We start from the raw sequence: 57,671 nt of genomic DNA, 5'->3' as shown, positions 1-57,671 counted from the left end.
ACGATGAAAAAACAGTTTTTAACGACATTATTACTGATCAGTACAAGCCAAGCACAGGCATTTAGCCAAGAAACACATAAACGTATCGTCATCGATGCAGTGAACTATATGCAGCAGCACCCAAGCAGCACACAGTTTTCGGCATTAAGCCAATACGCTCAACAAAATAATATGACGGTAACCCAGTTAGCCGAAGTACTAGGCCAAGCAGCCTATGATGTGGATGACTTTGAAGACACCTTCTTTTGTGGTGCTGTAACGGGGTCATGTGTTCAAGCACCAATATGGGGAGCAGCAGAGAGTATTGTTAAATATACCAGCTATTGGCATTTCCAAAACCATACCCAAGGGGCTGATCAACACGGTAACGACTTTGGTGGCTACAATTACCAAAAACTGACGGTATGGGGCACCGTTGATAACTTGGCTTCAAGCTGGTTAAAAGGTGACTACCTTGATGACGGTCAAGGCGGTGAAACAGGCTGGTTTAATGCCGATTCATCAAAGTACAACAGCTATGGTATTACTGAAGCTAATTACCGAATTGACAGCCAATCAAATTACAACATGTACGATGACTTTGAAGAAATGCCTTTTCAGCCAATTGATAATTTAGGTCAATACTGGTATCAAAGCTATTTGCAAAGTGGCAACCCACAAGTGTTAGGTTTTGTTTTCCATACAACTGACTTACTACAACCACACCATACTTGGACCACATCTGATCTCAATCATTCAAGCTGGGAAAGCTGGGTAAAAGACTACTATGATCAGGAACAACTCAATGACTCTGCCCTTATTACACAAGCCATGCAAACATTTTCAGCACTGGATATAAACAGTCAAGACGTACGTCCTTTACTGACACAAGGTGGCGCTTTTTCTTATGCTCAAGGCGGTATTGTGCTTAATTCACAAGACCATTACGACCGCTTAAATACGGCAAAACAAGTGATCCCACATGCGATTGCCATGGTTGTGCACCTACTTAATCATGCCATGGTCGTACGCCAATGAAAGCGCTGAGCAGTTGTATTTTGTTATTGTTAGGACTGCTTTATAGCAGCCTAACAATGGCATCATTTAACCAATATAGCGCTGCTGAAGTGCGTTTAATGCAGCAAGTTTATCAACAACACAATGCCAACATTAGTCGCAAAGACGTTCGTAAACATATGTTTGAAAATCAATTTTTATTATATCAAGCAGAACAACATATGCCTGAGCTGCTTGAACGTCAATCTGCGGTAGGCTTTAGCACGCAGTACCATGTTGAGCGCTATTTAATGAACATATTTGACAGGCAACTCAATTTATCAACATCCTATGTTAAAGGAAGTAATCTCACACAATATAATGCCCAGTGGCTGCTCAAAGTATTGCCTAGCTACCCTGCTGATGGCCAATACAACGCTGAACAAATCAATAAAATGCAGCGCACTGAGCTCAGAGGGCTCTTTACAACCGCCGTCAATCTTTATGAGTTTATAGCCCCTTTATCTATGCAAGTACGCTTTCGACTGCACCAAGGTGAAAGTGACTTATTCAAAACTGAAGTGATAAAAAAGCAACAATTTGAGGCGTTGCTTTTAAAAGCAACGCCATTACTTTTAAAGCAAGGGATCAGTATCGCGCACCTAGAAGAACTAGCAAAAGGCGATATTTTAAGGCCTTCGATTCAAAGTTGGCTAGGTATTAAAGACATGATGCACGTTCAAAGCCCAATACTCGACAGTCTTGAACAACAAATATCCGATAAAGAAATAAAAAATTATTATCAGGCAAATAAAGCGCGCTTTAAATACCTTAGTGAAGTGACAGCTTACGGCGCTGCGTTTACTGAGCGAGAGCAAGCGGTTCGCTTTAGAAACACAGTACAAGCAAGCTCTTTTACAGATGCATTATATATATCACAGCAAACCGACATTTATGCTAAGTATCACAATAAACTAACTCGCAAAAATAAAAGTAATTGGGCTGTGCAACTGGCTTATACGCTAAAAGCAGAAGAATTATCTGCGGTGATGCGCTCACCTGAAGGTCTATGGGTCGTCATAATTAGTAATAACCATCAGTATAACTACTTTAGCGCTACTGACGAAACTGTTCGCTATCAAGCTAAAAAAGCCATCGCAATACAAAAAGCGCAGCAACGCTATCAGCAAAATTGGCTGGCTTGGCAACAACAAAATGCTGTAAAACTATGAATAAAAAAGCTATCTACATAATTACAGGCGTCGCTTGTTTAGGTTTTTTAGTAATAAATTTAACAACAGAGCGAAAACGCGAAATAGCTCCCATCCGCGCTGCTGATGATTTAACGCCAGTAACGCCCGCACCACAAATAAATAATGCGTCGGCACCGACAGCTATTAATCCAGATATGACTGCTGAAGCGGCGATTGATAGTCACACCTCATTAAAAAATACTGATGCCAGTCAACAACTGCCGCCCATTACTACACCGAGTTACTTGCCTGTCATCGCAAAAAATCCAATCAGTGCGAGTCAGTTTCAAGGCGACTTAACCGATCATCAAGCTTACCTCGATTTTCATAAACAGCAGCAAACTCAGCTCGAGCAACGCTTTGTAATAGCTGCTCAACAAAAAATAACTAACCTTGAAAGCTTGCTCGAAAAAGGCCGTCAAAAAGGCCTCCCTCAACGGCAGCTGCAAGTTGCTATTGATAAAATTGCCGCCTTAAAAGACATGCAAGCCAAATTAAAAAGTAAAGATACAAACTGAACACAGCATCATTAATCATCTGCGATTAATGGTGCGCTAAGCGGACCCGATGTTTAAGCAAAGCTAAAAAAGCCGCCTCAACTGAGGCGGCTACTAAAAATAACAAGTAAATTAGGGGAAAAACACTGTCAAAGGGATGGTTATTTACCTTCTAGCAAGTTACCACTGCCAATTTCAATTTTACGTGGTTTAAGTGCTTCAGGGATCTCGCGTTGCAAATCGATACTAAGTAGCCCATTGGCTAAATCAGCGCCGAGTACTTTAACGTGGTCACCTAGCTGGAATTTGCGTTCAAAGTTGCGCTCAGCAATGCCTTGATGAATAAATTTGCGCTCTGCGCTGTCATCTTTATTGGCTTTAATGCCAGCAACTTTTAAGGTGTTATTTTCTGACTCTATCGTCAGCTCATTATCACTAAAACCGGCAACAGCCATAGTAATGCGATATTTGTCTTTATCGAGTGCTTCGATGTTATACGGAGGAAAACTTGGCTGCTTGTCAGTGCGAGCGGCCGCATCCATTAAAGATGCTAAATGATCGAAGCCAATGAATGAACGATAAAGTGGTGATAAATCTACTGTACGCATAATAATATCCTCATATTTAAGCGATATTTTGCATGTGCTTTTCGGTTGAACAAGCGCAAGCAAAGTTTAATTAATAATATAAATTTCAATTACTTCTGTTTAGTTGGGACCCATCAGGCGTCCTCACTAAACTATATATGGACGGCGAAATTGTTTTCAAGATTATTTTTGAAAAAAGTTTTATTTTTTTTCAAAATCTCTTTTTGCCTACTCAATAAAGTGAGGATTCAAAGTTTGCTTTTCAAGTCTTTAAATAGTAATAAGGGGAATTAGCTTTAGAGGTCGATATGAAAAAAGTAACGAGTTTGCTGCTCAATATAATTATGTTAGTTGTGGTGTTTTTTGTAGTGACTACATATCAGCAACGCAATTTACTCAGCTCAGATAGCAGCCCTGCTCCATATTTTAATTTACCTGTGCTCAATGACAGCGAACAACGTATTGATATTGCGATGCTCAAAGGTAACACCACCGTGGTTTATTTTTTTGCGCCATGGTGCACAATCTGTCGTTACAGTATGCCAAACCTAGAAGCGGCATTGGTTGATTCTAATATCAACGCCATTGGCATTGCACTTGATTATAAAAATGAACAAGCAGTTGCGCAGTTTGTTAGTGAACTTAAACTCACAATGCCCATTTTACTAGGCGATAAAAATACCCAGAGTAATTATAAAATCAGCGCCTTTCCTACTTACTATGTAATTGATCAACAACTGCGAATAACCGCACGCTCAATGGGCTATTCAAGCCAATTAGGTATTACTATCAGAGCTCAAAACTAAATGTAACAGCTTGTAACACCTCCCTACATTTGCCTACATTTTCGTACAGTTTACTACGTATTTTTATATATTTTCTCATTACTATAGGTCGCAGTCACACTTACTCATAACCATGGAAGAATCATGTTAGCCACCTGCTTGCCATCACTTTACCGTTTAACGCCACTGGCGTTGTGTTTGCCATTTTTAACGCACGCCAACGTTGATGCTAATGAAGAAATAATAGAGCGTCTTGAAACCGTTTATAAACGCAGTAGCATTACCAGTGAAATAACCGAAAATACTGAAAAACTGATCACTATGCCCGGTGCTATGGGCGATCCACTGCGGGCAGTATTTGCATTACCAGGCGTTGTCGCCGCTGGCGGCTCAATGAGTGAACCGGCGGTACGTGGCTCATCGCCCGATGATAATTTGTTTGAAGTGGATTTTATGCCTGCAGGCTATATTTTTCATGATTTCGGCAGTTCTATTTTCAACAAGTACATTATTCAAGATTTTCAACTTTACTCAGCCGGCTATGGCACCAGTTACAGCAACGCCACCGGTGCCGTATTTGACGTAACACTGCGTAATCCTAAATATCAACCGATTACTACCACGCTTGATCTTACAATGTTTAATGCCGGTGTCTTTGTTGAAGGGCAACTCACGCAGAACACCGCGTTTTATTTATCAGCACGTAAAAGTACATTACCACTGTTCTTCTCTAAAGGTGAAGAGCTTGAAAACGACGATGGTGAACTCAGTGGTATCACCATCAATGATCCCCCAGATGATCATGATTACCAAGGCAAATGGATCTGGGATATAAACAATCAAAACGCCCTAACAGTGTCATTTACAGGCGCAAAAGACTCGGTTGCAGCAGGCTTTAATCAACGCGCTGAACTTTCACTAAAAAATCCTGAGTATCAAGGCGATGCTGATTTTATTCGTGAATTTACCAGCCAAAGTATCTTATGGGATCACTTTAATAAAGACTTTCATTTACGCTTAGGCGTTGGTTCGCTCGAACATTCTGGCCGATTGGAATACGCTAAACGTGCCACGCTAAGTGATGGCTATTTTGATGAAGAACAACAAAAGCAAATCACTTATAAAGGACGATTAAATTGGCGTGTTACTAAAGCCCAGCAACTGGTTTTTGATGCCGCCTATTTTGATAACGACAGTACTTACAGTTACGATAGTTTTCAATATCTTTGTACCGAGCTCGATCCTGATTGCGATCTAAACAAAGGTGAGCGAATAACTGGCAAAGACAAGCTAGCCCTTGATAAGTACTTTGTTGGTGTTAGCCATGTTTGGGTTATTAACGAACAATGGCAAAGCGAAGTCGGCGTGCAATATCAAAGCAATGATTACACTGATGAAGATTTTGTGATGCCGCGCCTTGCGCTTAGCTACTTTATTAATAATCACAATAGCATCAATGCTAAATACGGGCATTATAATCGCATGCAAGATATTGACACTCTATTGCCTGAACACGGCAACCCGAATTTACGTTCGCAAACCTCAAAACACAGCAGTTTAGGTTTTGCACAAGAACTTGCCGATGAATGGACATGGTCTATTGAAGGGTATTACAAAACCATGGACGATTTACCGTTGGCATTAAACAATTATTCCGATGCAGCAATTCGTTACAGTAATGATGTAACTGGGCGAGCTTACGGTGTTGATCTATTAATAAACAAAAATAAAACTGATAAATGGTATGGCTGGCTTGCAGTTAGTTATGCCAAAAGTGAACGTACTGACCAACGCCAAAATATCACTCGGGATTATTACGCTGATACCCCTTTAGTTGTCAACATGGTGTTTAATTACCAAATCAGTGAAAAATGGCAAGGCGGCTTTAACTTTACTGCCCGCAGCGGTCAAGCTTACACCCCGATTGTTGGCGTCACAGAAAATTCCGAATTCGAAGGACGTTTTTTACCACAATATGGTGATCCATTTTCTGAGCGTTTCGATGTTTATCATCGGCTTGATCTTCGTTTTGAACGTCAAACCGACTTTTGGGGCTTAGACGGTGTGTTAATTTTAGAATTAATGAACGCCTACGGCCAAGCAAACACCAGTAGCATTGATTTAGATTATCAGAAAGTAACCTCGACTAATGATTTAATTATCAAAGAAAACGAGGATGATTTTGAAATGCGCCCTTCAATTGGCTTTAGTGTTAAGTTTTAATTAGCCACCCCACATACACCTTTAATACTGATTAAAGGTGTATGCAATCATTAAAATAGAATTCATCAATCGTTTTTTTACGCTGTTTATTTTTTCTCAATTAGTTAAGATGAATGTAAATAAAATCGAGGAGAGCGATATGTTAACTGTAATTTTTGGCCGTGAAGGCTGCCCTTATTGTGTACGTGCTAAAGATGTTGCTGAAAAACTAGCAAATGAACGTGATGATTTTAAATACCGTTATGTTGATATTATTAAAGAAGGCGTTAGTAAAGCCGATTTAGAACAATCAGCAGGTAAGCCTTGCCCAACCGTGCCACAAATCTTTATTGACCAAGCACACATCGGTGGTTTCACTGAGTTTGAAGCTTACGCTAAAGAGAATCTTGGACTTTATCAATAAGTTCTGTATAAAATTTGTTAATCAATTTGATTTACCCACAATCAAATTGATTAAATTATGACCAACATCAACTACATACAAATTAGTTTCAATTTATACAAGCATTTGCCTCGTAAATCCTATACAATGCGCGCCTCTTTAAATTCGTTGAGGCGTATTAATGTCAGAACCAGTCACGTTTGAATCTCTAAATCTTTCTCCTGCAATTTTGAAGGCAGTTGAAGAGTTGGGTTACAAGACACCATCTGAAATCCAAGCTCAATGTATACCGTTATTGCTAGAAAGAAAGGACGTACTGGGACTAGCTCAAACGGGTACAGGTAAAACCGCAGCATTTGCACTGCCATTACTTAATAATATTGACCCGTCTGTGAAGCAGCCGCAGATCCTTGTACTCACACCAACCCGTGAGCTTGCGATCCAAGTAGCTGAGGCATTCGAACAATATGCTAAACATGTTCGTGGTATTGAAGTATTGGCACTTTATGGTGGCCAGAGCTACAGTATCCAATTAAGTGCACTTCGTCGTGGCGCGCAAGTTATCGTCGCTACTCCAGGTCGCTTAATCGATCATATTAACCGTGGCACTATCAAGTTTGACAGCTTACAAGCTCTTGTACTTGATGAAGCCGATGAAATGTTACGTATGGGCTTTATCGATGATGTTGAAAACATCATGGAAAAAACGCCGCGCGAAAAGCAAACATGTCTTTTCTCTGCGACCATGCCTAAGCAAATTCAAAACATCAGCAGCAAATATATGAATAACCCTGAACAGGTTCATATATCTGCGCGTAACTCAACAGTATCATCTGTTGAGCAAGTATTTTGGAATGCCAGCGTACACAAGAATAAAGCGATTGTTCGCTTTTTAGAAGCTGAACAATATGAAGGCGCGATTGTTTTCGTACGTACACGTAACGATACAGTACAACTTGCTGAATTATTAGAGCGCGAAGGTTTCTCTGCAGCTCCACTTAACGGTGACATGAACCAGCAAGCACGTGAACGCACAGTAGAACGCTTAAAAAGTGGCATGCTAAACGTTGTTATCGCAACAGACGTTGCAGCACGTGGTCTAGATGTTGACCGTTTAAGCCTTGTTATCAACTACGATATCCCACAAGATTCTGAAGCTTATGTTCACCGTATTGGCCGTACAGGTCGTGCTGGTCGTACTGGTAAAGCGATTCTTTTCGTAAAACATAACGAACGTTATTTACTTAAAAATATCATTCGTCATACGAATTCAGATATTGTACAAGTTGAACTACCAACTGCAAAAGTTGTTGAAGAAAAACGTATCGAAGCGTTACAAGCTAAATTAGCTATTGCGCTTGAAAATAAAGATATTACTTTCTTTAATGAAGTAGCAGCTAATATGGCGCAAAAGCTTGAACTTGCTCCTGAAGACCTAGCAGGTGCGTTACTGTGTTTAGCACAGCAACAATCACCAATTAAGGTTGAAGAAGTTAAGATCCAACAACGTGAGCGTAGCGAACGTAATGACCGTAACCCACGTGAGCGTAATGATCGTGGTGACCGTGGTCGTCGTAATGAACGCAGCGAACGCCCTGCACGTGACCGTGATGCTAAACCACGTGAACGTAATAGCCGTGATGCAGGCCCTATGGATACTTACCGTATCGAAGTAGGTCGTGAACATGGTGTTCAAGTTAAGAACATTGTTGGCGCTATCGCTAACGAAGCTGACATCTCAAGCAAGTTTATTGGTGATATTCGTTTACACGACAATCACAGTACGGTTCAATTACCGCAAAACATGCCTAAAGATGTACTTGATCATTTCCAAAAAGTGTTTATTTGTAAACGTCCAATGGGCTTAACATTAACACAAGATCAAGGTCCTGCTGAACCACGTGCTGAACGCTCTGAGCGTCCATCAGGTGACAAAAAACGCAGCTTTAACAAAGATGACAGTGCACGCGGTGATAAGCGTAGCGGTCCTCGTAAAGAACGTCGCCCAGTAAGCTTCACAGCTAAATAAGCAACGACTCTTTAATAAAAAAACCTTGCCACGAAAGTGACAAGGTTTTTTTGTGTTTGGAATAAAGTAAATATTCGTGAGGGGAAGATTTTGTGAAGTCATAAGAGTCGTTGATAGCAATTGCATTGAATGAATATTTGAATTCGCTAAAACAATCATGTTTTTAATAAAATTGGCATAAATAACGCTCTAACATCTATTTTTGCTTCTAAGCGGGCCGCAATCAAATATAAACCAGCAAGTTTACGGTGAATAAATAATGCATCCACTGGTGGTGTATGCCATTGCTGTGCTTGTGCACTAAGTTGCAACCCAGCATCTTTAATATTTGCTGCCAGTTGACTATTTTTAAAATCAAAATCACCATCGTGACGCAGTGGCTCACACGCCATTAAAAATAGCTCTATGACATTATCTTTATAACTGTCACGCAATGTATCTTTAAAATAACCAATCTGAGTGGCCGCATTTAATACACCATCACGATTATTCTCACTGCCTGCTTTAAATAAAGCTAGATAAGCTTGGCTCAACTGAGGCGAAATCTCGCGGGTTGCCCCAAAATCAAATAAAACGATTTTTTGTGTGGCTGGTTGATAATGAAAATTAGCAAAGTTTGGATCTGTTTGTATCAGTCTAAATTCAAACATTTCTTTAAAAAATAACGCAATAAGTTGCTGTGCCACAAAGCTTTGCTCTGCTTTGGGTAGTTCGGTAATTCCCTCTATAGGCTGAGCCTCAATATACTGCATCGTTAATATTTGTTTAGTACTGTGCTCTTTATAGACGTCAGGAACAATAAAGTGTCGGTTATTTGCCAATGCATTTTTATAACGTAATAAATACTGCGCTTCACGATGATAATCAGCTTCCGCTAATAATTGTATTTTAGCCTCTGCAACGAGTGGCTTGATATCAAGATCTTTAGGTAATAAACGAGACAGTGTAAGCAGCGATATAACATTATCAACATCACTGACCACACTTTTTGCGATCCCCGGGTATTGAATTTTTACAGCTAATTGCTCGCCGTTTTCATGGTAGGCCAAATGCACTTGACCAATAGAAGCGGCAGCAAATGGCCTAAGCTCAATATGTGAAAAGCGCGATAACCAGTCATCTCCCCACTGCTCTTTTAATACAGTAATGAGTTGTTTGTGTGGCATGGGATTAGCGTCTGATCGAAGTAATGCAAGTAATTGAGCAAGCTCTGGACTGAGTAGATCCCCAGCATCCATTGACAGTAGCTGCCCTAATTTCATTGCCGCACCGCGTAAGTGTGATAGTTCTGTCGCTAGGTTTTTTATGTTTTTAGGCTGCAGTAATAAGCTTTTATTATCCCAACCCTTTCCTGAAAGAGTACTTTTGGCTCCCTCAAATAACATATTACTCGCGACACTGGTTGCTAATGAGCCTAACTTTGCAAAGCGTGAAAATCGAGATGTAGGAACAGCGCGTTCATTGGCCATACTAAAACCTAGTTAACGAATATATTTACCAGTTTATACGTACCAAGCTGGGTATACGATCGAATTGACAACTGGCTGGATAAAACTAACCACAAAAAAACCTCGACACGAAAGTGAAAAGATTTTTTCTGCTTGGAATTTAGTAAACTAAACTAGATTAAGTGAAGTTACTGCTATTCATTGGCTGTGGCTGAGCTTACCTAAATAGACTTGTTTGCAGTAATTAAATTAAGGTCTTTGATAGTAGCGTAGTCTGCATCATCACTTAAAATATAATCAATTTGATTCATATCCATCTCATTCTTTAAAAATATATCGTATCCATCTAAATAGACTTCACCATATATCGCAAGATAGTCTTCTGGAGCTAAAAGTACATTTTCATTTGGTTCTAATATTATCGCTAAATTATCCAGAGCTTCTAATACGACCTTCATCTCATTAAGTACTATATCTCTCCCCTTATCTCTCATCCACTTCTTATGATCTCGGGTATTGGTAACACTATCTAATTTTGCTTCAGTATTAGCAACTATGTGAAACAACTCTGGAATAGAAAACCTAGAGTATCTTAGGGTATTTACGCCTAAAAAACTTTCAAGTAATGAGGAGTATTCATCTAACTGATATGCGCGAGGTTTTAATGCTTGAGGCATGACTCGACTATTAGCATAGGTGATCCAATAAATCACATTTGTATCTAATAAAATTTCGATACCTTCAGGAACCATACTACTTGTTTTGATGACACAAGCCTTTGGAGATGAAGTTTTTCTACCTTGTGAAAACCTTTCTTTTCTAATATTAACGTGATCCATCATTATTCTTCTTTAAAATCATTCAGGCCAGTTTCAACTTTTTTAGTTAAGCTGTCTTGCTCTTCTGCTGATTTAGAGTAAAAATCTATTGCATTATGGATCACCTGATTTAACAAATTACGGCCAACCGGTGTCATATTAATAAATTCAAACTTCGATTGAAGGATCTCTAAATCATAGTGCTCAAAAAAAGGAGCTATTGATGTGTTGAAGAAAGGAGAAGCATAGAACTCTACATCTTCAAAGTTCATTATGATTTTTGATGAACCAATCTGCTTTTCAATTTCAACTCTTAACTTCTCACCACTAACACGAGAAACTACTGAACGACCTATAATATCAATAATTCTTATTTCCATTTTATAACCTTATTTGATTAAAAATAGTTTGGTACTTCATTTTGAAATCGATAAATAACATCTTCTTTACAATTAAGTGAAACTTTCACCCAACTACCTTTAATGTTACTCATATGGGTGTGAAATATATCTTGTTTTTTTATCCTTTGGTAAACTACATTATCAGTATAAATTTCTAAAAGGCCACCATTAACATCTACCAACTGTCTTAAAATATCAAAACCAAGCCCTCTAGGTTGCGGTTTACCTACTGATTTTAAGTTTATTGTATATGTTGAATTACCTTTTTTTAAAGCCCATAAAATAGCATTTTTCGACGTTTTTATATTCTCATTATAATTTTTTACACTTTCAACTATACCTATTCCCGTGTCCCCTACAATAAGGTTTAATACTCTTGTACTTTTGTCATAAGTTCCTGAACAAAAAACCCCTGACTCTGAAGCCCCATGCTCGAATGCATTTGCAAATATTTCCCACAAAGAACTCAAAACCGAAGATTTCACATCATCAGAAAAATTTACTCTATTCTTCGATAGCCATGAAGTTTCTAAATACACTAAAACTTTGTCTTCCAAGTTTAGTTCATTGCTTTTAAAAATTTTAAATGGAATATTACTATGCATTTTATCTGCGTATTTAGAGTCATATGTTGGAGAAAAACCTTGAGGTAGAATTCCTGCAAAAAAATCCATACTTTTTAATTTTAAAAAGACTTGCTCATTCATTGAATCTGAATCAATTATAACATTATGATCAGCTGCAATATTGGATTTAATAAAAATACCTAGTACTACAGAAGTATTTAGCCCAATATAATTACATTTCGAAAAATCCAACCTTACTGAGTACCTAACTGATAGATTCTCAAACTTATCCTTAAATAAGAGACTCCATAGCTTGCAAAAGCCTAAATGATCATCTCTGATAGTAGGTATGAATATATTTAAAGGTATGACTGTTTTTTGTATCAACCGAAAAGTCCTATTATCAATCAAGGGGAAAGTAAAATATAATTTTTTCGAAGATCAAAAGTAAATTATTTTAAAAAAGAGCTTTCTTAACTCCAAGATTCATACATTAACTAAATTACCAAAGAAATTGAAAATTAATGATATTCTGTGAAGCCCTTTCATATGTCTATTATTAAAATAAAACACTAAAGAAACAAGTTTTACTTGAATAAAAGAACCGACTTTACAGAAAATAATCCTCACTCAGCTTCTAGTGAGGATTCTGTTTTAGCCGTGTTTTATTAAGGCGTGACTGCTGGGTACACGTAACTTGCGTCTAATCCAAGCGGGATACCCAGTGCCCAGTAACCGAGTAAAAATAAGCTCCAGCCAATCATAAAAGCGATTGAATATGGCAGCATCATCGCGATAAGCGTGCCAATACCCGTGCCTTTGACGTATTTTTGGCAGTACACCACAACTAATGGGAAATACGGCATTAAAGGAGTGATGATGTTTGAACTAGAATCGCCCACGCGATAAGCCGCTTGAGTTAAATCTGGCGAGATACCTAACTGCATTAACATAGGCACAAACACCGGGCCCAGTAGCGCCCACTTTGCTGAACTTGAGCCAACAAACAAGTTTACAAAACCAGTTAAAAAGATGATACCGACAACAGTCACCGCACTTGGTAACTCCATGGCTTTTAACAGCTGCGCGCCTTCAATTGCCAGCAGAGCTCCCAAGTTTGATTTACTAAATGCAGCAATAAACAAGGCACAAAAGAACGCCATTACAATATAATACGCCATGCTGCCCATTGCTTTACTCATGGCATCTATCATATCTTTAGAGCTTTTAAAGGTGCCAACGGTAAAACCATACACTGCACCAGGTATCCAAAACAGTAGGAAAATTAGCGGTACGATAGATTGCATTAAAGGCGAGCGAAAATTAGTTAAAGAGCCATCTTCGCTTCGCATTGCAGAGTCCGCAGGGGCTGACACATAGGCTAATAACGCAAGACCTGCAATCATCACTGTACTTGCAATAAAAAACGCGCGTTTTTCGTCGCTACGGGCATCTTCAAATGCAGGTAAATCTTCTTTATTACCATCTAATTCGGTATTTTTTAACCGTGGTTCAATGATTTTATCGGTGATGTACCAGCCTAATAAAATAATGAATAAACTTGAAGCCGAGGTAAACGCCCAGTTATTTAATGGGTTAATCGACATCGCGGGGTTAATAATTTGCGCCGCACTTTGGGTAAAGCTTTGCAGTAGTGGATCAATCCCCGACGGAATAAAGTTTGCACCAAAGCCACCACTGACTCCCGCAAATGCCGCCGCAATACCCGCCAATGGATGGCGCCCTGCTGCATAAAATATAACACCAGCTAACGGAATGACTAACACATAACCTGCATCGGTTGCTGTATGGCTGACGATGGCGACTAAAATAATTGACGGTGTTAAAAGTTTTTTAGGTGTCACCTTTAACATTAACTTAAGGCCAGTATTAATAAAGCCAGAATGTTCAGCAACCCCTACACCCAGCATGGCCACTAACACCACACCTAACGGTGCAAAACCGGTAAAAGTTTTTACCATTGATGATAAAAAGGTCGCTAACGAATCACTCGCCAACATATTATTAATAATAATGGCTTCACCGGTACGAGGGTCGATAGCGTCAAAAGTAACACCTGAGAACCACCACGACAGTAGCCAAATTAGTAACATGGCAAACAAAAAGATGATTGCCGGATCAGGCAGTTTATTTCCTACCCGCTCAACAAAATTTAAAAATCGCGCAACTATGCCCGAGGGCATTGCCACATCTTTATTATTATTCATTTCACTTGTTCCCTAGAGTTTAGTCAGTGGTACTTTAGCGTATCTAGGGAATGAGGTAAATTTTAAGTGAACAGAAAATACATTTTATAGGAACTAAATAGGCTCAATGCACAAAAAAACGGCACTATTGCCGTTTTTTTAAATAACTTTTTATTTAGTCTTTTAAGCGAGTGCTTTTACTTCTTCCCATAATCTTACTACTAGGGCTTTATCTTCTTCGTTAAGCTCACCATTGCGATACGCTTTCACTAAACTTTTTTCAACGGTTTCATTGAGCTCATCTATTTCAAGATTAAGCTCTTCAACTTGCGCATAGCCTACTGCTAAATCAAAATGGCCTCGTAAATAACCACCGGCAAATAACTCATCATCAGTGGCTTTGATCACTAAGTCATCAAAATACTGTTGGGCTGCGTCAATATAATTTACTAAACTCACTTCTACTTCTCCTGATTTTGCAGGGTCTTCTACCAATCAATCTTGATGGCCTACTGCATACATAATATGGTCGTTAAATCCGCAGGTTACACGAATATAACCGCTTAATTCATCATCCAGCTCACTATCGCCTGTATCGCAAATGAGCGGGCGGCCGTTTAAAGCCTGTAATTTAGTTTTGGTAGCCACCACAATAATATTATCCAGCCCTATCGCGCGAATAAGTGCTGGGCTTAACTGTTGATTGCCACGGCCAAAAATATGGCCTTGGCCACCAATTAGCGTGATCACTAATTTAGTGTCGCGCTGATGGGTCATCGCTAATAATTGTTCAGCTGTAAGATCTTGCGCAATTAAGCTTTGATCTGCAACTAAATCAACACCTAATAAGGTATTTTCAAGCCCCATTTCTTGCATAATAGCTGCAACTGTTGAGCCACTGCCCATTACATATAACGTATCTTCATCCATTTCACTGACGACATAGGCGGCAATATCAGCAAGAACCAGCTCGTCGGTTTCTTTACCGCCATTTTTTACCGCTTGTACATAACGTACTTCACTGGGTACTTGCATTTCACCATAACGTTTTGCTTTAACTGTGCCTTGACGAAACGCATCTTCGTCAATATCCATCACATCGGCATCGCCTAAGGTAACTAGTTCACCTTTGACCAGCATTTCGACTACCCGCCCTGCGGCCTTTGGCGTGATTGCATAAACCCCTGAATGAATTTTACAGCCGGCAGGAATGCCCAGTGCCGGTAAGCTATCTTCAACCGCATGACAAATATTGCGCGCAGTGCCATCGCCACCAGCAAATAAAATTAAATCAACACCTAGCTGTTGCAATACCTTGGCTGCACGCTCAGTATCATCTGCACTACTGGGGTGCTCGCTTTGATACACAACTTCGGTATTAAAACCAAGATCTGCCGCGGTGCTTTCACCCATTGAGTGATTAACAGTATAAATTGTTATTTTATCTTGATAAGGCAATAACACCTCAAGCGCTGCTTTAGTGCGTAAATTAGCTTTTGGCTCAGCGCCAAGCGCCAGAGCTTTAGCCGCAACACCATCACTACCTTTGAGCGCCACACTGCCACCTAAACCAGCAACTGGGTTTACAATTAGTCCTAACTTAAACTGCATTACTTAACTCCTGAGGATGTTGCCATACAAACTGCCCGGCATTCAATGGCCATGGCGTATTGTAAAATTCGCTTAATGCTTTTAAAAGTGCAGTAGTCCGAGGATTAAAGCCTATTTTTAGTAACTGTAAAAGTTGCTTGTGTACTCGCGCCTGAAAATCAAAACGACAGGTTTGCTCACCATTTAAATTATCAACCGAAACATTAAACTCAAAACCTGTAGCAACACTCAACGCCCACTCGATTGCTTGCGGTTTTACTTCAACGGCTTCAAATTCTGCTTGCTGAGCTTTATCACGGCCATCTGGGCAATACCAATAACCGTAATCTTCGAGTAAACGACGTTTATCACCCGCCACTAGCCAATGAGCTATTTCGTGCAGTGCACTGGCATAAAAACCATGGGCAAACACAATTTGATGATACGGCGTTTTAACATCAGCGGGAATATAAATAGGCTCATGCTCACCTTTGACCAAGCGTGTATTATGGCTGTGGTAAAAAGTGCGTTCAAAAATAGATGTTAAATCGGCTATTTGATGCATAAAAGTCTGATTAATTCGCCTCGGTAAAATGCAACAAATGCACATTAAAATCGAGGCGAATTGTACGGGCTTTTAGCAAGAATGTAAAAGTTGATAACGACTAAGCAGCCATGCGTTATTGTCTTGCCTTTACTTTGCAAATTTAGCTAAGCCAAAAATATGTATTCGCTGCAATCTAGCTCCTTTTATTTACTGTTCAAGTAATAACCCTTATCCTCTTTACACTTACTATCCGAATTTAAGAATAAAATTATAAACCCATGTTCAAATTACTTTTTATAAAACGACCGAAGCTTTTAGTTGTTACTTTAATTACGCTGATAAGTATCCCCCTGCCCTCATTTGCAAAAAGTGTCAGCATCAATGTGTTTGCAATCCCTTCCAAGTCAATCATTAACTTAGTTGAGCAAACTAGTGATGCATTAAAAAAAGAAGGGATCATGAGTTTTTATGAAAAAGGTAAGCCAGTGCACGTTACTTTGTATTTAACTGACTTTGTTGAAGGCTCAGAAGAAGACATTAAACGTGCTGTAAAAAGTATCACCGAGCAACATCAAGAGTTTGCTATAACAGCGCAAGGTTTTAGTGTTACGCAAAGTAATTGGGCATTTATTAACTTACAGTATTCGCCTAAGCTGCAAAGGCTAGCAGATGAAGTAACAATGGCGATTGAGCCATTACGCGATACAAATGCCACAATCCCTAGCTGGGTTAAAAACTACCCCAACAAATTAACGGCATTTGAGCGCTATGGTAGCCCCAATGTATTTCAGAACTTTCAGCCGCATTTAACATTATTAGCTAACGAGAAAAGCCCTAAGCTCGTTATTTTAAATAAACAAATGCAAGCCCACCCGCCTGAAGCGCAGGGTAAAATAATCGGCATTGGGATTGGCATTTCAGACCCGTTTGGCCAACAGAAACAAGTGATTGCAGAATACTTTTTTAATAACGATAAAAACTAACTTATTTTTATCGTTATTGTTTTACTAAGTAGCGTTTCAGTAGACGGGTATTGCGGGTATTTGCTTTAAAGTAAGCGTCAAAAATATCACCGACAAGCGGAATTAGGCCACCAAAAAAATCAATCAACATATTTATTACGATACGTAATTTTATACGCTTACTAACTCCTAAGCGCTGGGCTTCAAATAGAATATAGCTAGATAAAATTAGCCCAGCTAGATCTCCAATACCAGGCAGAATACCGATCAGTGCCTCTACGCCAAACTTAAACCGAGTAAAAGGAATGCCAATACTGCTGTCGGTAAAGCGACTAAACCTTTCTAGCCGCTTTAATGTATCTTGGTGTGATAGCTTAATCTGTTCCATACGTCCTCATAACCTTAGCGCTTGGCAAGTTACTTTAAGTAACATCAACCCCTGCTTCATCGCAAGCAACAATATCAGTTTCTTTTAGCGCTTCGGTGATCCACTGTTGTAATGTAGGGCAACTTAAAACATGCTGACAATAATGCTCCGCCAAAGCTGAAAGTGAAATTTGGTAGGTTTTTAACCTAAGTACTACAGGCGCATACATAGCATCTGCGATACTAAACTCACCAAACAACCACGCATTTGGGTAACTACGTTGTTGCTGGCTGAATATTTCATCAATGCGGCTAATGTCTTTTTTAGCCGCCGCAGATAACTCAATTAGGCGAGTTGCACGAATATTCATTGGCATTTCATTACGCAGCGCCATAAAGCCGGTATGCATTTCAGCGCTTAAACTGCGGGCTGTCGCTCGCTGCGCAGTATCAATAGGCCAAGCTGTATTTGATAAATAAGCATCATTGATGTATTCACAAATTGCCAATGAATCCCATACCTGCAAGTCGCCATCGACTAAGGCGGGTACTTTCTGTACTGCAAAACCGTTTTTAAGCGTTTCATAAAACTCAGGGGTGTCTAATACGAGTTGTTTCTCAGTAAAAATAACATTGAATTTACTCATTAAATACCATGCTCTAAGCGACCATGTCGAATAGTTTTTATTACCGATAAATAATTGCATTTGCGTTCCTTAGTAGTGTTTAATATCCCTAATATAAAGCAGTAGTAAATTAATTACTTACCAATAGTTTTTATACAATACATAAGTAAAATTGATAGATGAGTTAAATATGGATTTAGACGCCCTACGTACTTTTTGCGCTTTTGTTGAAACGGGCAGCTTTACTCGCGCTGCTCAACAAGTATGCCGCACCCAATCGGCAGTGAGCATGCAAATGAAAAAGCTCGAACAAGAGCTGGGTAATCCATTATTTATCAAACAAGGCAGGCAGCTTGTACTATCGTCAAGTGGCGTTCACTTAGCCAGCTACGCAAAACAATTATTAGCACTGCATGATGAAGCCTATAAACAACTTAAAACCGGTGGTGGGCAAACTCGCGTGCGCTTAGCATGTCCTGACGATTATGCAGGCACAGTATTACCTAAAGTTGTGGCTTTATTACATAAACATATACCGCAACTTGATTTACAAATCAGTTGCGCGCCGACCAACCAACTCAAAACACAGCTAGATCAAGGCTTGCTAGACATGGTGATTGCGACGCGCTCGCCCAGCTCTGAAGAAGGTTATTTTTTAGAATCAAGCAAAGGTGTGTGGGTTAAAAGTGCCGAATTTAACTATCAATCCGCTATGACCCTGCCAGTTGCAATATTTCAACGAGATTGTAAATTTCATCAAGCGGCTATTGAAGGGTTACTAAAGGCTGAACGCCCATTTAACATTGTTGCTTGCTGCGGCTCGCTCAGTGCGCTCACAGCATTAGTAAAAGCCAATCTAGCCGTTGGTGTGATGGCTGAGGTAAGTAACACTCAGGAGCTGGTGACGGTTACTGACTCAACTCTGCCGCCCTTGCCCGTTATTGATATCGTACTATTACACGCAAACCACGCTCATAACCCGATAAAACGAGAGTTAGTAAAGCTAATAGCAGCAGATTATGCACTTACCTTGTGAATCTTGGGTTTTAAAGACTATCGCAGCCTTACTAAGGTGCGTTTTCGCTTTGGCTCAGTAAGATATAAAAGTTGCGTATTATCGTGTGAAGCATTAATTAACATATTACCTTTCTCGTTCGCGATATGGCGTATTTCTGAGTGAGCGCTTTGTAAATCAAACATATTAAGCTCATAACCATCTTCTTGCTCTAAGGTAATACTCAACGTTTGCTCATCGACCGCCAGACCAATAATATCACTATCATCTGCGTGCCATACTTGAGCAAAATTGCCATCTTGATCGAGTCGAAATACCTGTTTGTTATTTGAAAAATAAATCTGATCGTGTTTGTCTAAAGCCATTGCATAACAAGCCAGCCGCTCTCCTTGGCCAGTGAATGGCGATAAACTTAATGTTTGCATGTCTAATTTTGCTGGGTGAAATGTAACGCCATCGTCAGCGCGATATGAAACCAAGATCGCATCTTCATTATAAAACTTCTCTCTGAGATAAAACGAATGATGATGGTGGGCTATTTCTTGATAATCGCCACTTTTTAAATCAATTCGAAACAGTTTATCTTTGCTTGCGGTGATCACTTCTTCGCCATTTTTTGACCAAACAACCCCAAACAGTTCTTCATTATTAGGGTTTGCAAAAATCAGCGTTTGTTTACCTTGCTCATATAAAAATAGCTGTTTTAAACCAAAACGATGGGATTCAAAGACAAACTTAGTTGAATCAGGTGAGAATACCGGCAAAAAATCAACCGACGAGGTATCGACGAGCTTTTCATACTGCTGAGGTGTTGCACTAGTTGCACGCAAAATATCAACATCAATATTTACAAGCTCCATCAATATCTCCTCACCAGATGGCGTGAATGCAGCATCTCGAATAACTTGATAATTATTAAATTCGATATCAGTTGAGTTGCCCTGACGATCAATAAGTAATAGATTATTTGTGTTGCTTATCAGCAAGTATTCACCACTTGGGTGCCAACTAAGCCCCTGAATACCATCTTCAATAACGGCAATTGTTTTACTACTATTATCCGTTAAATTCAGTATTTCAATACGGTAGTTATTTTGTCCTGCTTCATAACCAAGCGCTAGTTGCGTTTGATCTGGCGACAACGCATGTAACTTTAACCAGTCTTGACCCATTGAGGCTTTGATTACCTGTTTTTGTTTAGTTTCTATATTGACGGTCGAAAGCTGCGTATCATTTTTATGTTTTCGTCGCTCAATAAAATAAACCTGATTGTTATTAGTCCATTGTAATTGCTGGCTGGTAACTAAATATTCTTTAAATTCCAGTACGTTGGCGTAATTTAAACTCGTTAGAGTTACCATGTCTAAATTAAAATACGCTAATTGGCTAACATCATTTTGTTTTTCTATAAAAGCCAATGCGCGATTATCCGCACTCCACCCTAGACTATAGTAGGTCGATGGGTGCTGGGATAATTGTACCTCTTTACCTGTCGTTAATTCTTTTAGCCAGATATGCTGATTATCATTGTCACCGCGAACAAATGCTAAATAATTGCCGTTATTAGATTGCGATTGAGAGGATTCATTGGCTTCATTTGATGTTACAGGCACCAACGCAGAGAAATCAGTTTTAACAACCTGCGTTGCAAATGCGCACCAACCACCAACCAAACATACAATTGTCACGGCAATAAAAGCCAACAACGGCCACTTTACACAGTGAGAACGTGTTTGTTCGTTAAGCTCAAGGCAATAACCCCGTTTCGGGTGGGTAATGATGAATTGTGGATTTTTAGAATCTTCATTTAATGCTTTCCTAAGCAGTGCAATATTGCGTTGCACATTACTTGGGCTAAACACTGAATTAGGCCACACAGCTGCAAAAATTTCTTCCTGGCTTACCACATTGCCCCTATGAGAGTACAAAAATTGGAGCACATCCATAACCTTAGGTTCGACAATTTGTACGCCTTCAGCTGAGGAAATTTTACCACGGCTAACATCGACGTCAAAATTCCCGATTCGAAACCTACCCACTTACAACTCCAATAAATTCATACAAATCATAGATTAAGATTTTCTTAAGATAAACTCAAGGGTTATTACATTGCCGCATTAATTAGTTCAGTTAATGGTTAGGCACCATTTACTAAGTAATAAAAAAGATGCAACGGATATTATCGACATTCATTATTTTTGTGAGCGCGTTTCTACTCTTTCAAATTCAACCTATCTTATCTAAAGAGCTACTACCCGAGTTTGGCGGTGGCGCTTCGGTTTGGTCAACCAGCCTATTTTTTTATCAAAGCATGCTGTTACTCGGCTATTTATATGCTCATTTGTTAAGCCGTTATCAGCTCAAACGACAATTATTTATACACACATTGTTAGTGGCTGTATCGAGCATCATTACTTTTAACACAATTGAAGTCAGTCTATTTTTATCACTAACACCAGCGTGGTCAGTGATTGCTAAATTGTTTTTACAGGTTGGCTTAGTCTTTATGTTACTAAGTGCCACCAGCGTACTATTGCAGCGCTGGTATATTGAATCGACCGCTATGACTGTACCTTATCAATGGTATTCGCTTTCGAATCTGGGTTCACTACTTGCTTTGCTGAGTTACCCATTTATTTTTGAAGTTTTATTTTCAATCGATGAGCAAAAGAGCTATTGGACAGTGGGGTTATTTGCATACTGTATACTGTTATTGTGCCTAATTTATGTATTATTTAGTAATGGCAGTATCGCTGATAAAGCTATTACTAAGTCAAAAACGACTTTGCTCGTCAAACCTAATTGGCTGTGGATTGCGTTCTCAGCAACCAGTTCAATGATGTTGATCGCGACAACTCAGATGATCAGCATCAACATCCCGCCTATGCCTCTGATATGGGCTTTACCATTGGTAATATATTTGCTGACCTTCAGTTATGCGTTTGCATCCGCAAAAAGCTATAATCGCGCCCATTGGACGTACTTATTAATATTTAGCGCATTCGCAGGGCTGATGATGTTTTTCCTTGGCAGCCAATTTAATGCTTTAGCTCAACTGGTGATCTACAGCTTTATTTTATTCATTGTTTGTATGATCTGTCATGGTGAACTTCGAAAACTCGCGCCAGATGGCTCACTGCTTACTGTATTTTATTTATATATCGCTTTAGGAGGAGTGATCGGCAGTTTACTCAGTGCCTTAGTCGCACCGCTACTGTTTGAACAAATAACAGAATTCATTGTGGCGTTAGCTGTAGCGCTTTCATTATTTATATACACGCTACTCACCCAGACGACGAAAACGTCCTCTTGCTATAAAATAGCTTTACTGGCTACGCTGGTTATTTGGGGCACAGGATATAGCTATCTTTTTGTTAATTTTAATCAATACAACTTAGCGTCTGAGAGAAATTTTTACGGTTATGTCACTGTCAAAGACATTACAACGTCTGATCTTGCTGAACGACGCCTAATCGATGGCACAACGATTCATGGCTCACAGCCACTTAATAAACAAACTGAACTCACAAACAGCTATTACCATCACCATACTGGTATCGCTAAATCATTGTCAGCATTAAAAAAGCAACAAGATTTAAATATAGGTATTATTGGTTTAGGTGCTGGAGTTTTAGCAAAGTTTGGCGATAAGTTCGATAAAATCCGCTTTTATGAACTTAACCCTGCGGTTTATAACATGGCCATGAATTATTTTTCATATTTAACAGATAGTCCTGCACGCATTGATGTGGCTATTGGCGATGGCAGAATCACCTTAACTGAAGAGCAAAAAAATAATGCACCGTTAATGAATGCGTTAATTATTGATGCTTTTTCAAGTGATGTTATTCCTACCCATTTACTGACTGAGGAAGCTTTTCAGTTATATTGGCAGCGACTAACAAAAGGCGGCTTATTAATTATCCATATATCCAATAATCATATTGATTTGATGCCAGTGCTCCAAGCTCACAGTAAGCGCTTCGATAAATCTCTGATCAAATTTAACTATAGCGGTACGCAGTTAGGCTCACAATGGGTCGTAATGACGAATAACCAAGCATTTTTAAATTCGATAGCCATGACAGACTTATCACCGATAACACCTTATTCAACAGTACATTTGGCGCAATGGACAGATCAAAAACACAGCCTGATCCCGCTCCTGAAACTTTGATGTCTATCTTAAAATAACCACAACAAAAAAGCGCGATTAACATCGCGCTTTTAAATAATTCTAAATGCTTTTAACTAAACCCTAAACAGAGCCATTTATTGGCCCATGCTCATGATGAACATGCGGGTTTTGACCACGTTGACGTAGTAAATGATCCATTAAAGTAATGGCCATCATCGCCTCGGCAATCGGGATTGCACGAATGCCAACACATGGGTCGTGACGGCCTTTGGTGATCATCTCAACCGATTCATTACTCGTGTTAATACTATTACCGGGGATCGTAATACTTGATGTCGGTTTGAGTGCAATTGACGCGATTATATCTTGCCCTGTAGAGATACCTGCAAGCACCCCACCGGCATGATTTGAGGTAAAGCCATCAGGGGTTAACTCATCACGATGCTCAGAGCCTTTTTGCTCAACCACATCAAAGCCGTCGCCAATTTCAACGCCTTTTACTGCGTTAATACTCATCAGTGAGTGGGCAAGTTCTGCATCAAGGCGGTCAAATACCGGCTCACCTAAACCAACAGGTACATTCTTAGCCACTACTTTTACTTTCGCGCCGACTGAGTCACCTTGTTTTTTAAGGTCGCGCATATAGTCGTCAAGCGCGTCTAACTTGCTTGCATCTGGGAAAAAGAAAAGATTATTTTCAACTTCATCCCAATCGTAATTTTCAGCTTTAATTGGCCCAAGTTGGCTCAAGCACGCGCGTACTTCAATACCATGAAATTGCTTTAGATACTTTTTAGCAATCGCACCTGCGGCAACACGAATAGCGGTTTCGCGAGCAGATGAACGGCCACCACCGCGATAATCGCGTAGGCCGTATTTATGCCAGTACGTGTAGTCACCATGACCTGGGCGAAATACGTCTTTAATTTTGCCATAATCTTGTGAACGTTGGTCGGTATTTTCAATTAATAAACCAATACTGGTTCCGGTGGTTTTACCTTCAAAAACACCCGCTAAAATTTTAATTTGATCACTCTCACGGCGCTGCGTAGTGTAACGGCTTTGCCCTGGTTTACGCCTATCTAAATCGATTTGTAAATCTGCCTCAGTGATTTCAAGGCCTGCTGGCGTGCCATCCACAACACCGCCTAAGGCGACGCCGTGGCTTTCGCCAAAGGTGGACACTTTAAATAACTGCCCTATGCTATTACCTGCCATTAACTTTCCTCATTCCTAATGACTACTAAGTACCGAGCCTGAGGCTCGGCTTTGATTTTTGTGGTGATCAGTCTGCGAAATATGCAACGAGTTGTTTTTTGCTGATCACAAATACGCCAAATCCACCTTGCTCAAACTCAACCCATTCAAAAGGCGCATTTGGATAAAGGGCATCCATGTGTACCATAGAATTACCAACTTCGACAAATAACAAACCGTTATCAGTTAGATGATCGGCCGCTTCACTCAAAATAGTACGGGTTACATCAAGACCATCATGGCCTGATGCTAAACCAAGCTCTGGCTCATGGTGGAACTCACGCGGTAAATCAGCCATATCTTCGGCGTCTACATACGGAGGGTTTGCCACGATCAGGTCATATTTCTGCCCTGGTACACCGCTGAATACGTCGGATTGAATAGGTAATACACGGTCACTTAACTGATAATCAGTGATATTGATATCAGCAACTTCGAGTGCTTCATAAGAAATATCAACGGCATCAACCTGCGCTTCTGCAAAAGTTTGTGCTAATGCAATCGCGATACAACCAGAACCGGTACATAAATCTAAAATACGATTTACCGATTCAGGCTCAGCTAGCCAAGGTGAAAAGCGATTATGTATTAACTCTGCAAAAGGTGAACGTGGGATCAATACGCGCTCATCGACATAAAATGGCATATTAGCAAACCATGCAATATTAGTCAGATAAGGTACTGGCGTGAAATCATTTATACGTTCTGCAATTAATCCCGCAAGGCGGTTTTTTTCGGTGCTAGTTAACCGGGCATGCATTAATTCTTTTGGTGCATCAATGGGTAAGCTTAACGCGGGCAGTAACAAGTTGACTGCTTCATCCCATGCGTTATCAGTTCCATGACCAAAGAAAATACCACTGCTGGCAAATTGACTCGTGGTCCACCGTAGCCAATCGTGTAACGTTGACAGTTCTGCTACAGCTTCATCTAAGGTTGCTTCTTCTATTAATAATTCGCTCATATTCGTTATCTACCTGCTGCTTTAGAAAATATCAATTCAATCGAGGCGCAATTAAGGCCCCATGATTGCCCTATTGTAACGCTTTTTTACACAGTTTTTACTCTGTTTTCACTCGATTTCTAGCGTTTTTTTGTTTAGACTGCCGCTATGAAAAAAGATCCTCTCTCAAACGCAGATATTAGCCCTGACGACATCGATATGTTTCGTCAAAGTATTAATGGTGCCCGTGTATTTAAACAAGACACGCATCGCTTTGCTAACAAACCTAAAATCTCACAAGCTAAGCTGTTTGCCCAGCAAAAAAAGCAACATCAGGCAGAATTTTTCTTTTCTGATGAATATGTGCCAGATATTGATACCAACGGAACGGTTAATTATGTGCAAGACGGTCAAGATCGTTTTTTAGCAAAGCAGTTACGCCGAGGTGACTTTGTACCTGATTTAACCCTTGATTTACATGGTTTAAATAAGGAGTTGGCAAAAGATGAACTCGCAGGACTGATCCATGAGTGCAAAAAGAAGCATTACTACTGTGCGTGTGTAGTACATGGTATTGGTGGACATATACTCAGACACAAAGTGCCGCAATATTTAGTACAGCATCCAGATGTCATAGCAATACACCAAGCGCCACTTGAATACGGTGGTAAAGGTGCGGTACTTATTTTAATAAACTTACCACAAAGTGATGAATTTAGACGCTAAGCGTTAACGTTATCCCTATTTCAAGGCAACAGTGCAGTGCATATTTTCTCTATCATCTTTCCGCTGATTTTCATTGTTGCGCTTGGTTTTAGTTGTTGTAAATTAAAGTTTTTTGAACAGCAACACATTGCAGGGCTAAGTAAGTTTACTTTTTACATTAGCCTGCCGGCATTTTTATTTTTAAATATGTCGCAAATCGATTTACAGCAAAGTATTAGTTTATCGGCCTTTCTGAGTTTTTATATTCCTGTACTGAGCGTATTTGCCTTAGGTATTTTGGTTGACCGCTGTTATTTAGCTAAGCAAAAAAATTATCAACAACACAGTGTATTTGGCTTAGCGTCGAGTTACTCAAACATGGTGTTGGTGGGCATTCCTATCATCATTGCATCCCTTGGCAAAGAAATGATCGCCATCGCTTTTATGATCATTACCTTTCATAGCACATTGCTGTTTGCACTCACCTATTTAATCGGCGCAAAGGGCAGCGAACATGCATTTTCATGGTCAAGTTTTGCTAAGAGCATGGTACTGAATCCGATTGTATTGAGCATCGGCTGCGGACTAATATTAAATGTCAGCGGCATTGTTTTGTTTGATAACCTAGCAAAGAGTTTAGAGCTTTTAGCGACCCCCGCCATTGCCTGCGCGTTATTTGTATTAGGCGCCAACTTAGCGTTTTACAAAATTGCAGCTAACTGGCAACCCGCATTAATCGCCTCGTTAATGAAGATTTTTTTACTTCCTGCTGGGGTATTTTTAATCGGTGCATACGCATTTGAATTAGATAGAGAGATTTTGAACGTGTTAGTGCTATTAAGCGCCTCTCCTGTTGGTGTAAATGCTTACCTTATTGCCAGTCAAATAGGTCAACATCAGGTGACATTAGCCGGTGCAGTTGTACTGTCAACGGTTTTAAGTGTGATTAGCTTTAGTTTTTGGTTATCGGTATTGCTTTAACCTTTACAAACCGCCAGCTACATCAACAAAGCTACCTGTGGTAAACGATGCCTGCTCAGAGGCTAAAAAGTAAATTGCAGCGGCAACTTCCTCAGGTTGTCCACCTCGGCCCAATGGCAGCTTGTCTTTAAGACGCTCCACCCGATTTACTTCACCACCGTCGCGGTGCATATCGGTGTAGATTAACCCTGGGCGCACTGAGTTAACACGAATACCTAACTTGGCTACTTCTTTGGCTAAACCAATGGTTAACGTGTCCATTGCTCCTTTAGATGCGGCATAATCAATATATTCATTTGGTGAACCGGTTTTAGCCGCTGCCGATGATACATTAACGATACTGCCGCCACTGGGCATTCGCTTAATCGCTTCTCGGGCACATAAAAAAGCGCTTGTTACATTGGTGGTTAGCACTTCATTTATACGCGAGGCTCCCATCTCAAGTAATGGCATTTGCGGTTTTAAAATACCCGCATTATTTATAAGCACATCTAATTTGCCAAATAACTCATCTACTTTTGTAAACAGGGTCAGCACTTGCGTTTCATCAGACACATCGGCTTGCACTATTTCGGCTTTTACAGCAAAGCCGCGTGCTTGCTCTGCTATTTTTTCTGCGCTGTGTTGATCCGTTTTATAATTAATACAAACATCATAACCGTGACTAGCAAAATAAATTGCGGTTGCAGCACCAATTCCTCGGCTTGCTCCGGTTATAAGTACTACTGGGTTAGATTTCATTGTCTGTCCTTATCTATACAAAATAATATTACGCCACATAAACCAATTTAAATTGTTCACAAACTAAGGGCATCATATTACTACGTTCAAATTTAATTTCGGCAAGTTCCCGCTGATAATACGTCCAGTGCACTTTTCGCCAATAGTGAAGACTTTTATCTCCTTCACCTTCTAACGCCGCATATTCAGCGGTTATTTCGTTGTAAGGCACGATTGCGACATTCGTTGTTTCAATAATCCCTAAAGGCTCACCATGCCAGTTAGTGAAAATGGCTAAATCACCTACTTGGGGAAGCGCTTCTTTACTATGCTCAAACCAATAAAGTGATGTTGTAGTTGCTTGCTTTATGCCCTTTAAAACCAGTGCTGCACATTCATCGGCATCAATTTGATTATCACAAAAGTGCCAAACCGGGAGCTTTGTGATTGAACGACTGTAGGCGTAATTAAATTCATTTATAAGTCGTTCAATTGCTTGGGGGTTACTTGATTGCAGCAACAACTGAAATCTCAACTAACAAAGCATCGCGGGCCATTTTAGCTTCCACGCAGGCACGTGCGGGCGCATGACCTGCTGGTACCCACGCATCCCAAACCGCATTCATATCGGCAAAGTAATCCATGCTTTTTACATAAATAGTGGCGCTGAGCATATGCTCTTTTGAACTTCCAGCCTCATTCAAAAGTAACTCAACTTTATCAAGCATAGTTTGCGTTTGTTCGGTGATGCCCTGCTCTGCGTCAGCACATACTTGGCCACATAAGTACACCGTACCATTGTGCTTAACGATACGACTCATGCGAGTTGCGGTTTGAATACGTTCAATTGTCATAAAATTGTCTTTGCTAAATTAGTGTGTCGCTAATTTAGCAAATTTAAAAAGGAACGCAAGGTTTGGGTATGAGGCTAAACTGCTACGTTATTAGGTGCATGAATACTGAGGTATTGGCTTTTATGGCGACTTTCATCGTAACTCAATACGGCAACCGCTCCAGTGTTAAATATCGGCATATTCCCAGCACTCAATTGGTCAACTAAATAACTAACTATTGGCATGTGAGCTACGACCAACCAGGTATCGCATTGTGGATGCATCGCGATGAGAGTTTCTAGATAATCGGCGGCAATTTGTGGATTGCCTTCAGGGATTATATCGCTGCAAGTTTCTTCGAATAAAAAAGCGTTATGCTTTTTTACTCCTTCCGCTGTTTGCTGAGCACGAATGTAAGGGCTTACTAACAATGCCGTTGGGGTATGCGTTGCTTGCAACCATAAACCCATTTTTTCGGCCTGTTGTTGGCCAACCGAGGTCAAATTTCTACTTGCATCGTCAGCTTGCATCGGTGTTGCTTCGCCGTGGCGCATTATTAAGATTGTTTTCATAAAAAATCAACCGATTAAAGAATATAAAACAGTAGCCAGTTTGCCTGTTTGTCCGCTATATTAAAACAACGTCACACATTTCGCTTATGATATTCAGGTAAAAATCGCCAAGCAATTTAATCGCAGCCCTGAAGTTATCATTGTTGTTAACGAGTAAACTTAACGTTTCAGGAGCATCATTTGAATATCAGCCGCAATGATAACAGAACATACCGTGCCCTCACACTGGACAATGGTCTAAAAGTCCTGTTAGTGCAAGATAAAGATTCAACTAAAGCCGCTGCATCGATGGCCGTGAATGCTGGTCACTTTGACGATCCTGTTGATAGACAAGGGCTCGCACACTTTTTAGAGCATATGCTTTTTTTAGGCACAGACCAATTTCCGGAATCCGGCGGGTTTGGTAATTTTGTTTCCCAATCCGGTGGCAACACCAACGCATGGACCGGCACCGAGCACACGTGTTATTTCTTCGATATTAACAATCAAGAGTTTGCACAAGCACTGAGCCAATTTAGCCGGTTTTTTATTGCACCTTCTCTCAACCCTGGCGAAACTGAAAAAGAACGTAATGCCATTGATGCAGAGTTTAAATTAAAAATAAAAGACGATGGCCGACGCATCTATCAAGCACACAAAGAAACCGTTAATCCTGCTCATCCATTTGCTAAATTTTCAGTGGGTAATCAGCAAACCTTAGCGGATCGTAATGGCTGTGTAAGCAAAGAATTGCGAGATTTTTTTAACACCCATTATCAAGCCCAGTGGATGAGCCTAGTGATCTGCGCTGATGCAGAAATTGACACTATGGTGCAATGGGTAACTACATTATTTAATGATATTAAAGGTCAGCAGCAACCAAAACCCGTCATTGAGGCATCACTTTATCGCGCGCAAGATCTTTGCAAAGTACTGCATATAGAACCGCATAAGCATATGCAAAAACTCATAGTAAGTTTTGCGATGCCTAATATTGATGATTTTTATCGCCATAAAACCGTTAGTTTTATTGCGCATTTATTAGGGTATGAAGGGCAAGGGTCGCTTTACTCTATTTTAAAAGCGCAAGGTTGGATCAATGCCCTCTCTGCTGGAGGTGGCATTAACGGTAGCAACTTTAAAGATTTTAATATCAGCATGGCACTGACCGATGAAGGAATTGAATACTATGAAGACATCGTTGAAATGGTGTTTGAATATATTTGTTTAATTAATCAAAACATCGATAAATTACCGCGCTTATATCAAGATAAAAAAAATCTATTACAAATCGCCTTTGATAACCAAGAAAAAGCCCGCTTAATCGATTGGGTCAGTAATTTAAGCATCAACATGCAACACTACGATGAAGCCAATTATGTGCAAGGTGACTATCTCATGGATGGTTTTAATCAAACGGCTCATGAAACTGCAATGCAATGGTTAACGCCGCATAATATGCGCTTGGTGTTGATCCATCCTGATGTTGAACCTGAGCATACCACTCAGTGGTATCACACGCCCTATCGGATCGAAAGTATTTCTAGCTGTTGGCTGGAAGCGCTGTGCGAAATTAATACTCCACTACCAGAAATGCTATTACCTACAGCAAACCCTTATTTAACCAAAGAAGTGTCATTGTATGACGTTGAGCAGCCACAAAATCACCCACAACTATTAGTAAAAGAACCTGGCTTTGATTTTTGGTTTAAACAAGACAACACTTTTCGAGTTGCCAAGGGGCACTTTTATTTGGCGATGGATTCTGACTTTGCTGTTAAAGATATCAAACACATGGCACTTACTCGTCTATTTGCAGACTTATTTATGGATAGTGTTGCAGAACAATTTTACCCGGCAGAGTTAGCTGGTTTAAGTTATCACTTAACCTCACATCAAGGTGGTTTAACCCTGCACACTGCGGGACTCTCATCGAGCCAATTAGAATTAGTTGATGAATTACTCCAAGCGTTATTTAACGTCGATATTTGCGCTAAACGTTTTGCCGAGTATAAAAAACAGTTAGTCCGCCATTGGCGTAACAGCAATCAAAATAAACCCGTTGGTGAATTATTTAGCGTGCTGGGTGCAAAAATAATGCCGTGGAATCCAGAACCAGAGCAGCTTGCTGTGGCACTTAAAGATACCAGCTTTCATCAGTTTAATTGTTTTCGCCGCGAGTTTTTTAATGCCTTGCATGTAGAGTCATTTTTGCACGGTAATTGGCGAGAAAGTGATGCAATTGAGTTTCAAAAAAAGATTGCTCACCACTTAGCTAAATCAGCTACGATTGAAGATCTAACCCGTCCGTTATTTGAAATAGACAAAATAACCCGCTCGCAACTGACCCTAAATTGTAGCGATCATGCGATGGTTATTTATTACCAAGCACAAACCGATGACGTTGTTGAAAAAGTAAAAATGATGGCGCTAAACCATCTTATTAATCAAGATTACTTTAATGAACTTCGTACCAAACAACAGTTAGGCTACCTAGTGGGCGCAGGTTATGCGCCCTTTAATACTCGTGCGGGCATCGCCTTCTACGTGCAGTCACCTAACTACAGTGCAACCGCGATTTTTGAGCGTCATAATGCGTTTCTTGAGCAATTCCTTGCTTCATTAGAGCAATTAAATGAAGAGCAATGGCAGCAACAAAAACATGGCTTAACCACCCACATCGCCGAAAAAGATAAAAACCTCCGGCTGCGTTCACAACGCTTGTGGCTTGCCATTGGTAATCAAGATCATCACTTTCATATGCAACAAAAATTGTTAGAAGCATTGGAAAACCTTAGTCTTGCGCAGATAGTTACTTATATTCGCGAGACATTTGCAGAACATAGACCAAGATATGAGCTACTAAGCGTACCTAAAACAAACAAAACGACAAAAAAGCTGATTTCTTCTCATTCTCTTTGACACAACACCGTGCTTCAATTAGATTATCAAGTGCAAAATACAGAAGTGCCCTATGATAATAATAAAAATAATATTCAACACATTCATATTCGTCTCATTATTACTCTGCTTTAGCCCATTGGGCTATAGCGAGCAATTAGTCGATCAGCAAACTTTAATGCTTTATTTACCGAGTGCATTTGTTACGTTAGTGCTGCCTTACTTATTATTCACAATCTACAAATTACGCCGCTCACGACGCCAATTATGTATTTCTGAACGGCGTTTAAAAAGCACGGTTGAAGGCAGTGGTGACACACTTTGGGATTGGAATATCAAAACTGGTGAAGTACTGCGCATTAACGATAAATACATGATGGATAGAAATACCATCATTGATGTTCCACCTAATAAAGCCCTTATTCACCCTAATGATATAGCGCAAGTTGAATTACTGTTAAAGCAACACTTTGCGGAGCAAACCGCTTTCTTTGAAGCCAGCTATCGCATTAAAGACAGCTTTGATCGCTGGCATTGGGTACTCGACAGAGGCAAGATCATTGAAAAAGACACCAATTTAAACCCGCTAAGAATGACTGGCACGGTACGCGATATCACGCAATTAAAATCAACCGAGGCACGCCTTAACTTATTCGCTAAATGTGTTGAATCACTCACTGATGCATTAGCCATTTACGATAAAAACTTTAACCTGGTTGATCTTAATCCCAGCTTTTTATCGCAGTTTGGTGGGAACCGAGATAACTATTTAAACAAGCCATTTACCTTACCAGGTTACGAGCAAAGTTATATTGATGATATTAAAAATACTGTTCGTCTTACCGACCATTGGCAACAAGAAGTTAAACTGCGCAACAGTGAGCGAAAACTACTACCGATTGAAATCTCAATCGATGAAATTAAGAATGAACATAATCAAATTTGTAACTATGTCATTGTATATTCAGATTTAACCGAGCGTAAAAAAGCCGAATCACAACTACATAACTTATCAAATCGCGATCGTACAACTGGCTTACCTAACCGAAATCTATTTTTTACCGATCTTAAAAAGCTGGCAAAACAAGACAGCCACCATGCATTACTAGTATTTGATTTAGATAACTTTAAAAAAATTAATGACTCATTAGGGCATCAACTAGGCGACAGTTTACTGGCAAAACTAGCAATGCGGTTGAGTAAACTCACCCGTGAAAAAGATGTGTTTTACCGCTTAGGTGGCGATGAATTTGCCTTAGTTATGTCTGGCACTAACGATATTCATACCATTACCAGAATGGCAAAACAGTTTTTAGCCGCCATTGCCACGCCATTTAAAATGGCAGGTCACGAATTAGTGATCACTTCAAGTGTCGGTATTGTGTTATTCCCAGAAGATGGTAATACCCCAGAACTACTGCTTAAAAATGCCGATACTGCGATGTACCATGCGAAAAAGAAAGGTAATAGCTACTTATTCTTTAACGACACCATGAACCGCCAAGCAGTAAAACGCCTGCAAATTGAAAACTTAATGCGATTTGGTTTAAAAGAAGATCATTTTGAAGTTTACTACCAACCAAAAATGAATATCCGCACCGGTAAATTCACTGGAATGGAAGCCTTGGTGCGTTTTATTACTCCGAAAAAAGGCATTATTAGTCCTGGCGTGTTCATTCCCATCGCAGAAGAAACCGGGCAAATCATCGAAATTGGTGAAGTGGTACTTCATAAAGCATGCCGTGATGTTAAAGCCTGGCTGGATGCTGGCTTATTTAATGGCCGAGTTGCGGTAAACTTGTCTGCTAAACAATTTAGCCTACCGGATCTAACTACTCGTATTGATGTGATTTTACAAAATCACGCCTTACCATCGTACTTTTTAGAGCTTGAAATTACCGAAGGCACGGTAATGGACGACCCGCAAGATGCGATTGCCATTATGCGATCCCTCAGTGCCCGCGGTATTCATTTAGCCATGGATGACTTTGGCACTGGCTACTCATCACTTGCATATTTAAAGCAGTTTCCACTTAATACCCTAAAAGTTGATAAAGCGTTTATTGATGATATGCAAACAGAGCGAGGCCGTAATATGGTTGACTCAATAGTTACTATTGCACATAACTTAGACTTACATGTGGTGGCTGAAGGGGTTGAGCAAGCAGAGCAAATTGCAATCTTAAAAGAGCTTAATTGCGAAACGATGCAAGGCTACTACTATTCAAAACCTTTATCGCGAGCTGAATTTACAGAATTTTTGAAGAAACAACAAAACCAAGCGGCACTTAGTTTAGTACAACAGGCATAAATGACAGCCTATGGTCGCCATGTGCACGCTTGTATACCCACGCAGCGCACTAGTGCACGACGATAATGTAAGTTAAACAAGCACCATGCAACGGGGCCTAACAACCCTGCTAGCAGCAACCAGCGTTTAACTGGCATACCTTTTTTAATTGCCTGTGCATACATAACGACAATAGATACAACACTGATCAATAAATATTGCAAATTCACCACACCCATACCGCTTAAAATTAACCTGCAATGTACAATAATTAGTTCTTTATTTTCACTAATAAAATCAGAATATTTAATTCTTTCAGTAACAAGAATGATATACAAAAACTATTACTGTTGCTATTATCTACCCGTGTATTTGCGTGTGCAATACACATTTAAAGGATAATTAAATATTTCTAGGAGATATCATGTCAGAAAATACTTCAAATGTATACGAAGCACCAGCAGCAAACCTAACCAAAAATAATGAAAGCGGAGATAAACCTGTTTTAAATTTTGATCGTTTTTCGGCTTGGGGAGTGTTCTTTTTAGCCGTCATTACTTTTGGAATTTATGGTGTATATTGGCTAATAAGCAGAACCAATAAAGCCAATGCATTAGCAACTAAACAAATTAGCCAAGGATTGATATATGGTTATTTAGCTTTATACGTTGCGAATTTAATTCTCTCTATAACCGAAGTACTACCAGTGTTGTCAATTATTATTTCGCTAGCTTCTATCGTGGTCGGATTAATCTTTATTTTTTCGTTACGTTCTTCTATTTCAGAACTAATCAATAAAGGTAGTAGTGAACCCGTTAAGCTCAATGGCGTTTTAACCTTCTTCTTTAATATAATTTACTTCCAATACAAAATTAACGAAGCAATTGATCAACAGAAATAAAAAGTAAAAAGGCATTATTTTAATGCCTTTTTCATCTCAACCTGTTTCTAAAGCACTCCTGAGTGCTTTACATTCAAATATGTATTTAGCACATTAGGAAGTAACTTTTGTGGTTGTGTATCAATTGCGATAACGCCTTCTTTTTTAAGCCTTGCCATATTAGCTTTATGCGTATTTAATAAATCTAATGCAGCACAATAGGTCATAGCTTCATCATAATTCTCTATTGGCTCTGCAAGTACTTCTGTCAATGCATGATTAGAGAGGTTAATAACTGCAACAAGGTGATGCTTTTGCAATAACTTTATAGCTGGAAGCACCTCATCTAAGCTTTGATCATCAAATGTCGTAACAAGTAATACTAAAGAACGCTTACTTCTTTTTGCGATTAATTGATTAGCTGCAACAAGGTAATCGCTGATACTTTGGTCAGGGTACAGATCATAAAAATGATTCATCACACGCGATACATTCTGTGCACCTTTAACATTAGGTAACCAGCGAATATCATGATTAAAACTTTGCATGCTAAACCAATCCCCTTGTTTGAGTACTGTATGAGCAAGTAAGAGCAAAGCATTTAATGCGTGATCAAAGTGAGTACCCGATATGGTATCTATATTCATCTTCTTCGATGCATCAAGCATTACAACAACATGCTGATTTTGTTCTTCTTGGTACTCTTTAGAAATTAGTTTGCGACGTTTACTTGTAGCCTGCCAGTCTATCTGTTTAATACTGTCACCTTGTCGGTATTCCCTAAGTTGATGGAATTCAATACCATCACCTCGTTTTTTTGTCAGTTTTAAACCACTTATTGGTGTGTTTGTCACCCCATTAAGCACTTGATTTTGAGCTACTCGACTAAAATCTGGGTAAACTTTTAACGCTAAATCTTGCGGTATTATCCAATTTGCCTGCCACAGCTTTAACCGTGAACTAATTCTAAGCTCAACGGCAGCCAATTGCGCATCTCCGCGTTGATGTGCGCACATACTCCATTGTAAACGGGCTTGCTCATTTTCTGCCAGAGTTACGCTGGTATATAATTCAGATAGCTCAATCGCATTGCTTAGGTGCAAACTTATATCAGTAATTAATAATTGCTCTGAGGTATTTTTAATACTTAGTTTAACTGGTTGCCAACGTCCCAATGACATGTTTTGATTGGTGTTTACCTCAATACTTAATTTATGTTTGAAGCGAGTAGGCAAATAATCTAATAACGATAGTACAAGCAGTCCAGCAATGAGTACTGTAGTTAATAAACTCGCTGTCTCAGTAAAGATTAATATGGGTAACAGCAAAACTAATACGCAAACCAGCTGCAACAAACGCTTTGCTGGTCGTAACTTAGTGCGGATCATGATCTAGGCGCTTCAACACTGGCTAGTATTGCTGAAATCACTTCATTAAAAGACACCCCTTCTAACTCTAGATCGGCTGAAAGTATCAAGCGGTGGCGTAAAATGTTAGGTACCACTAGCTTAACGTCATCAGGGATAACAAAATCTCGGCCATTCATCAATGCCATTACTTTTGCTGCTTTAATAATATTAATTGATGCTCGCAGTCCAGCACCATGTAATACTCCTTGCCATGTTCGCGAACTACGAACTAACTCCACCGCATAATTATAAATCTTTTCATCTACTAAAATGTCAGCACATAATTGCTTAATCTGAGCAATATTACTGACGCTTAATACTGCCGGCAATTGGCTAACTTCTGACTCATTCGAAACAACTTTGGTGTTGAGCTTTAACAATTCAACCTCGGCCTCTAATGATGGAAAACCCAATTCAATTTTCATCATAAAGCGGTCTAACTCAGCTTCAGGCAGTGGATAAGTCCCCTCTTGATCAAGCGGATTTTGCGTTGCAAGTACCATAAACGGTGAGTCAATAGATAAGGTTTCGCCATCAATGGTAATTTGTTGTTCTTGCATTACTTCCAATAAAGCTGACTGAGTTTTAGCGGGTGCTCGGTTGATTTCATCAGCAAGCAAAATATTGGTAAATGCTGGGCCTTTTTTTATATTGAAATCGCCTGACTTCATATCATACATACTGTGTCCTACGACATCAGATGGCATTAAATCGGGTGTAAATTGCACTCGTGAAAACGACACACTTAAGCTCTTCGCTAATGCTCTTACAAGTAAAGTTTTGCCAAGGCCCGGTACTCCCTCAAGTAATACATGACCTCCTGCAAATAACACAGTTAACACATCTTCAATAATGGCATCTTGTCCAACTAACACACGGGAGATATTATCCTTAACTTGCTTAACTGCTTGCGCCGCATCCGTTAAGCTTATTTGTCCTGTTGCAAATTCGGTGCTCATAGGGCATTCCTTAATTGTTTAAATAGTTTGATATACTCTGTTCGTTGTTGCTGAGATTCTGGCAATTCAACACTTAGAAGCTCAGCTACCTGTTGCTTATCAAAATGCACTAAGTTAGCGATTATCTCTGCTTGGCGAACTTCGGTTAGTGATTTGAAGTGAGGGATCCTAGTTTCTACTTTGGCGTTAAAATCTTTTTTTAATGCAGTAAACAAGCGTTGCTCAAAACCGTGCTTTATATAAAAATTAGCAATCGCTCGAATATGGTGTTTAAAGCCTACGGTTAAAATTAAATCAGGCGCATAAGCGCGACCTATACGACTACTAATATGCCAAATAAATAACAACACCAATAGCATCACACAGATCACCCACTGCCAGCTCCATTGCCATAACTTAGCAAACCAATTAGGGTAACTTAAATAAGGAACATAAGTTATTACATCAACCCCCTGACTTAACCAAACCAGTAAACTGCCATGATCTAAATGGCGCAACTGATAGTTTGTAAAGGGAGCTAGAGACGGCATCACAATAATACGGCCATCACCAAATTTAAAATCACACATGATAACTTGATCATCACTATTTTTGGTGGCTATACCTGGGCAGTTTTCAATTTCAAATGCCTGACTCAATTCTAAATCCAGTTGGGTATTTTCATTGAGCCTTAACACGCTATTTTTCTGCCCCTCCTTTACCATCACAAAATGATTTTCAAAAATCCCTTCACTCGTGTTTACACTAATCCCAAGATCTTGAAAGGTAAAAGTATTGTCTAAACCAAGTTCATCCCTTTGCTTATTTAATATATAAACAAGACGCCCACCTTCACTCACCCATTGGGACAATTGCTGATCAAGTGTGTGCGAATTACTAAGCGCCGCTTCATCGACAATTAGCATGCTGCGGTGATCAATAATAAGTGGTTGTTGATTATTGTTATCTAATTGCTTTTCTTTTTTCCATAGCACCCCATGTTCAGCTAATAATCTCTGCGCCATTGTGAAATTATCTTTGCTAACTTCGGAGTGAAAACCTATTTCAATCTCTTCTTTTTGCCAGTCAGCTGACAACAACGCTGAGCCAATAAAAAAAACTAACACACAGCACAAAAAAACCACCACAAACTTAAGCTTCATTTATTTGCTCCTTGTTTGCTGATGCCATAGCCTCTATTTGTGCTATTAATACGTTAAAATCAAAATTAAGTGATTGATGGCCCCAAGCCACTTTTACCCAAGCAGAAAAAAGTTGAGTAAAAACATCTTTGCTTTGCTCAGTGACTTTTGCATCAATTGCTGATTTACACTCTGTTTCGGTCATCGAACGGTGTAATTTTACTTGATGAGTGCTCTGCGCCCAGCGAAGCGAAAAATGCAGTAAATAAGCAAGCGCTAGACGCTGATTATTCTCCTGATATGCTGACCTTGCTGCTGCAATTAAATCCTCAGGTAAGTCTTGCGGTTTAATATCAGCAAACATGGTTGGGATTATATGTTCTCGATGCTGATTTTTTTGTCTTTTTGGTAATTCTAGTGCTAAGAAGAAGCCACGCTTTTTAACTAATAAATACACCAACCACAACACAAATAAAACAATTAGCAACCAAATAAAATAACTAAGAAAATTGCCTAAGCTCTTGAAAAAATTAGCAAGCCAACGATAATCACCATCCGCTGAAGAGTCCTTTTCTAAATCAAAATTTGGTACCCAAGTGGTTTTCTTTTCGATAACATCATCCTGCGCATAAAGTGTAGAAACTTGCTCTTTTATAATTAACTTATCTATTGGCTCTGCCATTGACTTACTCGGCACAGCAAACAAACAGCAAGCAAAAAACAAGCAAGCAATTGATAATAAAGTATTTAATCTGGCCCGCATATTTTTGAAGGTTAGCTCAATGTCCCAGCCTTCTAAATCTATACGGCGGTGCAAGTAGGCCATAAAACCTCCGGTGACAAATAATGGTGCGACTAAAGCGACACTGATCACATACACACTATTAAATGCAATTTCCATCCACAAAGGGCTTTCTAATATTTGATACAATGGCTCTTCAAGTGATAGCGACGTTGGAATAAGGGTAAAAATAATCGCAGAAATACCGATCATTAAGATAAACTCAAAATGTACGCAAAACATCATCCAAAGCGTTTGTTTGGGCTTTGATGTTGCAAACAGCACCTGTTTTCGCATTTCTTTACGACGGCCATCTAGCCTTTCTAACTGTGTTACAGGTGCTAAAAAAGCTCTGTTAGGGCTCAGTCGATAAAGCGTCATATTGATGAATATGTCACCCGCTTGCAGCTTCAGGATTGATTTTAAACTACTCGAAATGGTTGCCTGTTGATTAAACACTACTTTTGACATGTAGTCTAAAATTGGCCGTTCAAATAACGGTTTAAAAAACCATACAATAAAGGCGCTCCATGACCAACCAAACAATACACCGGCAAGGATGAACACTGGCACAGCTAAACAAATATACAAACTAAATAATGGTAAAAAATGTTGTTTAGTAAGTAATACCGTCAAATCAAACGTTTCATAGGCGCCGCGTTTTCGAGGATTAAAGCTAAGACGATTAAGTTCCATAGCGCATACCTCTATACAATCGATAAATTACATATATCCAACAAACAGTACCTACGACGAATTTAATTTCATGAGCAATGGCACGGGGCGACCAAAATGCTTCAATAAAGGCAGCTAAAACTAACATAACAAAAGCACCAACAATTAATGGTAGTGCTGTTTTAGCCGCTTTTTTCATAGCATAACTGCGTGTAAATTGGCTTGGGTTTAATAACGCGTAGCCAATCTGACATCCCGCGGCAGAGGCAATAATAATCGCTGTTAATTCAAACGAACCGTGAGTAATAACAAACGAGAAAAATGTTTTTTCAAAACCAACATTGACAATATGCGCACCAATGGCGCCGAAATAAAAACTATTAAATAGCAAAAAGAATACAGCACCGAAACAAAGTAAAACTCCCCCTGCAAACATTTGAAAGGCAATACCAATGTTGTTATATATATAGACACCAAACATCAATATATCTTTGTCAGGAGCACGAGTCTCCGTTTGAACAGCTCCAGTTGGGTTATACATTTTTTCAATTTCAAGCACCGTACTTTGACCTAAAAAAGTATAAACGGCATCTGGATAAAGGGTGACCCAAATAAAAGCAATAACCGCCAACCCCCAAAATGCCAACAAATTAGCGCCTAACATGAAACGGTTTTCGTACAAAGCACGAGGAAAAGCAGTGCGGGCTATTTGCCAAATTTCTGAAAATTGGTTTTTGCGGGATAAATACAGTGTTTTTTGACCGTGTTGTACCAGCTGATTTAGCTGCTGAATTAGTAAAGGACTGTACTGCCTACTTCTTGCGATGGCTAAATCGTTGCAAATTTTTCGATATAATTTAGGAAAGTCTTCAGGAAAAGTACTATTTAGTTCGCAATATGCTTGAAATTGTTGCCATATTTGGCTGTTTAAATTTACAAATTGAGTTTGCTTCATTGCTTACTCTCACTATTGGAGCGACCACTGTTGATATTATTCTGCCCAGCAAAATGCCTTGCGTAATTAAATAATGTTTCAACACTATCATTTTCTTCGATATTTAATGGCTTGGATAAAATATTTGCTATTTCTTGACGTCTTGCAGGAGAAAGTTCATGGGCACGCTCAGTAAAGTCTAAAACAGCTAATTGCTCTTCGGTACTAAACGCAATGCTAGGTACTTCAGCTGGCCCGTCTGGTAATAACTCCCGACTCATAGCGTCTTCTTCGTAAACTACGATAGTTCCTGCAGCCCAATCACCGATGCGTTTGAAACGGGGATTAAAACACATAACAATTAAACCAAGAAAATAACCAACAGGCAGCATATCTGCGGGGCGAATTAAGTTTCTTACAACAATTTGTGAAAAGGTTGGAGGTAAGCCATTATCTTGAACAACACGAATTTTTAGACGTTTTTTACCTGGGGTCTGGCCATTTTTAACTTCATAAAAGATGTTATACCCCCATGAAATTAAAAAATACATGACAAGTAAAATACCTTCCCCAAAATCGCCGAATAACATAAGCACAGTAGCGATAATGGCTATCAAAATTGTGCGAAGAATAAAATCGATGATGTAGGCGTAACTACGCGAAACCAATCCAGCGGATGTGATAGCTATATCCACACCTTCAGGTAATTTAACAAACGCCCTATTTTCCAATCCATGGTTTAGCATTACATTTACTACAAATTTGATGATTACATAAAGTTGAACGTATCGAAAGAAGTAACATTCAACCAAGGAAATGATGCGTTATAATGCGCGTTTTTGTGTTATTTTTCAATATTCCTTTAGTATAAAATGTTTAATCATGAAAAACATTAAGTAGCTGGACTTAACCGCTTCAGCCATTTCACACATTTCTAGTTTACTTTTGAGGTATTTATAAACTCGGTAAAAATAACAAAACATAGAGGGGATTTAAGTGTGGAGGGGATTGATTATTCAATTTAGTTCAAGAGTTTTTTCTCACCCTGCTTTAAATAAAGAATATACCTACGAAGTCCATAAAACACCCAAGCTACTTAAATTAATTAAATAGCTTGGGTGTTTGATGGATTAATACTGCAAAAGACGTAAAGATTATTATTTTTCAGCACGGCCCATAAATTTATGCTCTGCGGTATTAATACGGATGCGGTCACCTGTAGAAATATGCTCCGGCACTTGAATGATCAAACCAGTTGATAATCGTGCAGGTTTAGAGCGAGCGCTCGCTGAAGCACCTTTAATTGAAGGGTCTGTTTCTTCAACCACAAGTTCAACACTTGATGGTAAATCTAATCCCACTGGTGCGCCATCAATTACAATGACATGCACGCCTTGGGTTTCTTCGTTGACGAATAAAATTTCTTCGCTGATCGCTTCTTTATTAAGATTATATGGCGTGTAATCTTCGTTATCCATAAATACGTATTCTTCGCCATCTAAATACGAGAACATTGCTTCACGACGAGTTAAATCAGCTAGTTTTAACATGTCGCTATCTTTGAATGTTTCATCTACTTTGCTACCAGTTACTACATCGTACAAGCGCATACGGTACAAACTTCCACCAGCACGGCCTTGTGGTACAGAACGAACAATATCTTTAACCACTAAAACGCGGCCATTAAACTCAATCGCAGTACCTTTTTTAACTTCACTTGCCTTTGGCATCAGTGTATTTCCTATAATTTATAAATCCCCAGAAACATACCACGAACTGGATTTTCTTCAATAAGAAAATATCACATACCGCTATTTTTCTCGTAGGGCCTGTATTTACTCATAAATTTTACCTATTAATCGATTTTTCATGACTAAACTACGAAAAAGCTGCTATGGTTAAACTACCAAAAATGACCTCAAGGACTGGATCATGGATCAGCACACTGCACATGAGTATTTAGCAAAAAAACCTCTGGTTATGGTTACCAAACCTTTCGGCCAAGAAGTTGATGTATATAAAGTAAACCATAAAATGTTTGCCACTTTATCGGTTGGCAACGAAGGGGAAACTGACGAAGACGGCAACCCTATTTGGTGGATGAATTTAAAATGCGACCCGGATGAAGCGCAATCACTTCGTGATATTTTTCCTTCAGTGATCCCGGGCTATCATATGAATAAACGGTTATGGAATACTGTTATTTTAGATGGCTCAATCCCGCAAGGTGAAATTGAACGTATGATTGATAATTCATTTAACTTAGTGGTTGCCAATATGCCGGAAAAAGATCGCAAAGCGATTGAAATTCATATGTAAGTCACAATTTTAATGTTGTACTGCGCAAGCTACTTGTTCAGTACAACTTAGCCTTACTCCGTACACGTTAGTAAAAAATGATGATCATCAAATAATACCCCACCAATTTCGTAAGCTGACGGTTCAACGCTAACTAACTTAAAGCCACATTTAGCCAACACTTTTTCTGAGCCTACATTCCCTTTTGTAACCACAGCAGTAAATTGTTGAATGTTAAACGCTGTCGTCGCCCATGTTAAAAATGCTTGTAGTGCTTCAGTTGCATAACCTTGACCATAAAACTCAGGCATTAACAGATAACCAACTTCGGGAGTGTTTGATGAGGATGTTGTAAGCCCTGTAACGCCCACTTTTTTGCCTGTTTTTATTTCAATGATCATCAAACACAAAGACTTATTGGCTGTAGGGTGCCCCGGCGCCAACCGCTGCATAAACTTACTACGTATTTGCGTATCAGAAGGCCTGTCAAAACATTTTTCAATAACGCATGGCTCATCATGCAAAGCTAGAAAAAACGACCAATCGTCTTGTTCAAGGAGTCTCAATTGTAATCTTGCAGTGCTGATGTTCATTATTCGTCTTTACGCGGTATCAGTTAGGGATGCCCCTGTTATAACAACAAAGCAAAATGATTTCAGCAACTAAATTTTTTAAATTCTAGGCATAAAAAAACGCACTTCAAACTATCCGTGCGTTTTTATAACTAGCAATTAAATACTATTTCACTTTATCATCGCTTGCATCGGCTGGGGGCGTGTCGGTTACCGATTCAGCTTCAGTAGCTGGCGCTGGCGGAACAATAACTTCTTGAGCCTCAACCGCTTCGACAGGTTCTACATCGGTAACGTCTTGCGTAGCCGCCACGGTTTGTTCTACCACAACTGCTTTACTTGGCTGTGCAGACTCAGGCTGATAAAAGCTTGCACCAGCATCAGCCATCGAAACTAAAGCTGCACACGGCGCAAATACCGGGTTAAAGTTAGCAAAAGTAGCCATTTCTGAGCTTACTTTGTTTGCGCCAAGTTTATCCATATAGCTAAATGGACCACCTAAAAATGGCGGGAAGCCAATACCAAAGATTGCGCCAATATCACCATCACGAGGACTGGCAATAATGCCTTCGTCTAAACAGCGGGCAGCTTCGTTAAGCATTTGTGCCACACAACGTTTAGCAATTTCGCTTTTATTTAAACGTGGTGATGGGCTCACGCCGAGTAATTCGTAAACTGATTCGTCTACTTTTTTAGCTTTCTTATCGTAAAGATAAAAACCACGGCCAGTCTTCCGGCCTAAGCGTTTGGCATCAATTAAACGTGAAAACGCATCGGGTGCTTTAAAACGATCACCGAGTTCTTTTTCAAGAATTGGCGCAATCTTAGAGCCGATATCAATGCCGACTTCGTCTAATAGTGCTAATGGTCCAACAGGGAAACCAAACTCAACGAGTGCCGCATCAATCTTTTCAATTGGCTCACCTGCCAGTAATAAGTTAGCCGCTTCATTCACATAAGGCGCTAAAATACGGTTAACGTAAAAGCCTGCGCTATCTTTAACAACGATTGGTGTTTTACCTTGCTTACGGGCAAAATTTACAATCCGGGCGATAGTCTCTTCTGAGGTGCCTTCGTGTGGAATGATTTCAACCAATGGCATTTTCTCAACTGGTGAGAAATAATGTAAGCCAATTACATTCTCTGGACGGGCAGCTTCTGCCGCAATTTGTGAGATAGGCAATGATGACGTGTTACTAGCAAAAATTGTGTTTGCTTGGCATTCACGTTCTACATCTGCCACCATACCTTGCTTAAGGCTTAGGTCTTCAAATACCGCTTCAATCACTAAATCAATGTGTTTAAAACCACTGTAGTTAGTTGTACCAGTAATTCGGTTCATAGTTTGTTGCAGTTCAGCCTTAGATAAAATACGGCGCTTTTGCTTTTTATCTAAAATTTTATAGCTGTAATTCATGGCATTACTTATGCCCTGCTCTGCAACATCTTTGATACGAACTGGTACACCGGCTTTTACAGCACTAACATGGGCAATACCTGCGCCCATTAAACCACCGCCTAGTACGGCTGTTTTAGTGATTGCTGGAGCGTCGTCGTTGCGCCACTCTTTTTTCATTTCAGTGGTGGCAAAAAATATCCCACGTAATGACTTTGATTCGCTACTCATTACTAAAGTAGCAAAACCTTCCGCTTCTGTTTTATAAGCTTTTAGTTCATCCAGCTCAACACTTGCGCGTATTGCTTTGATAATAGCCAACGGCGCAGGATAATGACCACCGGTTTTTTTCAGTACATTTTCTTGTGCTTTTTTAAAGATGAAGTTTCGGCCAAACGGATTCGATTCTAATAATTGGCTAATACGATCAAGCTTAGGCTTGGCCGCTTTCGCTTTACCTTTTGAAGCAAATTCTTTTGCTACTTTTAGCAATACGGTCTGTGGTACACAATCATCTACCAAACCCGATTTTTTAGCTTGTTTAGCGCGAATTTGTTTACCTGTTAACGTCCACTCAAGGGCTTTTTGCAAACCAACCAGTTTAGGCAAGCGTTGCGTTCCACCACCACCGGGTAATAAACCAAGTTGTACTTCAGGTAAGCCTAGTTTAGTGATATCACTGTCTGTACATACGCGATAATCGCACGCCAAGGCAAATTCTAAACCACCACCCAATGCCGCACCATGAATGGCACTAACAGTTGGAAATGGCAGTTTTTTCATATCAAAAAATGCACGGTGGCATAATTCGCTGATCGCCAGTGCATCATCACGGCTTTGCACGTTATCAAGCATTTTTACATCAGCACCAGCAATAAAGTTATCGCTTTTACCACTAATGAATACCATGCCCTTCACTGACTGCTGTTTTGCGTCATCAAGCAAGGCTGTTAAATCATCTGCAAAAGTGTCGCGCAGGGTATTCATTTTTTCGCCCGGCACATCAATGGTGACAACGGCAATACCGCTATCATCAACGTCTAAATTAAATACTGACTGTGTCATTACGCACTCTCCAATACAAAGGCTGCACCTAAGCCACCTGCGGCACACGCAGTTGTTAGTGCTAAGCCACCGCCACGGCGGTTGAGTTCATGTAAACTTTGGGTGATAAGTCGTGCGCCGGTGGCTGCAAATGGATGACCATATGCAAGCGAACCGCCTAAAACGTTAAACTTATCCATGTTAATTTCACCAATCGCTTTGCTGCGACCGAGTTTTTCTTGCGCAAACTTATCTGAGGCAAACATTTTCATGTTCGCTAACGTTTGTGCTGCAAAGGCTTCGTGCATTTCAATTAAATCAAGATCGGCAAGCGTTATGCCAGCTCTCGCTAAGGCAACAGGCGTTGAATGAGCCGGCCCCATTAGCATGTCTTCATTCACACCAATGGCAGAGAATGCAAAGCTACGTACATAACCTAAAATGTTATAGCCTAATGCTTTGGCTTTACTTTCGCTCATCATTAATACCGCTGCTGCACCATCAGTTAGCGGTGTTGAGTTTGCCGCAGTGACTGAGCCATGCTGACGGTCAAACGCTGGTTTTAATTTAGCGTACCCTTCAACCGTTGAATTATGGCGAATATTATTATCTTGTTCGATAAAACTTTTATACGGCGGTAAATGTGCAGTCATCACTTCATCAGCAAGTTTACCATCTGCCCATGCTTGGCTAGCAAGAGTATGTGAACGATGAGCTAAGGCATCTTGATCTTCACGGCTAATACTGTGAGTTTTTGCCATCTGCTCGGCAGTTTGGCCCATAGATAAACCAGTTGAATATTCTGCAACCGCAGGCGGTACTGGTAATAAATCTTTTAAACGCAGCTTAGAGAATATTTTTAAGCGTTGCCCTAAGGTACGTGCTTTATTAAGATCAACAAGGCTACCTGCTAATTTTTTACTTACGCCGATTGGCAATACCGATGACGAGTCTGCACCACCAGCAATACCCACTTGCACCGAACCTGCCATGATTGATTCAGCCACATTAGCAATCGCCTGAAAACTAGTGGCACAAGCGCGTGATACGGAGTACGCATCAACAGATACTGGCATGCCAGTACCCAATACAATTTCGCGGGCAATGTTTGGCGCTTCTGGCATTTGTACTACTTGACCAAACACTAATTGATCAATTTCAGATTTATCAAAGTTAAGACGTTCAAGCATTTCGTTAACGACTAACTTCCCCATATCAAGGGCTGGTACATGATGAAATGCAGTTGCTTGTTTAGCAAATGGCGTACGTAAACCACTGACGATGGCAATACGATCGCCCTTTGCTGTTTTTAGTATATTTTGCTCAGACATTAATGCTCTCCCGCTGACAGGTCTGACCTGTTTGTTTTCCTCGATTCTAAACAACCCGTGTGCTAAAGCCAATAGCGAAATTGAAAATAGTATAATTAGTTACCAACCATAGGCTTTTTTTAGCATATTTACAAAAAATACTGCGCTTTCTATGCTAGGGTAAAAATCGTTAAAAAATAACGAACTATTTTGAAAACTTGAGTCTAACACTTGTGTTATAAACTATTTACCCATATTACTAGTTAAGCTTTTATAAACCTTGCAAATCAGGACAGTTTTTTTACTATGGCCACTAACGTATTTTCACAATTAAAAACTTATTTAGATAGCCAAATTATTGGCCAGCCAGAATTAACGCAAGCACTACTTATTGCTATTTTAGCCGATGGTCACTTATTAGTAGAAGGCCCTCCAGGGCTTGCTAAAACTCGCGCAGTAAATGCATTAGCCAAAGGCGTTGAAGGCTCATTCCAACGCGTACAGTTTACCCCAGATCTATTACCTGCTGACGTAACCGGTACTGATATTTATCGCCAACAGACCAGCGAATTCGTTTTTGAAAAAGGCCCACTCTTTCATAACCTTATTTTAGCCGACGAAATTAACCGTGCCCCAGCTAAAGTGCAATCAGCCTTATTAGAAGCCATGGCTGAGCGCCAAGTCACGGTTGGTAAAAACACTTATCCGCTGTCGGATTTATTTATGGTGATGGCAACCCAAAATCCACTGGAGCAAGAAGGCACTTACCCGCTACCAGAGGCGCAATTAGACCGTTTCTTACTCCACCTAAGTATTGATTATCCAGGCGCCGAGCATGAGCTTGATATTTTACGCCTGACCCGTGGCGAAGCGTTGAGCGAGCATCAAGCACCAGCACAACAAATTAGTCAAAGCGATTTATTTGCCTCTCGCAAAGCAATTTTAGGGCTGTATTTAGCCGAGCCACTTGAGCAATATTTAGTGCAACTTATTATTGCAACGCGTGAAGGCGCAAAACTAGACGCCCAATTAGGCAGCTGGATTGAATATGGCGCAAGTCCGCGTGCCACCATCGCCTTAGATAAATGTGCCCGTGCTCATGCATGGTTACAAGGTCGTGACTTTGTTGCTCCAGATGATATTCAAGCTGTGTTACATAATGTTCTGCGCCATCGCATTATTTTAAGCTATGAAGCACAAGCCGATGGTATTACTAAAGATCAAGTCATTAGCCGTATTTTAGAACTTGTTGCCGTGCCATAAACCATGCAAAGCCAATTAGATAACCAACAGTGGCTCAGCCTAAGTCATAGCCATGGGGTCGACTTAGGCTTGAAAGAGCTGATGTATTATAAAGCGAAAGCTCGCTTATTAGAGCTTGCGCCAAAAGTTAAAATTAGAAATAGCCTGACCGGCCAATATCTCGCGCCTCATAAAGGCCGTGGTATGGAGTTTGCTGAAGTACGTCATTATCAACAAGGCGATGATATTCGCTCAATTGATTGGCGCGTTACAGCACGTACTGGCGAAACACATACTAAGTTGTTTCAAGAGGAAAAAGAACGGCCAGTGTTTGTGTTTACAGACTTTTCTAATTCAATGCTGTTTGGCTCAAAGCTATTACTTAAATCCGTGCAAGCGGCGCATATCAGTGCCTTGGTTGCGTGGTCAGCGTGCCAACGCGGCGATCGCATCGGTGGCATAGTGTTTAATCAACACGGTCATTTAGAGCTCAAGCCCAGCGCCCGCGAAAAAGCCGTGTTAAAACTATGCCACAATTTGTGTAATAACCACCAGCAAGCACTCGCGCAGATTGATGAGCCCGCAGACAATAAACTCAGTGATAATCTAAAACGTTTGAATCATTTAGCCAAGCCGGGCAGCTTAGTCTATTTAGTATCAGATTTTAGCGCCCTTGATGATGCCAGTTTTAAACAGCTCGAAATACTGAGTCGACATTGTGAACTGATCGGCTGCCATATTAGCGACCCATTTGAGCATCAGCTACCGGCGTTTAAACAAACAGTCACGGTTAGCGCCAACGGCAGTGACTTTGCGTTACCGCTGATGGATAAAAGTTTTCGTGATAAATTTGCTAAAACTGCTGAGCAAGCATTTACCACACGAATGCAACGCTTAACTAAATCGGGTCTTAATTTAATATCATTCAATGCAGCCACACCTCTTGAGCTGCAATTAGTGAGAAAGTAATATGCAAACCTCTCCATTAGCTGGCCTCCATGATGTGATTGTGCCAAGCCATGTTTCTTGGTGGCCTTTAGCACCTATTTGGTGGCTCATCATTGTCGTGTTACTCGTAACTGTAAGCTTTATAAGTTACCAGTTGTACCGGGCACGGCAGTTTAAAAAAGCCAAACGACAAGCTATTTCCCTCAGTGAACAACACCCAGAAGATGCCCAGCAACTACATATTTTAATTAAACGCCTGGTTTTACATTATTATCAGCAAAGTGCTGCATCACAAGGCACAAAACAATGGTGTATTACTCTAGATAAGCTGACCGGACAACAATTTACTGAACACGAACTGATGAGCCTTTATCAATCACAAAGCAATCAAACTGCGCTGGCACAGAAATTAAAACTCGCCATTGTGCAATTTAAATTAAAGGAGCCGCTGAATGTTTGAATTTAGCTGGCCTTGGTTATTTGTATTATTACCGCTGCCTTGGTTGTTGCGCTTATTTAAGCCAGTACAGAGTGAAGGTAATACCCGCTTACGTATTCCAAGCTTCGCCAAACACAATTTAGGCGCGCAAGTTGTCCAGCAACAGGCGCGTGGTATTAGTATATTTGAATGGTTGGTTTGGTTGCTTTTAGTCACCGCTTTAGCTAACCCAACCTGGCTTGATGAGCCAATTACCTTACCTAACGAAGGCCGCGATATCATGCTAGCTGTGGATTTGTCAGGATCAATGACCGAGCAAGATATGGCTTATCAGGGCCAATATGTTGACCGTTTAACTATGGTAAAAGCGGTATTAAGTGACTTTATTGAGCAACGTCAAGGCGATCGTTTAGGGCTGATTTTATTTGGTGATACGGCATTTTTACAAACACCACTAACGCGAGACGTTAAAACCGTAAGCCAAATGCTATCAGAAGCGCAAATAGGCTTGGTTGGCCGTGCCACCGCCATTGGCGATGCGCTGGGCTTATCAGTAAAACGTTTTGCCAGTAAAGATGAAAGCAATCGCATTGTGGTGTTATTAACAGATGGTCAAAACACCGCCGGTAACTTAGATCCAGAAGAAGCCCTACTGCTTGCCCGCGAAGAAGGCATTAAAGTGTATACCATCGGCGTAGGCTCTGATAATCCGCGTGGCTTTAGCTTATTTAATATGGGTGGCATGAGCGGAGGTAGTTTAGATGAAACCCTGCTAAAACGCATTGCCGAACAAACTGGCGGCCTTTATTTTCGCGCAAAAGACGTTGCCGGCTTACAACAAATTTATCAAGAACTTGATAAACTCGAGCCGATCAGCGCTGATGAGCAAACCTTTCGCCCACAAAGTGCGTTATTTTACTTCCCTTTATTAATTGCACTGACCTTGATTGGTCTGCGCGTTATGTTTATCAGTGCAAAAGCATTAAGACAGGAGGCCTAATGGACTTTGAATTTATCCGCCCGACCGTATTGTGGTTATTAGTTCCTGTGTGTTTAGTGTTTACTATTGCAATGATAAAGCACAAGAAAACCAGCCAAGGTGAATTAATAGCAGCTCACTTAGCAAAATTTGTGATCAACACCAACAACCAAAAAAACACGCAACCCATGTGGCTAATTGCCCTCTTTGCAGTGTTAGCCGTTATTTTTAGCGCAGGGCCCAGTTTTGAAGAAAAACAAGTGCCGGTATTTCAAAGCAAAAATGCCCGTGTAATTGTGATGGATATGTCGCTATCGATGTACAGCACGGATATTGCGCCCAGTCGTTTAGTGCAAGCGCGCTTCAAAGCGCTGGATATGATCAAACTATTTAAAGAAGGTGACACTGCGTTAGTGGCCTATGCAGGCACTGCTTATACCATTTCGCCGCTAACCAATGATGCCGCGACGCTTGAAAACCTGATCCCAAGTTTAAGCCCAGATATCATGCCTGATAAAGGCTCCAACGTGCTTGCTGGGCTTGATGCTGCAAAAGAGTTATTAACACAAGCTGGATACCTTGAAGGCGATATTATCTTAGTAACAGATGGTATTGAACAAAGTGAGCAACAAGATATCAGCCAATTTACAGACGCTAACCCTTATCGATTAAACATTTATGGTATCGGAACAGAGCAAGGCGCGCCAATTAAACTTCCTGAAGGTGGGTTTTTAAAAGATAGTTACGGGCAAATTGTGGTGCCCACCATCAACATCAGCATGCTTAATGGTCTAGCAAGAAACAGTGGCGGTAAATTTGCGACTTATCAACCGAGTGCCCGCGATATTCAAATTTTTGCACCCAGTGCAAATAGTGAAATACTGAAAAATGAAAAACAAAGTCAAGCGCTCTGGCGTATTGATGCGGGGATTTATGGCTTGTTTATTTTACTGCCAATGATGCTGTGGATTTTTCGCCGAGGAGCTTTTGCAGCTGCATTTTTAGTGGTGAGCTTTTTACCGCAACACAATGCTTATGCAGTAGAGCTGCCTTCAGTATTTAAAAATCAAGATCAACGTGCGCTGGACGCTTATCAACAAGGTGAATATGAGCAAGCTGCCACAGCAGATTCTAGTCAATTAAAAGGCGCGGCGCTTTACCAGCAAGGTAATTTTGATGCTGCATTGGCACAATTTAGCCAAGATAAAAGCGCCACTGGTTTATATAATTACGGTAATGCACTAGCAAAGGCAGGCAAGCTCGACGAAGCAATTGCCGCCTATCAGCAAGCACAAGCTTTGCAAGACGACTTTACCCAAGCAAAAGAAAATCAGGCACTTGTTGAGCAATTGAAAAATCAACAGCAGCAGCAAAATCAACAAGGCCAAGACGGCGAACAAGATCAAGATCAAGATCAAGACAAAAAAAGCCAAGATGGTGAACAAGGTCAAGATCAGCAAAATAAAGACAAGTCACAGCAAGGTGAGCAGCCAAATCAGGATCAGCAATCTCAACAAGGCGATGAATCTGAGCAAAGTGATGAACAGCAGACTGATGATAAACAGCAAGATGGCAAACCATCTGATCAACAAACTGATAAGCAAAACGATCCACAAATGGAGGCTGAACCTCAGCAAGGTGATAAAACTGATGAGCAACAGCAACAAGATGCGCAAACCGAGCCCAAAGATGACTCTGCAAACGATGATAAGCAGGCGCAGCCACAAATGACTCCTGAGCAACAGCAACAAGCTGAAGAAGCGGCAAAGCAACAAGCTGTGCAAGCGCAAACCGCAGAGCTTACCAACGAAGAAAAAGAGAAAGCGCAGCAGCTTAGTCAGTTATTGCGAAAAGTACCCGATGATCCCGCAATCCTGTTACGTAACAAAATGCAATTAGAAGCCCAAAAACGAAACAATCAACGCCGTCCACAAGGAGTCGAAAAATCATGGTAATGCGATTAATCTGTTGTTTATTGCTTATCAGCGCTATGCCCTCGTGGGCCGTTACGCAATTACAAGCCAGTGTTGATAAAAACCCGGTACTAGCGGGTGAATTTTTTATGCTCAATATCAGTGCAGATGACACCATAAAAAATGATCAACCTGATACCTCTGTCCTGTTAAAAGACTTCGTGGTTGGCCGCACCAGTGTCAGCACCCGCACAAACATCATTAATGGTAGTATTTCAAAAGAAACCACCTGGTCTATTAAACTTATGACCCGCACTGCCGGTGATTATACAATCCCAGCATTTAGTGTAGCTGGTGTCAGCTCTGCGCCCATTGCATTAAAAGTGGCTGAACGCAGTAAAGATGCGCAGCAAAACAACGATATTTTTATTAAAGCATCGCTTTCAAGTGACAGCCTATTTGTTCAAGAGGCAGGGCTTTACACGGTTAAGCTATATCTTGCCAAAGAGTTACTTGATGGTAATTTAAGTGCCCCCGCGATGCCCGATGCGCAGCTAAGTCAAATCGGCAAGCAGACTGAAAACTATGAACTTGTTGATGGTAAGCGTTACTTAGTGATCACTCGCGAGTATTTAGTACAGCCCCAAAAAAGTGGTAGTTACACGATTCAAGCACCAACTTTTCAAGGTCGAATTCGCCAAGACTATCGCCAATTAGATGTATCTGCACTGGGTGATAATGTCGATATTGAAATTAAACCGATACCAAGTGACTACCAAGGTGCATGGCTGCCTAGTGAATTAGTTAATTTAGATGAGCAATGGCAACCCGCTGACGACACAGTAGAAGTGGGTACACCTATTACGCGAACGCTGACCTTAACTGCACTTGGTATCACCAAAGAGCAACTACCTGATATTGAATTACCTGAAATCAAAGGTATTCGCAGTTACCCAGATGAAAAAGAAAATAATCATTTGGTTCGCGATGGTCGGGTAATATCACAACAAACAGCCTCGTACGCATTGTTACCGCAGATGCCAGGCACTTATACACTGCCAGAGGTAAGCGTGCCTTGGTATAACACCAAGATTAACCGGATCAGTTATGCAACACTACCAGCTCGTACTATTACAGTAACACCTAGTAGCACAAGCACTCCAGCAGCCGTTGCTGCGCAGCCACTTACGCCATCACAAAGCGCAACAACAGATGCTGCAGCAATAAGTTATCAAGCAACGCCGATAAATCAGTATCCGCTATGGTTAATTATTATCAGTGTGATTGGTTATTTATTATGGTTTATTACCTTGATTTTATGGTGGCGCAGTCAATCTCAGCGCAGCTTGATGCAAGCAAAGCCGACAGTAACCCATAGTGATTCATCAATTTCATTAGATGAATTAAAGAAACACGCTAAAAGCAATGATGTAAGTGCCTTTTATCAGGCGCTAAATCGTTACGCAATGCACTTAACAAAACAATCGAGCGGTGCAATAGACAAGCTTGAACAACTAGCTGATAATGCACAGCTTAGTCAACATATTGCTAAACTACGGGCTGCACTCTATAGTCCTAATGATACAGATGTTGATTTAATTGCGATTGTCGGCATGTTAGAAGAGCAACGTAAAGTACAAAAAAAATCACAACAAGCTGTATTAAAAGGACTTTATAAATAGAGTTTAAGTGACGGGGAGCAATCCCCGCGCTCAAATAGTAAATAACTTAAAATAAATAAAAAAGTGCTTATGCTTGGAAATGAAAACTCTAAAAGTCAGGTCTTAGTTGATATGGCAGAGAAAAAAACACGCTATGAAAAACTTGTTCATGTTTATCATAGCGAATTATATCGCTTTGCTTATTGGCTCTGCCGCGACCCTAATATTGCCGAAGATCTTGTCCAAGAAACATTTTTACGTGCTTGGCGATCTCTGGATTCATTATTAGATCAAAAAGCAGCTAAGCCATGGCTATTGACGATTTTACGCCGGGAAAATGCCCGTCGTTTTGAACGCAAACAATTTGATTATAGCGATGTTGAAAACGACACCTTAGTTGACGAAAAAAGCGTCACCTTGGATGACGAAATGGAACAAACAGTGATCCAACGTCACATCGCTAAGTTACCTGATGAATACCGCGAGCCATTATTATTACAAGTCGTTATGGGCTGCTCCGGTGAAGAGATAGCAGAAATATTAGATTTAAACAAAAACACGGTTATGACGCGTTTATACCGCGCCAGAAACCAGTTAAAAGAGGCATTGAGCCGTGATGATGAACAACTTAAAGGGGCATCAAATTAATGGATGATCTCGAGTTTCGTCGCCGAATTAGCGCACAGCCAAACAGCACAGATAAGGAGCTTGTGGAGTTTGCAGAGCAACACTCTGAGCGACAAGAATTTATTAATGATATGCAGGCCTTTGATTTAGAGCTTGCCAATGCACTTGACGTACCGGTGCCAGCAGGTCTTGCCGAGCGTATTTTGGCAAACACCGCAGCGCATGCACAAAACGAGTCGCTCACAACTGAGCAACTCAACCAAGCACCAGCTGATACCAGCGCGCAAACACCGCCGCAACGAACAGATAATCTAGTTGAGGCAAGTACACGTTTTAAACGTGCTCGTTTACCACTTGCCATGGCAGCCTCAGTATTGGTGGCTGTGGGGGCATTTTTATTTAGCAGCGAACAAAATGTCGCGTATGCAGCTGGCGAACATGCGCTTGCTCATGTTTACTATGAAATTAATTCGCTGCAAAAGACCGAAGCAATCAGCTTAGCAACGGTAAATGAAAAATTTGCTGTGTTAGGCGGCCATTTAGATGAATTGCCAGGTAAAGTGACTTACTTAATGTTTTGTGACTTTAAGGGACAAAAGGGATTACACCTAGTTTTTGAATCAGACTATGGCCCGATGACGGTATTTATAGTGCCATCAAAACAGCAATCGTTCGGCATCGGCGACGATGATTTTCAAGACGATCGTTTTGAAGGCCATATTAACCGTGGTGCTAATGCAGATACTATTTTAGTAGCAAGTCTTGGTGCGCCATTAGAAAATTACAATGATCGTATTAATGGTGCGATCCGCTGGTTAAATTAACCTTCCTTTTGCATTGCCGTTATTATGGCGGCAATGCAATTTATACCTTCACGAAACAATCGTTATATTCTTCCTGCTTGAACCAATAATTGCTTTTAAATTAGCCTATTGACCAAGCTACTGAGCATTTTAGAACTAATTCAGTTTGTCGCTATTTATCTAATTCCTGAACTACTTTAGAATCGCCGTTCTAATTTGTTTTAAGGAACTTCATGAAAAACCTGATTGTTATATTTTCATTGCTTGCTCTACTATGTACTGCAAGTTTTGATGCACAAGCACGTAAAAAGTTTGGTAGTAAAAAACGTGGCCAAACACCAGAAACACAACAAACCGCACAAAAACAACAAACAGATACCAATACCCTCGCCCCTGCTGCAAAACCAAAATCAAGCAAAAAAGGCATGATGGCAGGTATTTTTGGCGGCTTATTAGCCGGTGGATTAATCGCCGCAATGATGGGCGATGACTTTGAAGGGATGCAACTACTTGAGATAATTTTAATGGCAGGTATTGCCTTTATTATCTTTAAACTTATCATCGGTATAATACGTCGTAAAAACGCCCCTGTAATGGCGCACGGCCAAGGAGCATTTACTGCACCGAAAATGAGACAAACTGCGCCTGAGCACACCACTACAAGTGGATTTAGTCAAACCAATGACGTACCGTTTAATTTACCCGCTAACTTTGATACTAACGGCTTTTTACAAGGTGCGCGTAGCCATTATCATACATTGCAAACAGCATGGAATAATGCTGACTATGCAACGATGGCTGAATACTTAAGCCCTGAACTAGTCGCTGAATTTAAAGCGGAACGTGAAGCGATTGACAGCGTTGCAACTGACGTGATGTTTATTGATGCAGAACTTGTACGTGCCGATACCGACACACAAAAATGGCAAGTAAGTGTACGTTTTAAAGGGAAGTACCGTGACTTAGGCGATAATAAAGAACAGCCTATTTTAGAAATTTGGCACTTAGAGCGTGCCACCAGCGATGATGCGCCTTGGTTGATTGTTGGTGTTGAAGATTTAATTGACGCGTAGTTCTAGGTTCT

General features: G+C 40.3%; 54 protein-coding genes. 25 read left to right on the top strand and 29 right to left on the bottom strand.

Features of this window, described 5'->3' with window-relative positions; translation table 11 throughout:
- The first annotated feature begins 3 nt into the window (after positions 1-3).
- From H5158_RS12215 to H5158_RS12205, 3 genes are read left to right on the top strand one after another with little or no spacing between them, the layout of a single operon-like run.
- Positions 4-1,017 (top strand): phospholipase, encoded by a 1,014-nt coding sequence (locus H5158_RS12215; RefSeq protein WP_182740114.1) that lies wholly within the window; start codon positions 4-6, stop codon positions 1,015-1,017.
- A 56-nt stretch (positions 1,018-1,073) separates the two neighbouring features.
- The gene (locus tag H5158_RS12210) at positions 1,074-2,207 is read left to right on the top strand and encodes a peptidylprolyl isomerase (RefSeq protein WP_259399208.1); all 1,134 of its coding nucleotides are present in this window, start codon (positions 1,074-1,076) and stop codon (positions 2,205-2,207) included.
- A complete protein-coding gene (locus tag H5158_RS12205) occupies positions 2,204-2,746 on the top strand; it encodes a hypothetical protein (RefSeq protein ID WP_145240420.1) in 543 nt (180 codons plus the stop codon). Before H5158_RS12210 ends, H5158_RS12205 begins: the two co-directional genes overlap by 4 nt.
- 140 nt (positions 2,747-2,886) lie before the next feature.
- Here the strand turns inward: H5158_RS12205 and H5158_RS12200 are convergent, their stop codons facing one another.
- Positions 2,887-3,333, bottom strand: coding sequence for an Hsp20 family protein (locus tag H5158_RS12200; protein ID WP_145240418.1), 447 nt, complete (start codon positions 3,331-3,333; stop codon positions 2,887-2,889).
- Positions 3,334-3,620: 287 nt separating this feature from the next.
- Between H5158_RS12200 and H5158_RS12195 the strand changes: the two genes are divergently transcribed.
- The 4 genes from H5158_RS12195 (at position 3,621) to H5158_RS12180 (ending at position 8,731) form a co-directional block, all read left to right on the top strand.
- Positions 3,621-4,118: a TlpA disulfide reductase family protein gene (locus tag H5158_RS12195; protein ID WP_145240416.1), complete on the top strand. Its 498-nt coding sequence runs from the start codon at positions 3,621-3,623 to the stop codon at positions 4,116-4,118.
- A gap of 123 nt (positions 4,119-4,241) precedes the next feature.
- On the top strand, positions 4,242-6,320 hold the full coding sequence (locus tag H5158_RS12190) for a TonB-dependent siderophore receptor (protein WP_182740112.1): 2,079 nt from the start codon (positions 4,242-4,244) through the stop codon (positions 6,318-6,320).
- Positions 6,321-6,459: 139 nt separating this feature from the next.
- Positions 6,460-6,723, top strand: a complete 264-nt coding sequence (locus H5158_RS12185; RefSeq protein ID WP_149983014.1) for a GrxA family glutaredoxin — start codon at positions 6,460-6,462, stop codon at positions 6,721-6,723.
- A 160-nt stretch (positions 6,724-6,883) separates the two neighbouring features.
- Entirely contained in the window at positions 6,884-8,731 is a 1,848-nt protein-coding gene (locus tag H5158_RS12180; RefSeq protein WP_145240410.1) for a DEAD/DEAH box helicase, read from the top strand.
- A 155-nt stretch (positions 8,732-8,886) separates the two neighbouring features.
- Here the strand turns inward: H5158_RS12180 and H5158_RS12175 are convergent, their stop codons facing one another.
- The 8 genes from H5158_RS12175 to H5158_RS12140 form a co-directional block, all read right to left on the bottom strand.
- Positions 8,887-10,200: an AarF/ABC1/UbiB kinase family protein gene (locus tag H5158_RS12175; RefSeq protein WP_182740111.1), complete on the bottom strand. Its 1,314-nt coding sequence runs from the start codon at positions 10,198-10,200 to the stop codon at positions 8,887-8,889.
- Positions 10,201-10,400: 200 nt separating this feature from the next.
- On the bottom strand, positions 10,401-11,021 hold the full coding sequence (locus H5158_RS12170; protein WP_182740110.1) for a hypothetical protein: 621 nt from the start codon (positions 11,019-11,021) through the stop codon (positions 10,401-10,403).
- A complete protein-coding gene (locus tag H5158_RS12165; protein WP_182740109.1) occupies positions 11,021-11,377 on the bottom strand; it encodes an STAS-like domain-containing protein in 357 nt (118 codons plus the stop codon). Before H5158_RS12165 ends, H5158_RS12170 begins: the two co-directional genes overlap by 1 nt.
- Positions 11,378-11,394: 17 nt before the next feature.
- Positions 11,395-12,216, bottom strand: coding sequence for a hypothetical protein (locus tag H5158_RS12160; RefSeq protein ID WP_182740108.1), 822 nt, complete (start codon positions 12,214-12,216; stop codon positions 11,395-11,397).
- Between the two features lie 416 nt (positions 12,217-12,632).
- Positions 12,633-14,192 carry an AbgT family transporter gene (locus tag H5158_RS12155; protein WP_182740107.1) on the bottom strand — a complete coding sequence of 520 codons (1,560 nt, stop codon included), beginning with the start codon at positions 14,190-14,192 and terminating at the stop codon, positions 12,633-12,635.
- A gap of 162 nt (positions 14,193-14,354) precedes the next feature.
- Entirely contained in the window at positions 14,355-14,630 is a 276-nt protein-coding gene (locus H5158_RS12150; RefSeq protein WP_145240403.1) for a YfcL family protein, read from the bottom strand.
- A gap of 36 nt (positions 14,631-14,666) precedes the next feature.
- Positions 14,667-15,782 (bottom strand): ATP-NAD kinase family protein, encoded by a 1,116-nt coding sequence (locus H5158_RS12145; RefSeq protein ID WP_182740106.1) that lies wholly within the window; start codon positions 15,780-15,782, stop codon positions 14,667-14,669.
- Complete coding sequence (locus tag H5158_RS12140; RefSeq protein ID WP_149983018.1) at positions 15,772-16,326, bottom strand: elongation factor P hydroxylase; 555 nt, start codon at positions 16,324-16,326, stop codon at positions 15,772-15,774. Before H5158_RS12140 ends, H5158_RS12145 begins: the two co-directional genes overlap by 11 nt.
- Before the next feature lie 260 nt (positions 16,327-16,586).
- On the opposite strand from H5158_RS12140, the gene H5158_RS12135 reads away from it, so the two are divergent.
- Entirely contained in the window at positions 16,587-17,291 is a 705-nt protein-coding gene (locus tag H5158_RS12135; RefSeq protein ID WP_182740105.1) for a 2'-5' RNA ligase family protein, read from the top strand.
- A 13-nt stretch (positions 17,292-17,304) separates the two neighbouring features.
- On the opposite strand, the gene H5158_RS12130 is transcribed toward H5158_RS12135, so the two are convergent.
- Positions 17,305-17,658 (bottom strand): DUF4112 domain-containing protein, encoded by a 354-nt coding sequence (locus tag H5158_RS12130; RefSeq protein WP_145240395.1) that lies wholly within the window; start codon positions 17,656-17,658, stop codon positions 17,305-17,307.
- A gap of 34 nt (positions 17,659-17,692) precedes the next feature.
- Positions 17,693-18,343, bottom strand: a complete 651-nt coding sequence (locus H5158_RS12125) for a glutathione S-transferase family protein (protein ID WP_182740104.1) — start codon at positions 18,341-18,343, stop codon at positions 17,693-17,695.
- 109 nt (positions 18,344-18,452) lie between these two features.
- Between H5158_RS12125 and H5158_RS12120 the strand changes: the two genes are divergently transcribed.
- Positions 18,453-19,298 (top strand): LysR family transcriptional regulator, encoded by an 846-nt coding sequence (locus H5158_RS12120; protein ID WP_145240391.1) that lies wholly within the window; start codon positions 18,453-18,455, stop codon positions 19,296-19,298.
- A 17-nt stretch (positions 19,299-19,315) separates the two neighbouring features.
- Here H5158_RS12120 and H5158_RS12115 read toward each other — a convergent pair whose 3' ends face one another.
- On the bottom strand, positions 19,316-21,316 hold the full coding sequence (locus tag H5158_RS12115) for a winged helix-turn-helix domain-containing protein (RefSeq protein ID WP_182740103.1): 2,001 nt from the start codon (positions 21,314-21,316) through the stop codon (positions 19,316-19,318).
- Positions 21,317-21,444: 128 nt separating this feature from the next.
- Here H5158_RS12115 and H5158_RS12110 point away from each other — a divergent pair, with 128 nt between their 5' ends.
- Positions 21,445-23,454, top strand: a complete 2,010-nt coding sequence (locus H5158_RS12110; protein ID WP_149983023.1) for a fused MFS/spermidine synthase — start codon at positions 21,445-21,447, stop codon at positions 23,452-23,454.
- Between the two features lie 81 nt (positions 23,455-23,535).
- On the opposite strand, the gene aroC is transcribed toward H5158_RS12110, so the two are convergent.
- Together aroC and prmB are read right to left on the bottom strand one after the other, a co-directional pair.
- Positions 23,536-24,633 carry a chorismate synthase gene (gene aroC, locus H5158_RS12105; RefSeq protein WP_145240385.1) on the bottom strand — a complete coding sequence of 366 codons (1,098 nt, stop codon included), beginning with the start codon at positions 24,631-24,633 and terminating at the stop codon, positions 23,536-23,538.
- A gap of 67 nt (positions 24,634-24,700) precedes the next feature.
- Entirely contained in the window at positions 24,701-25,636 is a 936-nt protein-coding gene (prmB, locus tag H5158_RS12100) for a 50S ribosomal protein L3 N(5)-glutamine methyltransferase (RefSeq protein ID WP_145240383.1), read from the bottom strand.
- Positions 25,637-25,783: 147 nt separating this feature from the next.
- Between prmB and smrB the strand changes: the two genes are divergently transcribed.
- On the top strand, positions 25,784-26,341 hold the full coding sequence (gene smrB, locus H5158_RS12095; RefSeq protein ID WP_145240381.1) for an endonuclease SmrB: 558 nt from the start codon (positions 25,784-25,786) through the stop codon (positions 26,339-26,341).
- Positions 26,342-26,377: 36 nt separating this feature from the next.
- Positions 26,378-27,301, top strand: a complete 924-nt coding sequence (locus H5158_RS12090; RefSeq protein ID WP_182740102.1) for an AEC family transporter — start codon at positions 26,378-26,380, stop codon at positions 27,299-27,301.
- Between the two features lie 3 nt (positions 27,302-27,304).
- Here H5158_RS12090 and H5158_RS12085 read toward each other — a convergent pair whose 3' ends face one another.
- From H5158_RS12085 to sixA, 4 genes are all read right to left on the bottom strand, one after another.
- Complete coding sequence (locus H5158_RS12085) at positions 27,305-28,042, bottom strand: SDR family oxidoreductase (protein ID WP_149983026.1); 738 nt, start codon at positions 28,040-28,042, stop codon at positions 27,305-27,307.
- 28 nt (positions 28,043-28,070) lie between these two features.
- Positions 28,071-28,544 carry an ASCH domain-containing protein gene (locus H5158_RS12080; RefSeq protein WP_182740101.1) on the bottom strand — a complete coding sequence of 158 codons (474 nt, stop codon included), beginning with the start codon at positions 28,542-28,544 and terminating at the stop codon, positions 28,071-28,073.
- Positions 28,525-28,875, bottom strand: a complete 351-nt coding sequence (locus tag H5158_RS12075; protein WP_149983028.1) for a RidA family protein — start codon at positions 28,873-28,875, stop codon at positions 28,525-28,527. The genes H5158_RS12080 and H5158_RS12075 overlap by 20 nt, the downstream gene beginning before the upstream one ends.
- Before the next feature lie 74 nt (positions 28,876-28,949).
- Positions 28,950-29,426 carry a phosphohistidine phosphatase SixA gene (sixA, locus tag H5158_RS12070; RefSeq protein WP_179959228.1) on the bottom strand — a complete coding sequence of 159 codons (477 nt, stop codon included), beginning with the start codon at positions 29,424-29,426 and terminating at the stop codon, positions 28,950-28,952.
- A 180-nt stretch (positions 29,427-29,606) separates the two neighbouring features.
- Between sixA and H5158_RS12065 the strand changes: the two genes are divergently transcribed.
- A complete protein-coding gene (locus H5158_RS12065) occupies positions 29,607-32,327 on the top strand; it encodes an insulinase family protein (protein WP_182731359.1) in 2,721 nt (906 codons plus the stop codon).
- A gap of 157 nt (positions 32,328-32,484) precedes the next feature.
- Positions 32,485-34,617, top strand: a complete 2,133-nt coding sequence (locus tag H5158_RS12060; RefSeq protein WP_182740118.1) for a bifunctional diguanylate cyclase/phosphodiesterase — start codon at positions 32,485-32,487, stop codon at positions 34,615-34,617.
- Positions 34,618-34,625: 8 nt separating this feature from the next.
- On the opposite strand, the gene H5158_RS23755 is transcribed toward H5158_RS12060, so the two are convergent.
- On the bottom strand, positions 34,626-34,934 hold the full coding sequence (locus tag H5158_RS23755) for a hypothetical protein (RefSeq protein WP_149983031.1): 309 nt from the start codon (positions 34,932-34,934) through the stop codon (positions 34,626-34,628).
- Between the two features lie 86 nt (positions 34,935-35,020).
- Between H5158_RS23755 and H5158_RS12050 the strand changes: the two genes are divergently transcribed.
- Positions 35,021-35,497, top strand: a complete 477-nt coding sequence (locus H5158_RS12050) for a DUF4234 domain-containing protein (protein WP_182740100.1) — start codon at positions 35,021-35,023, stop codon at positions 35,495-35,497.
- Between the two features lie 47 nt (positions 35,498-35,544).
- Here H5158_RS12050 and H5158_RS12045 read toward each other — a convergent pair whose 3' ends face one another.
- The 7 genes from H5158_RS12045 to yeiP all read right to left on the bottom strand — a co-directional run bounded on the left by H5158_RS12045 (position 35,545) and on the right by yeiP (position 43,085).
- The gene (locus H5158_RS12045) at positions 35,545-36,864 is read right to left on the bottom strand and encodes a DUF58 domain-containing protein (protein ID WP_182740099.1); all 1,320 of its coding nucleotides are present in this window, start codon (positions 36,862-36,864) and stop codon (positions 35,545-35,547) included.
- Positions 36,861-37,844, bottom strand: a complete 984-nt coding sequence (locus tag H5158_RS12040) for a MoxR family ATPase (RefSeq protein ID WP_149983034.1) — start codon at positions 37,842-37,844, stop codon at positions 36,861-36,863. The genes H5158_RS12045 and H5158_RS12040 overlap by 4 nt, the downstream gene beginning before the upstream one ends.
- Positions 37,841-38,986 carry a hypothetical protein gene (locus tag H5158_RS12035; protein ID WP_182740098.1) on the bottom strand — a complete coding sequence of 382 codons (1,146 nt, stop codon included), beginning with the start codon at positions 38,984-38,986 and terminating at the stop codon, positions 37,841-37,843. The genes H5158_RS12040 and H5158_RS12035 overlap by 4 nt, the downstream gene beginning before the upstream one ends.
- Entirely contained in the window at positions 38,976-40,442 is a 1,467-nt protein-coding gene (locus H5158_RS12030) for a hypothetical protein (protein WP_182740097.1), read from the bottom strand. Before H5158_RS12030 ends, H5158_RS12035 begins: the two co-directional genes overlap by 11 nt.
- Positions 40,432-41,070 carry a stage II sporulation protein M gene (locus tag H5158_RS12025; protein WP_182718615.1) on the bottom strand — a complete coding sequence of 213 codons (639 nt, stop codon included), beginning with the start codon at positions 41,068-41,070 and terminating at the stop codon, positions 40,432-40,434. Before H5158_RS12025 ends, H5158_RS12030 begins: the two co-directional genes overlap by 11 nt.
- A gap of 302 nt (positions 41,071-41,372) precedes the next feature.
- Positions 41,373-42,101: an RDD family protein gene (locus H5158_RS12020; RefSeq protein ID WP_149983038.1), complete on the bottom strand. Its 729-nt coding sequence runs from the start codon at positions 42,099-42,101 to the stop codon at positions 41,373-41,375.
- Positions 42,102-42,512: 411 nt separating this feature from the next.
- Positions 42,513-43,085: an elongation factor P-like protein YeiP gene (yeiP, locus tag H5158_RS12015; protein ID WP_145240366.1), complete on the bottom strand. Its 573-nt coding sequence runs from the start codon at positions 43,083-43,085 to the stop codon at positions 42,513-42,515.
- A 202-nt stretch (positions 43,086-43,287) separates the two neighbouring features.
- On the opposite strand from yeiP, the gene H5158_RS12010 reads away from it, so the two are divergent.
- Complete coding sequence (locus tag H5158_RS12010) at positions 43,288-43,674, top strand: MmcQ/YjbR family DNA-binding protein (RefSeq protein WP_182718614.1); 387 nt, start codon at positions 43,288-43,290, stop codon at positions 43,672-43,674.
- Positions 43,675-43,727: 53 nt separating this feature from the next.
- On the opposite strand, the gene H5158_RS12005 is transcribed toward H5158_RS12010, so the two are convergent.
- The 3 genes from H5158_RS12005 to fadI form a co-directional block, all read right to left on the bottom strand.
- Positions 43,728-44,246: a GNAT family N-acetyltransferase gene (locus H5158_RS12005; RefSeq protein ID WP_182740096.1), complete on the bottom strand. Its 519-nt coding sequence runs from the start codon at positions 44,244-44,246 to the stop codon at positions 43,728-43,730.
- A 145-nt stretch (positions 44,247-44,391) separates the two neighbouring features.
- Positions 44,392-46,686 (bottom strand): fatty acid oxidation complex subunit alpha FadJ, encoded by a 2,295-nt coding sequence (fadJ, locus tag H5158_RS12000; protein WP_182740095.1) that lies wholly within the window; start codon positions 46,684-46,686, stop codon positions 44,392-44,394.
- Positions 46,686-47,996 (bottom strand): acetyl-CoA C-acyltransferase FadI, encoded by a 1,311-nt coding sequence (gene fadI / locus H5158_RS11995; protein WP_145240359.1) that lies wholly within the window; start codon positions 47,994-47,996, stop codon positions 46,686-46,688. The genes fadJ and fadI overlap by 1 nt, the downstream gene beginning before the upstream one ends.
- A 285-nt stretch (positions 47,997-48,281) precedes the next feature.
- Here fadI and H5158_RS11990 point away from each other — a divergent pair, with 285 nt between their 5' ends.
- The 9 genes from H5158_RS11990 (at position 48,282) to H5158_RS11950 (ending at position 57,660) form a co-directional block, all read left to right on the top strand.
- Entirely contained in the window at positions 48,282-49,238 is a 957-nt protein-coding gene (locus H5158_RS11990; RefSeq protein ID WP_182718611.1) for a MoxR family ATPase, read from the top strand.
- Between the two features lie 3 nt (positions 49,239-49,241).
- Positions 49,242-50,186: a DUF58 domain-containing protein gene (locus tag H5158_RS11985; RefSeq protein ID WP_145240355.1), complete on the top strand. Its 945-nt coding sequence runs from the start codon at positions 49,242-49,244 to the stop codon at positions 50,184-50,186.
- A gap of 1 nt (position 50,187) precedes the next feature.
- Positions 50,188-50,625 carry a DUF4381 domain-containing protein gene (locus tag H5158_RS11980; RefSeq protein ID WP_182740094.1) on the top strand — a complete coding sequence of 146 codons (438 nt, stop codon included), beginning with the start codon at positions 50,188-50,190 and terminating at the stop codon, positions 50,623-50,625.
- Entirely contained in the window at positions 50,618-51,604 is a 987-nt protein-coding gene (locus H5158_RS11975; RefSeq protein ID WP_182740093.1) for a VWA domain-containing protein, read from the top strand. The genes H5158_RS11980 and H5158_RS11975 overlap by 8 nt, the downstream gene beginning before the upstream one ends.
- Positions 51,604-53,538 (top strand): VWA domain-containing protein, encoded by a 1,935-nt coding sequence (locus tag H5158_RS11970; RefSeq protein ID WP_182740092.1) that lies wholly within the window; start codon positions 51,604-51,606, stop codon positions 53,536-53,538. The genes H5158_RS11975 and H5158_RS11970 overlap by 1 nt, the downstream gene beginning before the upstream one ends.
- Positions 53,532-55,178 (top strand): BatD family protein, encoded by a 1,647-nt coding sequence (locus H5158_RS11965; RefSeq protein WP_182740091.1) that lies wholly within the window; start codon positions 53,532-53,534, stop codon positions 55,176-55,178. Before H5158_RS11970 ends, H5158_RS11965 begins: the two co-directional genes overlap by 7 nt.
- 69 nt (positions 55,179-55,247) lie before the next feature.
- A complete protein-coding gene (locus tag H5158_RS11960; protein ID WP_182718608.1) occupies positions 55,248-55,805 on the top strand; it encodes a sigma-70 family RNA polymerase sigma factor in 558 nt (185 codons plus the stop codon).
- On the top strand, positions 55,805-56,608 hold the full coding sequence (locus H5158_RS11955; RefSeq protein ID WP_182740090.1) for a DUF3379 family protein: 804 nt from the start codon (positions 55,805-55,807) through the stop codon (positions 56,606-56,608). The genes H5158_RS11960 and H5158_RS11955 overlap by 1 nt, the downstream gene beginning before the upstream one ends.
- Before the next feature lie 212 nt (positions 56,609-56,820).
- A complete protein-coding gene (locus H5158_RS11950; RefSeq protein WP_145240341.1) occupies positions 56,821-57,660 on the top strand; it encodes a Tim44 domain-containing protein in 840 nt (279 codons plus the stop codon).
- Positions 57,661-57,671 lie beyond the last annotated feature (11 nt).

Origin of the sequence: Pseudoalteromonas sp. SR45-6 (assembly GCF_014163545.1) — a bacterium.
In the GTDB taxonomy this organism is placed as follows: Bacteria; Pseudomonadota; Gammaproteobacteria; order Enterobacterales; family Alteromonadaceae; genus Pseudoalteromonas; species Pseudoalteromonas rhizosphaerae.
This window is presented reverse-complemented; position numbering and strand designations above follow the sequence as displayed.

Excerpts from the sequence above, each read along its gene's own strand:
- H5158_RS12075 (WP_149983028.1), bottom strand. The coding sequence starts at position 28,875 with ATGACAATTGAACGTATTCAAACCGCAACTCGCATGAGTCGTATCGTT.
- H5158_RS12185 (WP_149983014.1), top strand. The coding sequence starts at position 6,460 with ATGTTAACTGTAATTTTTGGCCGTGAAGGCTGCCCTTATTGTGTACGT.
- H5158_RS11965 (WP_182740091.1), top strand. The coding sequence starts at position 53,532 with ATGGTAATGCGATTAATCTGTTGTTTATTGCTTATCAGCGCTATGCCC.
- aroC (WP_145240385.1), bottom strand. The coding sequence starts at position 24,633 with ATGGCAGGTAATAGCATAGGGCAGTTATTTAAAGTGTCCACCTTTGGC.
- sixA (WP_179959228.1), bottom strand. The coding sequence starts at position 29,426 with ATGAAAACAATCTTAATAATGCGCCACGGCGAAGCAACACCGATGCAA.
- H5158_RS12155 (WP_182740107.1), bottom strand. The coding sequence starts at position 14,192 with ATGAATAATAATAAAGATGTGGCAATGCCCTCGGGCATAGTTGCGCGA.
- H5158_RS11985 (WP_145240355.1), top strand. The coding sequence starts at position 49,242 with ATGCAAAGCCAATTAGATAACCAACAGTGGCTCAGCCTAAGTCATAGC.
- H5158_RS12165 (WP_182740109.1), bottom strand. The coding sequence starts at position 11,377 with ATGGAAATAAGAATTATTGATATTATAGGTCGTTCAGTAGTTTCTCGT.
- H5158_RS12125 (WP_182740104.1), bottom strand. The coding sequence starts at position 18,343 with ATGCAATTATTTATCGGTAATAAAAACTATTCGACATGGTCGCTTAGA.
- H5158_RS12135 (WP_182740105.1), top strand. The coding sequence starts at position 16,587 with ATGTTCAAATTACTTTTTATAAAACGACCGAAGCTTTTAGTTGTTACT.
- H5158_RS11970 (WP_182740092.1), top strand. The coding sequence starts at position 51,604 with ATGGACTTTGAATTTATCCGCCCGACCGTATTGTGGTTATTAGTTCCT.
- H5158_RS12190 (WP_182740112.1), top strand. The coding sequence starts at position 4,242 with ATGTTAGCCACCTGCTTGCCATCACTTTACCGTTTAACGCCACTGGCG.
- H5158_RS11950 (WP_145240341.1), top strand. The coding sequence starts at position 56,821 with ATGAAAAACCTGATTGTTATATTTTCATTGCTTGCTCTACTATGTACT.
- smrB (WP_145240381.1), top strand. The coding sequence starts at position 25,784 with ATGAAAAAAGATCCTCTCTCAAACGCAGATATTAGCCCTGACGACATC.
- H5158_RS12120 (WP_145240391.1), top strand. The coding sequence starts at position 18,453 with ATGGATTTAGACGCCCTACGTACTTTTTGCGCTTTTGTTGAAACGGGC.
- H5158_RS12110 (WP_149983023.1), top strand. The coding sequence starts at position 21,445 with ATGCAACGGATATTATCGACATTCATTATTTTTGTGAGCGCGTTTCTA.
- H5158_RS12170 (WP_182740110.1), bottom strand. The coding sequence starts at position 11,021 with ATGATGGATCACGTTAATATTAGAAAAGAAAGGTTTTCACAAGGTAGA.
- H5158_RS12020 (WP_149983038.1), bottom strand. The coding sequence starts at position 42,101 with ATGCTAAACCATGGATTGGAAAATAGGGCGTTTGTTAAATTACCTGAA.
- H5158_RS12145 (WP_182740106.1), bottom strand. The coding sequence starts at position 15,782 with ATGCAGTTTAAGTTAGGACTAATTGTAAACCCAGTTGCTGGTTTAGGT.
- H5158_RS12085 (WP_149983026.1), bottom strand. The coding sequence starts at position 28,042 with ATGAAATCTAACCCAGTAGTACTTATAACCGGAGCAAGCCGAGGAATT.
- H5158_RS12175 (WP_182740111.1), bottom strand. The coding sequence starts at position 10,200 with ATGGCCAATGAACGCGCTGTTCCTACATCTCGATTTTCACGCTTTGCA.
- H5158_RS11980 (WP_182740094.1), top strand. The coding sequence starts at position 50,188 with ATGCAAACCTCTCCATTAGCTGGCCTCCATGATGTGATTGTGCCAAGC.
- H5158_RS12210 (WP_259399208.1), top strand. The coding sequence starts at position 1,074 with ATGGCATCATTTAACCAATATAGCGCTGCTGAAGTGCGTTTAATGCAG.
- H5158_RS11955 (WP_182740090.1), top strand. The coding sequence starts at position 55,805 with ATGGATGATCTCGAGTTTCGTCGCCGAATTAGCGCACAGCCAAACAGC.
- H5158_RS12205 (WP_145240420.1), top strand. The coding sequence starts at position 2,204 with ATGAATAAAAAAGCTATCTACATAATTACAGGCGTCGCTTGTTTAGGT.
- H5158_RS12195 (WP_145240416.1), top strand. The coding sequence starts at position 3,621 with ATGAAAAAAGTAACGAGTTTGCTGCTCAATATAATTATGTTAGTTGTG.
- H5158_RS12040 (WP_149983034.1), bottom strand. The coding sequence starts at position 37,844 with ATGAGCACCGAATTTGCAACAGGACAAATAAGCTTAACGGATGCGGCG.
- H5158_RS12215 (WP_182740114.1), top strand. The coding sequence starts at position 4 with ATGAAAAAACAGTTTTTAACGACATTATTACTGATCAGTACAAGCCAA.
- H5158_RS11960 (WP_182718608.1), top strand. The coding sequence starts at position 55,248 with ATGCTTGGAAATGAAAACTCTAAAAGTCAGGTCTTAGTTGATATGGCA.
- H5158_RS12180 (WP_145240410.1), top strand. The coding sequence starts at position 6,884 with ATGTCAGAACCAGTCACGTTTGAATCTCTAAATCTTTCTCCTGCAATT.
- H5158_RS12200 (WP_145240418.1), bottom strand. The coding sequence starts at position 3,333 with ATGCGTACAGTAGATTTATCACCACTTTATCGTTCATTCATTGGCTTC.
- H5158_RS11975 (WP_182740093.1), top strand. The coding sequence starts at position 50,618 with ATGTTTGAATTTAGCTGGCCTTGGTTATTTGTATTATTACCGCTGCCT.
- H5158_RS12005 (WP_182740096.1), bottom strand. The coding sequence starts at position 44,246 with ATGAACATCAGCACTGCAAGATTACAATTGAGACTCCTTGAACAAGAC.
- H5158_RS12060 (WP_182740118.1), top strand. The coding sequence starts at position 32,485 with ATGCTTTATTTACCGAGTGCATTTGTTACGTTAGTGCTGCCTTACTTA.
- H5158_RS12035 (WP_182740098.1), bottom strand. The coding sequence starts at position 38,986 with ATGAAGCTTAAGTTTGTGGTGGTTTTTTTGTGCTGTGTGTTAGTTTTT.
- H5158_RS12050 (WP_182740100.1), top strand. The coding sequence starts at position 35,021 with ATGTCAGAAAATACTTCAAATGTATACGAAGCACCAGCAGCAAACCTA.
- fadJ (WP_182740095.1), bottom strand. The coding sequence starts at position 46,686 with ATGACACAGTCAGTATTTAATTTAGACGTTGATGATAGCGGTATTGCC.
- H5158_RS12140 (WP_149983018.1), bottom strand. The coding sequence starts at position 16,326 with ATGCATCAAATAGCCGATTTAACATCTATTTTTGAACGCACTTTTTAC.
- H5158_RS12010 (WP_182718614.1), top strand. The coding sequence starts at position 43,288 with ATGGATCAGCACACTGCACATGAGTATTTAGCAAAAAAACCTCTGGTT.
- H5158_RS12030 (WP_182740097.1), bottom strand. The coding sequence starts at position 40,442 with ATGGAACTTAATCGTCTTAGCTTTAATCCTCGAAAACGCGGCGCCTAT.
- H5158_RS12045 (WP_182740099.1), bottom strand. The coding sequence starts at position 36,864 with ATGATCCGCACTAAGTTACGACCAGCAAAGCGTTTGTTGCAGCTGGTT.
- prmB (WP_145240383.1), bottom strand. The coding sequence starts at position 25,636 with ATGAGCGAATTATTAATAGAAGAAGCAACCTTAGATGAAGCTGTAGCA.
- fadI (WP_145240359.1), bottom strand. The coding sequence starts at position 47,996 with ATGTCTGAGCAAAATATACTAAAAACAGCAAAGGGCGATCGTATTGCC.
- H5158_RS12130 (WP_145240395.1), bottom strand. The coding sequence starts at position 17,658 with ATGGAACAGATTAAGCTATCACACCAAGATACATTAAAGCGGCTAGAA.
- H5158_RS11990 (WP_182718611.1), top strand. The coding sequence starts at position 48,282 with ATGGCCACTAACGTATTTTCACAATTAAAAACTTATTTAGATAGCCAA.
- yeiP (WP_145240366.1), bottom strand. The coding sequence starts at position 43,085 with ATGCCAAAGGCAAGTGAAGTTAAAAAAGGTACTGCGATTGAGTTTAAT.